This is a genomic window from Serratia sp. ID 25-353 (assembly GCF_054792795.1).
Window position 1 is genome coordinate 4538641 of the sequence record NZ_CM139236.1, and the last position, 57671, is coordinate 4596311.

At 60.6% G+C, this 57671-nt stretch carries 38 protein-coding genes and 1 tRNA gene (1 of these 39 running past the window's edge); 23 read left to right on the forward strand and 16 right to left on the reverse strand.

Features of this window, described 5'->3' with window-relative positions:
• The 6 genes from rng to csrD form a co-directional block, all read right to left on the reverse strand.
• A protein-coding gene (rng, locus tag ACYF6X_RS21845; RefSeq protein ID WP_063988560.1) for a ribonuclease G crosses the window boundary here: on the reverse strand, positions 1-1008 show its 5' portion. 462 nt of this gene lie to the left of the window's left edge; the window shows 1008 of its 1470 coding nt (coding positions 1-1008); the start codon lies at positions 1006-1008; its stop codon lies off the left edge, out of view.
• 38 nt (positions 1009-1046) lie between these two features.
• Positions 1047-1631, reverse strand: coding sequence for a Maf family protein (locus ACYF6X_RS21850; RefSeq protein WP_048321988.1), 585 nt, complete (start codon positions 1629-1631; stop codon positions 1047-1049).
• Positions 1632-1641: 10 nt separating this feature from the next.
• Positions 1642-2130 carry a rod shape-determining protein MreD gene (mreD, locus tag ACYF6X_RS21855; protein WP_004936918.1) on the reverse strand — a complete coding sequence of 163 codons (489 nt, stop codon included), beginning with the start codon at positions 2128-2130 and terminating at the stop codon, positions 1642-1644.
• Complete coding sequence (gene mreC, locus ACYF6X_RS21860; RefSeq protein ID WP_130017709.1) at positions 2127-3152, reverse strand: rod shape-determining protein MreC; 1026 nt, start codon at positions 3150-3152, stop codon at positions 2127-2129. Before mreC ends, mreD begins: the two co-directional genes overlap by 4 nt.
• Before the next feature lie 94 nt (positions 3153-3246).
• Positions 3247-4290, reverse strand: a complete 1044-nt coding sequence (gene mreB / locus ACYF6X_RS21865) for a rod shape-determining protein MreB (RefSeq protein ID WP_003855260.1) — start codon at positions 4288-4290, stop codon at positions 3247-3249.
• A 413-nt stretch (positions 4291-4703) separates the two neighbouring features.
• Positions 4704-6638 carry an RNase E specificity factor CsrD gene (gene csrD, locus ACYF6X_RS21870; protein ID WP_063988557.1) on the reverse strand — a complete coding sequence of 645 codons (1935 nt, stop codon included), beginning with the start codon at positions 6636-6638 and terminating at the stop codon, positions 4704-4706.
• Between the two features lie 204 nt (positions 6639-6842).
• Between csrD and acuI the strand changes: the two genes are divergently transcribed.
• From acuI to fis, 16 genes are all read left to right on the forward strand, one after another.
• Positions 6843-7820, forward strand: coding sequence for an acrylyl-CoA reductase (NADPH) (acuI, locus tag ACYF6X_RS21875; protein WP_130017708.1), 978 nt, complete (start codon positions 6843-6845; stop codon positions 7818-7820).
• A 155-nt stretch (positions 7821-7975) separates the two neighbouring features.
• Positions 7976-8977, forward strand: a complete 1002-nt coding sequence (msrP, locus tag ACYF6X_RS21880) for a protein-methionine-sulfoxide reductase catalytic subunit MsrP (protein WP_063988555.1) — start codon at positions 7976-7978, stop codon at positions 8975-8977.
• The gene (gene msrQ, locus ACYF6X_RS21885; RefSeq protein ID WP_016930241.1) at positions 8978-9577 is read left to right on the forward strand and encodes a protein-methionine-sulfoxide reductase heme-binding subunit MsrQ; all 600 of its coding nucleotides are present in this window, start codon (positions 8978-8980) and stop codon (positions 9575-9577) included. It abuts the gene before it with no gap.
• Between the two features lie 287 nt (positions 9578-9864).
• Complete coding sequence (gene aroQ / locus ACYF6X_RS21890; RefSeq protein WP_004936891.1) at positions 9865-10317, forward strand: type II 3-dehydroquinate dehydratase; 453 nt, start codon at positions 9865-9867, stop codon at positions 10315-10317.
• Between the two features lie 32 nt (positions 10318-10349).
• Positions 10350-10817 carry an acetyl-CoA carboxylase biotin carboxyl carrier protein gene (gene accB, locus ACYF6X_RS21895; RefSeq protein WP_038879746.1) on the forward strand — a complete coding sequence of 156 codons (468 nt, stop codon included), beginning with the start codon at positions 10350-10352 and terminating at the stop codon, positions 10815-10817.
• Between the two features lie 12 nt (positions 10818-10829).
• On the forward strand, positions 10830-12179 hold the full coding sequence (gene accC / locus ACYF6X_RS21900) for an acetyl-CoA carboxylase biotin carboxylase subunit (RefSeq protein ID WP_004936886.1): 1350 nt from the start codon (positions 10830-10832) through the stop codon (positions 12177-12179).
• A 418-nt stretch (positions 12180-12597) separates the two neighbouring features.
• On the forward strand, positions 12598-13665 hold the full coding sequence (locus ACYF6X_RS21905; protein WP_130017707.1) for a cupin domain-containing protein: 1068 nt from the start codon (positions 12598-12600) through the stop codon (positions 13663-13665).
• A gap of 25 nt (positions 13666-13690) precedes the next feature.
• Positions 13691-14644 carry a lactate/malate family dehydrogenase gene (locus tag ACYF6X_RS21910; protein ID WP_130017706.1) on the forward strand — a complete coding sequence of 318 codons (954 nt, stop codon included), beginning with the start codon at positions 13691-13693 and terminating at the stop codon, positions 14642-14644.
• 158 nt (positions 14645-14802) lie between these two features.
• Positions 14803-16875: a coiled-coil domain-containing protein gene (locus ACYF6X_RS21915; protein ID WP_460924635.1), complete on the forward strand. Its 2073-nt coding sequence runs from the start codon at positions 14803-14805 to the stop codon at positions 16873-16875.
• 47 nt (positions 16876-16922) lie between these two features.
• Positions 16923-18128, forward strand: a complete 1206-nt coding sequence (locus ACYF6X_RS21920; protein ID WP_107227103.1) for an MDR family MFS transporter — start codon at positions 16923-16925, stop codon at positions 18126-18128.
• 195 nt (positions 18129-18323) lie between these two features.
• Positions 18324-18400 (forward strand) — tRNA-OTHER (locus ACYF6X_RS21925).
• Positions 18401-18619: 219 nt separating this feature from the next.
• Complete coding sequence (locus ACYF6X_RS21930) at positions 18620-18862, forward strand: YhdT family protein (protein ID WP_004936865.1); 243 nt, start codon at positions 18620-18622, stop codon at positions 18860-18862.
• The gene (panF, locus tag ACYF6X_RS21935; RefSeq protein WP_130017704.1) at positions 18852-20297 is read left to right on the forward strand and encodes a sodium/pantothenate symporter; all 1446 of its coding nucleotides are present in this window, start codon (positions 18852-18854) and stop codon (positions 20295-20297) included. The genes ACYF6X_RS21930 and panF overlap by 11 nt, the downstream gene beginning before the upstream one ends.
• A gap of 11 nt (positions 20298-20308) precedes the next feature.
• On the forward strand, positions 20309-21190 hold the full coding sequence (gene prmA / locus ACYF6X_RS21940; protein WP_063988549.1) for a 50S ribosomal protein L11 methyltransferase: 882 nt from the start codon (positions 20309-20311) through the stop codon (positions 21188-21190).
• A gap of 393 nt (positions 21191-21583) precedes the next feature.
• On the forward strand, positions 21584-22588 hold the full coding sequence (gene dusB, locus ACYF6X_RS21945; protein ID WP_063988548.1) for a tRNA dihydrouridine synthase DusB: 1005 nt from the start codon (positions 21584-21586) through the stop codon (positions 22586-22588).
• On the forward strand, positions 22570-22866 hold the full coding sequence (gene fis, locus ACYF6X_RS21950; protein WP_000462905.1) for a DNA-binding transcriptional regulator Fis: 297 nt from the start codon (positions 22570-22572) through the stop codon (positions 22864-22866). The genes dusB and fis overlap by 19 nt, the downstream gene beginning before the upstream one ends.
• 450 nt (positions 22867-23316) lie before the next feature.
• Here fis and ACYF6X_RS21955 read toward each other — a convergent pair whose 3' ends face one another.
• Positions 23317-23658, reverse strand: coding sequence for a hypothetical protein (locus ACYF6X_RS21955; RefSeq protein WP_016930249.1), 342 nt, complete (start codon positions 23656-23658; stop codon positions 23317-23319).
• Between the two features lie 247 nt (positions 23659-23905).
• Between ACYF6X_RS21955 and lpxO the strand changes: the two genes are divergently transcribed.
• The 3 genes from lpxO to ACYF6X_RS21970 all read left to right on the forward strand — a co-directional run bounded on the left by lpxO (position 23906) and on the right by ACYF6X_RS21970 (position 26846).
• Positions 23906-24811: a lipid A hydroxylase LpxO gene (gene lpxO / locus ACYF6X_RS21960; RefSeq protein WP_107227105.1), complete on the forward strand. Its 906-nt coding sequence runs from the start codon at positions 23906-23908 to the stop codon at positions 24809-24811.
• Positions 24812-25112: 301 nt separating this feature from the next.
• On the forward strand, positions 25113-26033 hold the full coding sequence (gene lpxP, locus ACYF6X_RS21965) for a kdo(2)-lipid IV(A) palmitoleoyltransferase (RefSeq protein ID WP_063988546.1): 921 nt from the start codon (positions 25113-25115) through the stop codon (positions 26031-26033).
• A gap of 114 nt (positions 26034-26147) precedes the next feature.
• Positions 26148-26846, forward strand: coding sequence for a CTP synthase C-terminal region-related (seleno)protein (locus ACYF6X_RS21970; RefSeq protein ID WP_172837458.1), 699 nt, complete (start codon positions 26148-26150; stop codon positions 26844-26846).
• A gap of 43 nt (positions 26847-26889) precedes the next feature.
• Here ACYF6X_RS21970 and ACYF6X_RS21975 read toward each other — a convergent pair whose 3' ends face one another.
• From ACYF6X_RS21975 to ACYF6X_RS21985, 3 genes are all read right to left on the reverse strand, one after another.
• Positions 26890-44670: a non-ribosomal peptide synthetase gene (locus ACYF6X_RS21975; protein WP_130017703.1), complete on the reverse strand. Its 17781-nt coding sequence runs from the start codon at positions 44668-44670 to the stop codon at positions 26890-26892.
• 611 nt (positions 44671-45281) lie between these two features.
• On the reverse strand, positions 45282-45971 hold the full coding sequence (locus ACYF6X_RS21980) for an LrgB family protein (RefSeq protein WP_004936833.1): 690 nt from the start codon (positions 45969-45971) through the stop codon (positions 45282-45284).
• A complete protein-coding gene (locus ACYF6X_RS21985) occupies positions 45964-46386 on the reverse strand; it encodes a CidA/LrgA family protein (RefSeq protein ID WP_107227107.1) in 423 nt (140 codons plus the stop codon). The genes ACYF6X_RS21980 and ACYF6X_RS21985 overlap by 8 nt, the downstream gene beginning before the upstream one ends.
• 140 nt (positions 46387-46526) lie before the next feature.
• On the opposite strand from ACYF6X_RS21985, the gene ACYF6X_RS21990 reads away from it, so the two are divergent.
• Positions 46527-47414, forward strand: coding sequence for a LysR family transcriptional regulator (locus ACYF6X_RS21990; protein ID WP_047570374.1), 888 nt, complete (start codon positions 46527-46529; stop codon positions 47412-47414).
• Between the two features lie 76 nt (positions 47415-47490).
• On the opposite strand, the gene ACYF6X_RS21995 is transcribed toward ACYF6X_RS21990, so the two are convergent.
• The 5 genes from ACYF6X_RS21995 to ACYF6X_RS22015 form a co-directional block, all read right to left on the reverse strand.
• The gene (locus tag ACYF6X_RS21995; protein WP_033636184.1) at positions 47491-49140 is read right to left on the reverse strand and encodes a Na+/H+ antiporter; all 1650 of its coding nucleotides are present in this window, start codon (positions 49138-49140) and stop codon (positions 47491-47493) included.
• Between the two features lie 197 nt (positions 49141-49337).
• Positions 49338-50699, reverse strand: a complete 1362-nt coding sequence (locus ACYF6X_RS22000; protein WP_063988545.1) for an NCS2 family permease — start codon at positions 50697-50699, stop codon at positions 49338-49340.
• Positions 50700-51031: 332 nt separating this feature from the next.
• A complete protein-coding gene (locus tag ACYF6X_RS22005; RefSeq protein WP_038874298.1) occupies positions 51032-51439 on the reverse strand; it encodes a VOC family protein in 408 nt (135 codons plus the stop codon).
• A 47-nt stretch (positions 51440-51486) separates the two neighbouring features.
• On the reverse strand, positions 51487-52155 hold the full coding sequence (locus tag ACYF6X_RS22010) for a glutathione S-transferase family protein (RefSeq protein WP_049201475.1): 669 nt from the start codon (positions 52153-52155) through the stop codon (positions 51487-51489).
• Positions 52152-52595: a lipocalin-like domain-containing protein gene (locus ACYF6X_RS22015; protein ID WP_130017702.1), complete on the reverse strand. Its 444-nt coding sequence runs from the start codon at positions 52593-52595 to the stop codon at positions 52152-52154. Before ACYF6X_RS22015 ends, ACYF6X_RS22010 begins: the two co-directional genes overlap by 4 nt.
• 196 nt (positions 52596-52791) lie before the next feature.
• On the opposite strand from ACYF6X_RS22015, the gene bhsA reads away from it, so the two are divergent.
• Positions 52792-53052 carry a multiple stress resistance protein BhsA gene (bhsA, locus tag ACYF6X_RS22020; RefSeq protein ID WP_130017701.1) on the forward strand — a complete coding sequence of 87 codons (261 nt, stop codon included), beginning with the start codon at positions 52792-52794 and terminating at the stop codon, positions 53050-53052.
• A gap of 149 nt (positions 53053-53201) precedes the next feature.
• Positions 53202-53951 (forward strand): 3-oxoacyl-ACP reductase family protein, encoded by a 750-nt coding sequence (locus tag ACYF6X_RS22025; RefSeq protein WP_130017700.1) that lies wholly within the window; start codon positions 53202-53204, stop codon positions 53949-53951.
• Between the two features lie 62 nt (positions 53952-54013).
• On the opposite strand, the gene ssb1 is transcribed toward ACYF6X_RS22025, so the two are convergent.
• On the reverse strand, positions 54014-54547 hold the full coding sequence (gene ssb1, locus ACYF6X_RS22030) for a single-stranded DNA-binding protein SSB1 (protein WP_063988542.1): 534 nt from the start codon (positions 54545-54547) through the stop codon (positions 54014-54016).
• Positions 54548-54824: 277 nt separating this feature from the next.
• Here ssb1 and uvrA point away from each other — a divergent pair, with 277 nt between their 5' ends.
• Positions 54825-57653 carry an excinuclease ABC subunit UvrA gene (uvrA, locus tag ACYF6X_RS22035; RefSeq protein WP_063988541.1) on the forward strand — a complete coding sequence of 943 codons (2829 nt, stop codon included), beginning with the start codon at positions 54825-54827 and terminating at the stop codon, positions 57651-57653.
• Positions 57654-57671 lie beyond the last annotated feature (18 nt).

The following is a 57671-nucleotide window of genomic DNA, read 5'->3' on the forward strand; positions in this document are numbered from 1 at the left end:
CCGCAGCTGGCGCGCGATGGCCTGCGTCGCCTCGATGTTGGTATTGAAGATGGTTTCGTCGAGGTTGCGGTGGCCGACGAAGGCGCCGGTGTTGATGTCGACCGTGGTCATCGCCTCGGTTTGATCGATGATCAGATAGCCGCCGGACTTCAGCTCCACCTTGCGCTCCAGCGCGCGCTGGATCTCGTTTTCCACATCATACAGATCGAAAATCGGCTGGCTACCGGTATAGAGCTCGAGCTTGTTGGTAATGTCCGGGATGTACTCGCCGGTAAACTCCACCAGCAGATCGTGGGTCAGTCGCGAATCGACGCGGATGCGATCCAGCGCCGCGCCGGCGAAATCACGCAAGATGCGCTGCGCCAGCGCCAGCTCGCCGTACAGCTTGTATTTGGTCTGGTTGCGCTTCTTGCGCTCCATCACCTTCGTCCACAGGCGTTTGAGGAACGCGGCGTCCTGCGCCAGCTCTTCCTCGCCGATACCTTCCGCCGCGGTGCGGATGATAAAGCCGCCCAGCTCGTCGCAGTGCGGCGCAACGATGGATTTCAGGCGCTCGCGCTCGGCTTCGCTTTCAATGCGCTGCGAAACGCCGACGTGCGCCGCGCCCGGCATGAAGACCAGATAGCGCGAAGGCAGCGTGATGTCGGTGGTCAGGCGCGCGCCCTTGGTGCCAAGCGGATCTTTCACCACCTGCACCATCAGATCTTGCCCCTGTCGCACCAGCTCGGCGATGTCGCGCACGTGGAAGTTTTTCCGCTCGTCGCCGGCGACGCATTCGGTATGCGGCATGATGTCGGAGGCGTGCAGGAAGGCGGCCTTGTCCAGGCCGATGTCGACGAACGCCGCCTGCATGCCCGGCAGAACGCGGCTGACGCGTCCTTTATAGATATTGCCGACGATGCCGCGTTTGGATTCGCGTTCGATATGGATCTCTTGCAGAATGCCGCCATCGATATAGGCGACCCGCGTTTCAGACGGTGTGATATTAACCAGTAGCTCAGCTGTCATGCCTTCTCCTCAGAGCCGGTCGATAATGGCAGCGCCCATCAACCGGTTCTTACATCACGTAATGCGACAAAATTACTGAGCAGCTCATGTGTTTCGACCAGCGGCAGACCGACCACCGCGTGATAACTCCCGGTTATCGTTCTGACGAAACAACCACCCTTTCCTTGAATTCCATAGGCGCCCGCCTTATCCATCGGTTCGCCCGTAGCAATATAGTCGCGGATATCCTGTTGTGACAGGCTGCGGAACGTCACGTCGGTCACCACCAGTTGGCAACGCACGTCGTGGCGATCGGCGATCGCCACCGCCGTCATCACCTGATGCTGCTTGCCGGACAGGGCCGCCAGCATTTCGGCCGCATGGGCTTCGTCGCGCGGCTTCTCCAGCACCCGGCCGTTGAGCACCACGATGGTGTCGGCGCCCAGCACCGGCCGATCCTCCTGCGCCAGCGCCACGCCCGCTTTGGCTTTGTCCTGAGCCAGGCGGCGCACATAGGCTTCCGCGGCTTCGCCTTCCCGGCGCTGCTCTTCGGTATGCGTCAGCAGAATGTCGAACGACACGCCCAGCAGGGTCAGCAGTTCACGTCGACGTGGGGAGCCGGAGGCCAGATAAAGCGAAGTCATTGATATATCCTTACTGTACGGCGAACTGACGGCGGATTTTACGCATCAACAGGAATAACCACGGCCACAAAATGCCGTTTACCACACTACTCCAGAACACCTCTGGGCGGAAAGAGACGTTGATCACTAAAAACTCAGCCCAGAACACCACCACGTCCATCGACAGCGACAGCAGCACGACGATCAGCGCCTGTTGCCACAGCGCCATATTGCGGAACAGTTGGAATTTGAACGCCACCAGATAAGCGATGATGCCCAGCGCCAGCGCGCGCACGCCCAGCGTGGAGCCGAGGATCAGATCCATGATCAGCCCCAGCACGAAGCCGGTACCGACGTTGACCCGATGCGGCAAGGCCATCACCCAGTAGATCAGGATTAGCACCAGCCAGGAAGGCCGGAACATGTAGATCTGCTCCGGCCACGGCATGATTTGCAGCACCAACGCCACCAGGAACGACAGCCAGATTATCCAACGCCCGTGGCTGCGGTAGCTGTTCATTGCACCACTCCCGCCGCGGCAGGCTTAACCTGGGGCTGAGCAGACGCTGGAGCGACGGTTTGCGGCGCCACGCCGGTGGCCGGAGCCGGCAGCTGCGGCCCGACGGAGCCGGCAGGCGGCAGCACCTGCGGCATCATCTGCATCAGGCGTTCATTGGCCACGCGGTGCACTTCGTCCGGCGGCAGCGGCATGTCGCCGTTGCGATCGGCGCCCCACAGCAGCAACAGGTAGCGCAAGCGCTGCAGACCGGCGGTCGGCCGCGCCTGAATCACGGTGTAAGCGCGCTGGTTGTCGACCTTGACCGAGGAGACCACCGCCACTGGATACCCTTCCGGGAAGCGGCCGCCAAGGCCGGAGGTGACCAGCACGTCGCCAACGCGGATGTCGGTGTTGTTCGGCAGATGCTCCAGTTGCAGGTCGTCGGCGCAGCCGCTGCCCGCGGCGATCACCCGAATATCGTTGCGCAGCACTTGGATCGGCAGCGCATGCGAGGCGTCGCAGATCAGCAGCACGCGGCTGGTGACTTTCGCCACCGCCACCACCTGACCGACCACGCCCTTGTCGCTGATCACCGGCTGGCCTTCATAGACGCCGTTGTCCGACCCTTTGTCGATCACCACCTGATCGCTGTAAGGATCGGAACCGGTGGAGATCACCTGGGTGACCATCTTGTGTTCGTCCTGGCGCAGCGGAGAGCCCAGCAGCTCGCGCAAGCGGGCGTTTTCCTGCTTGAATTGGCCAAGAAGAAGAATATCGCTGTTTTTCAGCAGCAGTTCCTGCCGCAGAGCGCGGTTTTCCAGCTCCAGCTGTTGGCGGGTGGCCAGCGTTTCTGACACGCTGTCCAAAACTTTACGCGGCCCGTTGGCCAGAAAATAGAAAGGGCTGACTGCGGTGTCCATGTAGTTGCGTATCTTCACGAACGTGCCGAGCCGGCTGTCGGCAACGATCAGGCCAATGGCCGCAATCACCGCCAAAAAAAGTCGCAGTTGCAGGGAAGGCCCCCTGCTAAAAATCGGCTTCATAAATTATGCGAGTTCCTCGACAACAGAAAGAGGAACCGTACCCGATTCTCGCTGTGCGCATTCATCCGATACGATTCCTCCTTCCAGGGGCTGACTATTCTTCGCTGAACAAATCGCCGCCGTGCATGTCGATCATTTCCAACGCCTTGCCGCCGCCGCGCGCCACGCAGGTCAGCGGGTCTTCCGCCACCACGACCGGAATGCCGGTTTCTTCCATCAGCAGGCGATCGAGGTTGCGCAGCAGCGCGCCGCCGCCGGTCAATACCATGCCGCGTTCGGAAATGTCGGAGGCCAATTCTGGCGGGCACTGCTCCAGCGCAACCATCACCGCGCTGACGATGCCGGTCAGTGGCTCTTGCAGGGCTTCGAGGATTTCATTGGAGTTCAGGGTAAAGCCGCGCGGTACGCCTTCGGCCAGGTTACGGCCGCGGACTTCAATTTCGCGCACTTCGTCGCCCGGATAGGCAGAACCGATTTCGTGCTTGATGCGCTCGGCGGTGGCTTCGCCGATCAGCGAGCCGTAGTTGCGGCGCACGTAATTGATGATGGCTTCATCGAAGCGATCGCCGCCGATGCGCACGGAAGAGGAGTACACCACGCCGTTCAGCGAGATCACCGCCACTTCAGTGGTACCGCCACCGATATCCACCACCATGGAACCGGTCGCTTCGGAGACCGGCAGACCTGCGCCGATCGCCGCCGCCATCGGCTCTTCAATCAGGAACACTTCACGCGCGCCGGCCCCTTGGGCGGACTCGCGGATAGCGCGGCGTTCAACCTGGGTCGCGCCGACCGGCACACAGACCAGCACGCGCGGGCTTGGGCGCATGAAACTGTTGCTGTGAACCTGTTTGATAAAGTGCTGCAGCATTTTTTCGGTCACGAAGAAGTCGGCGATCACGCCGTCTTTCATCGGGCGAATAGCCGCGATGTTGCCGGGGGTGCGGCCCAGCATCTGTTTGGCGTCATGACCGACGGCCGCAACGCTCTTTGGGGAGCCGGCACGATCCTGACGAATGGCAACCACCGAAGGTTCATTCAGTACGATGCCTTGCCCTTTAACATAAATCAGGGTATTGGCGGTACCCAAGTCGATGGACAAGTCGTTGGAAAACATGCCACGAAATTTCTTAAACATAACGAAAGGATAATCCTGCAAGCTGGGGGCGGAAAATAAAATCCGCCTACTTTACCAACCACACGAAGCAGCGACAAGGCGCAAAAACGTTCTACTTCGGTGAAAAATAGTCTGTATTGTTTCTGCTCGAATGCACGGAAATTGGATGAGGCCTGAATTCCCTGAACAAAGGCTCAGTTTACCACCCTGTCAACGCACGAAACGGCGTAACACAGCTCATAAAATCTAACATATTCCCTGATTGCCGCCGATGGTAAGCACCTACCAACGTCAACCAGATAAAAGCTGACAAGAGCCTATCTCAAATAGGCGTCGTTGTCGCAGGCAGATTGGAGAAAACTCCAAAATGACGGGTGACATGGCCCAGATGGATCCGGCGCTCATTCTACGTCAATTTTTGTCCGGCAATCAGCTTAAACGCGATAACGACGTGAATATTTTTTACGCCCCGCGTCGATCGGTTCCGGCGGCGCGAAAAAGTCGCCCTGCCCGCCGTGGATCCCACGATCTTTCAGCGTCTGCCACTCGTTGCGCGTGCGTACGCCGGCGGCGAACACCTGCGCGCGCGTGCCCGCGCAGGCGCCGGTCAGGCTCTGCACGAACAGCTGATTTTCGTCCCGCTTATCGATACTCCGCACCAGCCCCGGGTGGAGCTTGACGATCTCCACCTGCAGCGACTTGATATAGGACGTACTGACCACGGTTAAACCCGCTTTGGACACCGCGAGGCGGCAGCCCAGCCCTGACAGCAACCTCAGCACCGGACGCAAACGGTCGATATGTTGACACACATCTGCCTCTGCAAGTTCAATCAGAATTCGCCTACGCTGACTTTTTTCGCACTGCAACAGCGTATCGCGCAGCCAGCGCTGGAAAGAGCGCTGCAAAATCGAGTCCACGCACAGCGGGAACGCCAGCGTTTCTTCGGGCCACTGCGCCAGCAAGGGGATGACGCGGCTCACCTGTTGGCGATCGTAACTCTCCGCCAAGCCGAGCTGCTGCACCAGCGGCATATATTCCGCCGGCAGCAATTCCTGGGTGCCATCATAGATCCGACTCATGATCTCGCGATGATGTACCTCGCCTCCCACGGTCACCGCCGGTTTCTGATACAGCCGCGGGCCGCCGCGCGCCAGCACCTGTTCCAGCAGCGTGCGCCATTTGACGCTGCCGCGCCCCTTTTCCGGCACCTGGCTGTCGTACACATACCAACCGTTTTCGCCCTGCAGCGTAGCGTGGCGCGTCGCCTGCTCCGCATAATCGATCACCTGCTCGGTAGTTTGACCGCTGCGGTACGCCACGATGCCGATGTGCAGGAAGGCCTCGCGATCGATCAGCGCCGTGGAAGGCAAGGCATCGATGGCATTGACCAGCTGTGACGCGATGCCATCGGCCTCCTTCAGGGTTCGATGCGGCAACAACACGGTAAAATCGCTGTGGAAATAGCGCGCCAGCAGCGCCGACGGGTAGCGCATCACGAAGGTAGACAGCAGGTTGACCAGCGAATACATCAGCTCCTGCACCGCCACGCTGCCGTGCGTCTCGCGCAGGGTCTCGAAATCGGGCAGCCGCACCATCATCACGATGCCGTGCGAGCCTTCGTCTTCCAGCTGAGTGGTCAATTGGTTATCGAAGAACAGGCGGTTATTCAGCCCGGTTTTGGCGTCCTGCGCGGCGAAGGCGCGGATCAGCGTATCGACCCGGCTGCGCTCTTCCCGCGCTTCCGCCAGATCGGCCAGCAGGCGGTCGAGCGCGCCGCTGACGTTGGCCGGCCACTCACGCACGTCGCCCTGCATGACGTTTTCACGCTCGCCGTTCAGAATGCGCCGCGCGCGGCGTTCCAGGCGATCTTCACCGTCGGCCTGCTCACGCAGCCAGCGCAGGCTGAACAGCAAAACCACCACCATCACGACGATCGACAGCGTGACGGCGGCGGTGGATTGCAACGTGCGCACGTCGCTGGCGAAGGGATCGCGGTAGGTGATGTGCAGCGTGCTGCCCGGATGCTGCAACAGGGGACGCGAGACCTGACGATAGCCGTTCAGCGCATCCCAGTGCTCTTTTTTGACCGTCGGTAATTTATAGTCGAGCAGTTGGCTGGTACCGGCCTCTATGCGGATCGACACGATGCCGAGCGTGCGCATGACGATCGGCAACCATTTCTCCTGTTCCTGCGGCGGCTCGCTCAGCATGGCTTGATCGAGAGTGGTGACCAGCGAATCCAAGCGGCGCTCCTGGCGATCCTGGGTAACGTAAAAGAAGCTGTATGAGCATCCCATCAGCATCAAAAACATCGCCAGCGCGACCAACAGAGTGATCAATGCAGAGAGTTTGGTGGTAAATCGCATCCCTGTGCCTTGTCCGCTATGGTTAAGTGAGTGTTCACCCTTTAGCTAAAAGGGGCCGTCCAACCCTAACAAGCCTTGCCGAGGAATTAAACCTGCAAGCGCCGTTTTTGTCCTTTATCAGGACTTGGGCCGCTTATTATGCATATAGTCAAATAAATGTGATTCAGCCATTGATAGAAAAGTGTAAACGAGAGGAAGAGTGACATGCGTGCACTGTTATTGGAACAACAAGACGACCAAACTCTGGCTCATATCAAAGATATCGGCAGCGATAGCTTGCCGGAAGGCGATGTTACCGTCGACATCAACTGGTCGAGCCTGAACTATAAAGATGCGCTGGCGATCACCGGCAAAGGCAAGATCGTGCGCAACTTCCCGATGGTGCCGGGCATCGACTTCGCCGGCACCGTGCGCCACAGCCGCGACGATCGCTTCAAAGAGGGGCAAAGCGTGGTGCTCACCGGCTGGGGCGTGGGCGAACACTACTGGGGCGGCCTGGCCGAGCAGGCGCGCGTCTCCGGCGAATGGCTGGTGCCGCTGCCGAACGGCCTGGATGAGCGCAAGGCGATGATCATCGGCACCGCCGGCTTTACCGCCATGCTGTGCGTGATGGCGCTGGAGGAAGGCGGCGTGCATCCGGACGACGGCGATATTCTGGTGACCGGCGCCAGCGGCGGCGTGGGCAGCACCGCCATCGCCCTGCTGGCGGCGCTGGGTTACCGGGTGACCGCCATCAGCGGCCGCGACAGCAATACCGAGTACCTGAAAGCGCTCGGCGCCAAAGAGGTGATGTCGCGCGATGGCTATATCGACACGCCGCGCCCGCTGGAGAAGCAGCTGTGGGCCGGCGCGGTGGACACCGTCGGCGACAAGCTGCTGGCGCGGGTGCTGGCGCAGATGAACTATAACGGCACCGTCGCCGCCTGCGGCCTGGCGGGCGGTTATCAGCTGCCGACCACCGTGATGCCGTTCATTCTGCGCAACGTGCGCCTGCAGGGCGTGGACTCGGTGCATACGCCGCTGCACCGCCGCCAAACCGCCTGGGAACGGCTGGCCGGCATTCTGCCGGACAGCTTCTATCAGCAGGCCACGCACGAAATCGCCCTCGAGCAAGCGCCGGCCACCGCCGCCGCGCTGCTGAACAACCAAATCACCGGCCGCACCCTGGTGAAAATCCGCTGATCTTTCCCCCCGGCGACGGGGGGATCGCTCGCTTCTGCGAAATTTCATATTTTCCCGCGTCCCCTCGCTTCCGGCCGGCTTTAGCGCCATGCTTATTTCATGGAGACCCGTTAGCCGCTCGCAGGCGGCGGGAATCAGTCGCGGAGAGCATAAGCATGAACAAACACCCGAAATTGACCGAAGCCGACGTCACGCCGGAGAGCGTGTTTCACCAGCGGCGCAAAGTGCTGCAGGCGCTCGGCATCACCGCCGCTACGCTGGCGCTGCCTACCAGTGCGCGGGCGGACCTGCTGTCGTGGTTCAAAGGCAACGATCGCCCCAAGGCGCCGCCGGGCAAAGCGCTGGCATTCAGCAAACCGGCCGCCTGGCAGGCGCAGCTGGCGATGACGCCGGAAGACAAGGTCACCGGCTACAACAACTTCTATGAATTCGGCCTCGACAAAGCCGATCCGGCCGCCAACGCCGGCGGGCTGAAAACCGAAGGCTGGAAAGTGCGCATCGACGGCGAAGTGGCAAAGCCGATAACGCTGGATATCGACGATCTGATGAAGCGTTTCCCGCTGGAACAGCGCATTTACCGCATGCGCTGCGTCGAAGCCTGGTCGATGGTGGTGCCGTGGATCGGTTTCGAACTGGGCAAGCTTATCAAGCTGGCCGAACCGAACAGCAACGCGCGCTACGTGGCCTTCCAGACGCTGTACGATCCGGAGCAGATGCCCGGCCAGAAAGATCGCTTTATCGGCGGCGGCCTGAAATATCCCTACGTCGAAGGGCTGCGGCTGGACGAGGCGATGCATCCGCTGGCACTGCTGACCGTCGGCGTGTACGGCAAAACCCTGCCGCCGCAAAACGGCGCGCCGCTGCGGCTGATCACGCCGTGGAAATACGGCTTCAAAGGCATCAAATCGATCGTGCATATCCGTTTGGTGCGCGATCAGCCGCCGACCACCTGGAACCAATCCGCGCCGAACGAGTACGGTTTTTACGCCAACGTGAACCCGCACGTCGATCATCCGCGCTGGTCGCAGGCCACCGAGCGCTTCATCGGCTCCGGCGGCATTCTCGACGTCAAACGCCAACCGACGCTGCTGTTCAATGGCTATGCCGATCAGGTGGCTTCGCTGTATCACGGCATGGATCTGCGGGAGAATTTCTAAGTGCGCCTGACGCCTGTTCATATCAAATGGCTGAAAGCCGCCCTGCATCTGGCGGCGTTTCTGCCCTTTCTCTGGCTGGTGCTGGCGGTGGATCAAGGCTGGTTCAGCGCCGATCCGTCCAAGGACATTCAGCATTTTACCGGCAGAATGACGCTGAAACTGCTGCTGGCCACGCTGGCTATCGCCCCGCTGGCGCGCTACGCCCGCCAGCCGCTGCTGATCCGCTGCCGCCGTCTGGTGGGGCTGTGGTGCTTTGCCTGGGGCACGCTGCACCTGATAAGCTACTCCACGCTGGAGCTGGGGCTGAGCAATCTCGGCCTGCTGGGCAGCGAGCTGGTGAACCGCCCTTATCTGACGCTCGGCATCCTCACCTGGCTGATCCTGCTGGCGTTGGCGGCCACCTCGACGCTGTGGGCGATGCGCAAACTGGGCGCCAAATGGCAAACATTGCACAACTTCGTCTATCTGGCGGCGATCCTCGCCCCCATCCACTACCTGTGGTCGGTCAAAACGTTTTCCCCCCAGCCGTTCATTTACGCGCTGCTGGCGGTGGCGCTGTTGGGCCTGCGCTACAAGAAATTCCGCGCCTGGTGGCGCTGAATCGCGCGGCGGCGCGTGTTATTGTCGCGGAAAAACACCCGCCGCCGGCCGGAACTTTTTCTGTGTTCCAGCGCTCATATTCCTGTCACGGATCCCCAAGTTCGTCGATTTGGGGTTGAATATCTTCGCTGATAAGACCAGTATTTAGCTGCGAATTGCTACGATATCGTTATAATGCCCGACCTTGTTTCTGTTCTCAGGGTGAATTTGCCCCTTAACAGGTGACAAATCGATAACATCGGGTTATTTTCTACGATGATGGTTTTATTGCCGGAGATACCAGCACAATGGCGGATAAGTTTCACATTTTGCTTCTGAACGGCCCCAATCTCAATCTGCTGGGGACGCGTGAGCCGGAGAAGTACGGCAGCACGACGCTGACAGAGATTGTTAACGGATTGGAAAACCAGGCATCCGCATTGGATATTACCCTGAGCCATCTGCAATCCAACGCCGAGCATCAGCTGATCGATCGCATTCATCAGGCGCGCGGCAACACCGATTTCATTCTGATAAACCCGGCGGCGTTCACGCATACCAGCGTGGCGCTGCGCGATGCGTTGCTGGCGGTGCAGATCCCGTTCATCGAGATCCACCTGTCCAACGTGCACGCCCGCGAACCTTTCCGCCATCACTCTTATCTCTCGGACGTAGCGGTAGGCGTGATTTGCGGCCTCGGCGCGGATGGCTACGCTTTCGCTTTACAGGCAGCGGTTAACCGTCTGTCGAAAACCCACTAATTGCTCCACAAAAAGAGTACGGAATCACACTCATGGATATTCGTAAAATCAAGAAACTGATCGAACTGGTTGAAGAATCAGGTATTTCTGAACTGGAAATCTCTGAAGGCGAAGAATCGGTTCGCATCAGCCGTGCCGCACCGGCGCAGGCTTACCCCGTCATGCAGCAGGCCTACGCGATGCCGGCGCAGCAGCAGCCGGCCCTGGCTGCCGCCGTTGCCACCGCACCTGCGGCAGAAACCCCTGCGGCACCGGCGGCCATGAGTGGCCACGTCGTTCGTTCTCCAATGGTAGGCACCTTCTACCGCACCCCAAGCCCGGACGCGAAAGCCTTCGTGGAGGTGGGCCAGAAAGTGAACGCCGGCGATACCCTGTGCATCGTTGAAGCCATGAAAATGATGAACCAGATCGAAGCCGACAAGTCCGGCGTCGTGAAAGCTATCCTGGTGGAAAACGGCCAGCCGGTCGAATATGACGAGCCGCTGGTCGTCATCGAATAACGAGGCGCCCCCATGCTTGATAAAATTGTTATCGCCAACCGCGGCGAGATCGCGCTTCGCATCCTGCGTGCCTGTAAAGAACTGGGCATCAAGACCGTTGCGGTTCACTCCGCGGCCGACCGCGATCTGAAACACGTGCTGCTGGCCGACGAGACCGTCTGCATCGGTCCTGCGCCATCGGTAAAAAGCTATCTGAACATCCCGGCCATCATCTCGGCGGCGGAAATCACCGGCGCCGTGGCGATCCACCCAGGCTACGGCTTCCTGTCCGAGAACGCCGACTTCGCCGAGCAGGTTGAACGCTCCGGCTTCATCTTCATCGGCCCGAAAGCCGAAACCATCCGCCTGATGGGCGACAAGGTTTCCGCGATCAACGCCATGAAGAAAGCCGGCGTGCCTTGCGTACCTGGCTCTGACGGCCCGCTGACCGACGACATGGATAAAAACCGTGCCTTCGCCAAGCGCATCGGTTACCCGGTGATCATCAAGGCGTCCGGCGGCGGCGGCGGTCGCGGCATGCGCGTCGTGCGCAGCGACAAAGACCTTGAGCAGTCCATCAACATGACGAAAGCGGAAGCCAAAGCGGCTTTCAACAACGACATGGTGTACATGGAAAAATACCTGGAGAATCCGCGCCACATCGAGATTCAGGTATTGGCCGACGGCCAGGGCAACGCCATCTATCTGGCCGAACGCGACTGCTCCATGCAGCGCCGCCACCAGAAAGTGGTAGAAGAAGCGCCGGCACCAGGCATCACCAGCGAAATGCGCCGTTACATCGGCGAGCGCTGCTCGAAAGCCTGCGTGGAAATCGGCTACCGCGGTGCGGGCACCTTCGAGTTCCTGTATGAAAACGGCGAGTTCTATTTCATCGAAATGAACACCCGTATTCAGGTAGAGCACCCGGTTACCGAAATGATCACCGGCGTGGATCTGATCAAAGAGCAGCTGCGCATCGCTGCCGGTCAGCCGCTGTCGATCAAACAGGAAGAAGTGAAGATCCACGGCCACGCGGTAGAATGCCGTATCAACGCCGAAGATCCGAACACCTTCCTGCCGAGCCCGGGCAAGATCACCCGCTTCCACGCGCCAGGCGGTTTCGGCGTGCGTTGGGAATCTCATATCTACGCCGGTTATACCGTACCGCCGTACTATGACTCCATGATCGGCAAACTGATCACCTTCGGCGAAAACCGTGACGTGGCGATTGCCCGCATGAAAAACGCCCTGGCTGAACTGATCATCGACGGCATCAAAACCAACGTTGAGCTGCAGCAGAAAATCATGAACGACGAAAACTTCCAGCACGGTGGCACCAACATCCACTATCTGGAGAAGAAGCTGGGTCTGCAGGAAACCTGAGCAGGTACGCAGCATCGTCTGACGAAAGGCCGGTTAATCACCGGCCTTTTTCTTTTCTCGCGCCCGCCTGATTTTTTCGTTCAACCGCGCAAAATAGAATCAAATCTTCACAGATAACTTTATCTTCACATTTATCTAGCCCCCCACTCGCCTCACCACATAAAACATAACCAATTGTTTTTAAACAAAAAATAATGAACTCTTAGCTTAAAAATAAATATTATCAAGGAAAAAACCCAATCCCTCGCATTTTCACATGCCATAAGCTTTAACAAAATTAACGTATTAATTACAAAGCTTGACCCCGATCACATCCGCTCGGTGATAGCCCGTGCTATTGTCGCCGTCGATCGAATGCAGCGCGCTCTTTTTCTCTTTTTATTTATCCTTTTTATTGACTTAGATGAGTAATGTCTTAATGAGCCATGTAACTGAATACGACCGTAAGCCCGTGTTTTCCCAGTACCACCGTGCTGACATGGAAACCATAAAAAGCATTAAGGAAAACGGGATTGAGAAGCTTTTGGGTGAAGTGAAGAATTTCCGCGCCAATGAGGAAATGAACCGCTTTATTCCCGAACAGGCACGCCTGGCAGTAAGCTGGGTGCGTCTGGCGAAAAACGAAAAGCTGGATGTGCATGTTCATCCAATATCTTCGCTGTATATCATTTGTGAAGGGGAAGCGATCCTGCTGGGAGACGGCGTTGACCGCCGGGCCGTTCCAGGCGATGTTATCTGCATTCCGCCAGGCGCGGATCACGGCTTCATCGGCGCGGGCGACAACGGCTACTGGGGGCTGTCAATCCAGTTTGAGGAGCGCGGGCTCTATGAAGATCCAAGCAAGCCACTGGTGACTTTCGATCAAGATCCCTACGCTTACTACCATCAGCTTAAAGCGCATAACGCCCGCTACATCGAGCGCTACCAGGACAACAAGATCTTTACCGCATTCGTCAAGGATAAAACCTTCTCCGAGGCGAAAAAATCCTTGTTCCTGGACTACCTGCAGATCCTGTCCGATCAGTTCCAAAAAATGGTGCTGCTGCGTAGCGCACTGTGTGAAGACGTTCGCTTCTCACGTTTCTTCAGTGAGCATCTGAAAGAAGAATTCGGCCATGACGAGGTGCTGCGCAACAGCCGCGACAACCTCCAAGTTCGCGAAGACGCGATCTTTGAAGCACTGTGCATCTGGTTCAACCACCAGATGATCACGCTGGATAATCTGGAACAGGCTATCCTGGTGCACTTTGTCATCGAAGGTTCGGCTTTCGTTTTCTATAACAACATCAAACACGTGTTCGATCCGAGCAAACAGAACCATTTCGAGGATCACTCCGAATTCGATGGCGATCATCAGGAAGTGGATAAAGCGTTCTTCAAGGGGATGACCGAAGAACAATTCCAGCGTGTCAAAGCCGTACTCGATAAAGGGTGGAGTATGGTTGAGAAGCAGTATGCAAGACTGGCCGAACTGATCGAAGCATAAGCCGGGCAGGCCATCAGGAGCGGTCATGAAAATTGTTTTATTGGGATTCGGCGGCATTGGGCAAGAGACGCTAAACGCGCTGTTAAGTACGACCGAGCGACGTGGCAGCGTCAATGAAGTCGTGATCATCTGCCGAAATACCGAAAAGTATTCAGCCGTTTGCGAAGATATTCTTGATGGCCTGCTGGCGGAAGCGCTCTTCTCACGCCATAACCGAACGTCTTTACCCAAGATTGTTGTGACGGATGACTACCGCCACATCGACGGGGCTGACGTGATCCTCTGTTGCTATGGCGTGCCTTCAACCTTTCCGATGCATGACCGCCAGGCGTTGCTGGACGATCACGTACGGCTCAGCGAGGCCATTTTTAGCCGAGCCAAACCCTTCATTGCTCCCGGTTGTCACATCATCAATGCGGTCAATCCGGTGGATAGCATCAGCTATTACATCGATAAAATCCTGCTCGACTCTCGCTGCCGGGTGATAGGTATCGGCGCCGCGCACAACACCGCCAGGCTGCTGAAAAGCATCTGCCGCATTTCCGGGATCGACATGCAGCGCATCGACGCGCGTAGCCTGACGGTCTGCGGCGAGCACGGCGCCGGATTGGTGCCCTTGCTCAGCCAGGTAACAACCGACGAGGGGCCGCTGAACCAGGTACTTTCGGCACAGGCGCTGGCGCAAATCGTCACCGATACCCGCAATCAAGGGTTGGACATATTTCACAAAATGCGGCGCCCTCCTAAATATGGCCCGGCCGCCTCCATTCTTATCTTGCTTGAGCGCATCATCCAACGGGACGAAACCCCCTGCTGCGGTTCGGTCTGGCTGCCGGAACTGGGCGTGTTCATGTCCTGGCCGCTGGCTCTGCGCGACGACGTCTTTACGCCGCTGTCGCTGATGCCCAATCAGGATGAACAACAACAAATCCACCAGGCGGCGCTCAAGTTAAAAAACATCATCCAAGGTTTTAGCTGATGACGACCGATCAAACCAGACAGATTTTCCGCGATCTCTACATGCCGTTACGCCCTGAGTATCGCTTTCTTTCGCCACTGTACGGGGTGATCTGGTGCCACAACGAACTCGCGGAAAAGTATTACCGTTTTCTTGGCGCCGATCACCCGATCGGCCAGGTGGCGCGCGCGTTGTTCTACCGCACTGACCTGGTCGAGTTTGACGTAAGCAAAGAGGTGAAGAACCCGTTCACCTGGTTTTCCCCCGCCACCCTTGCACGGCTGGTGGCTTTCATGAGCAGCCGGCGTTTCACCGACAATGATATCGCCTCGTTATATCAGCATGTACGAGATGAAACGGACTTTCACGATGCCATTGAGCAGCAACATCGGCTTTCTGTGCAAATACGCCGGCTGTGCGACAGCGTGCTGCAACAATTCGAGGACACAAAAGCGCAGATCGCCGCCGCGGAGAGCGAAGCGCTCGCCTTAGGCGCTCAGTTGAAAACGCAGGAAAAAGCGCTGAACCAGATCCTGCAACAGGCGGAAAACGCCGTTAAAGCGCAGCAGGCGCCGATCCAACAATGTCGAGCCGCGATCGCCGCGCTAAAAACCGGTAAAAAAGCGCTGGGCAAAAGCGCTGCGGAGAATAAAGAGGCGCAACTGTTGGCGCTCAATGCCGAAATCGCCGAGCTGGAAGCACGCGTGAATGCGGCGCAGCAAGAAGCCGTGCAGCAAGCCGGCCTGTTCCCCGCCTGGCAAAACGCGCTGGCCGCCGTCGAACATGCCCGCCAGCAAAAAGATGAAGCCACCTTGCGCGCCAGCATGCTGGCGGAAAATTTTACCGAAAGCACCGTCGAACGGCTGCAAACCGAGGGATTCAGCGCCGACTTCATCGCATTGCATCTGCCTTTCAACAAGTATCACCGCTATCTGCCGCGACGTGTGCAGGATTACGTCGGTATCCACTGCGCAGATCGCGACAGCTTGCTGGCCGAGTTGCACAACTTATGTCGTTTACTGATCGCGGCCAGCCGCACCGCCGGGCACGACAGGGAGGTGTTTCATTTGCTCAACGCGGCGCTGTGGCTGAAATGCAAGGGTAACTTCGGCAAATTGACCGCCTACATGCAGCAACTGCGGGAGCTGAGCGGGGAGCTGTTCGGCGAAACGGCGACGAGCGAGACGCACTTCCCCGATCGCTGCCATGACTATTACGATCGCGAAGTGTACGGCCGCTATTTTCCGCCGCTGTGCATCACCAAAACCTGCCGCCCCGCGCCGGATTCTGACGTCTCGTTCTCAGATTGCGGGGAGAGTTCGCTGCGCAACTTCATCAATGTCCTGGTGAAAAACCAAGCAAGCGCCCAGCTTGACGCCGGAATACTCAAACGCAGTGGCCTGGCTGTCGATCCGCGCGTCATCGCGTTCTATGAAAAAAACCCTCGTTTGGAAACGATCAGAAGCCAGGAAGTACATAACCAGTGGGCTGAGATTGCCTCATCACTCAATGCGCGCGACAGCCGAATCAAATACCTGACGCCAGGCAAAGACGCCTATTGCGAGTTGGCCGCCGGCGGTAACAACATGCAGCATATGCTGCAAGCGCTATTGGGCGAAGCTGATATCACCACCATTTGCCGCCGAATCGCCTCCTCTTCCGGCATCGATATTCGTTGCGATCTCAGCGAATTCCACCCGGAACGGCACGATCTGGAAGACTTCACCAACGTTGTTCGCCTTGAATTCGACGGCAAATATGTCTTTCACTGGTATTTCCTCAAACAGCATTTCCGCTGCGCTTCGGCAGATCTGTTCAACGAAGAGGAAAATTATGTACGCCAGGCACTCGCCATGCTGAATGACGAGATGAAACAGGGCCGTCTGAATCGCGACCAGTTCCGCGCACTGCTCAGTTTCCATCTGAAAGAGAAGCCCGTGGCGCAAGTCAAAATGATATTCGACAGCCTTGGCGCTATCCTCGTCGGAGATGAAATGACGTTCTTGATGTTGGGTAAATTGAACTCCGTCGATTCCATGTTCGAATACTGCATGAACGTTCTGGCAATTCCAACGCTGGCGCATAGCACGCCAGTCTCGGCGACTGTCGCCGCGATTATTCAAGGCATCAGCCCGCATCCGGTTATCTTCGATCAGCGGAAAAATCTCATCGCGAGGATTAGAGAAGCCGGAGTGACGCCGTTACTCTCTCTGGCTAACCGATGGGAAAAGGAAAGTTTGGAAAAGGTGTAATACACTCGGTTCAACAGACGACGAGCAACATTTAAGGAGAAACCGCCTTGAGGTCAACATTCATCCCTTATTTCCCAAAAGAAATATGGGTTATCTTTATCGGGACGTTTTTGACGCGCGCCTGCTTTTTCATGATTTGGCCATTCATTACCATTCTCATGAGAAATAACTATGCGATGACTCCGGTGGAAATCGGCGTCATGATGAGCGTATCACTTATCGTGTCTATTTCTTTCGGCTATCTCTTCGGTGGCGCATCAGACAAATATGGCCGTCGCACGTTGATTATTCTCGGTGCAATTGCCGCTATCATTTCATTTAGCGTACTTGCGTTGGCCAACTCACCGGCGTGGTATTTTGTCGGTATTTTACTCAATGGCATTTCGCGCTCATTGATCGAACCCGCCAGCAAAGCGGTGATCGGCGATATTCTCCATGACAGGCAAGAGCGAGAACGCGCGTTGAACATTCGCTACTTCCTGATGAACGTGGGCGCAGCCGTAGGCCCATTAGTGGGTGTCGCTCTCGGGCTGACGGCGCAGAAGGCCACCTTCTTCGTCACCGCATTGTCGTTCCTTTGCTATTTGCTGCTGGTGCTCGCGGTATTCAAAGCGGGGCACGGTAAAGAAACGCGCAACGCCACCTTCTCGTTCATTGGCTCTTTGCGGATTATCTGGAACGATCAGGCGTTCAAGGTTTTGGTTGTCGCCAACATTTTGGTGATGCTGGTCTACGGGCAGATCGACGTGACGCTGCCGCAATACCTCATGATCAGCCAGGTGCACAACCCCGAATACCTGCTCAGCGTGCTGATATTCATCAATGCAGCTACGGTGATAACGCTGCAGTATTTCACCGAGCGCTTTACCCGTCGCATGTCATTGGCACTGAAAACCAGCCTGGGCGTGTTCTTTCTCGCGCTTTCACAAATTGTCTTCCTGCTGGTTTCCAGTGAAAGCTGGGTGCTGTGGTTGGTCGCCATGTTCCTGCTCAGCCTCGGCGAAGTCATCCTGTTCCCTACGCTCAATATACAAATTGATCGTATGGCGCCGTCTAACCTAAAAGGGGCTTACTTCGGCGCCGCCACGTTTTACGAATTTGGCTTGGCGCTCGCCCCTTTTGTCGGCGGTTTGCTGTTAAAACAAGGTGGCGGTGGCGCCCTGTATGCCGTGATGTTCTTTTTGTGCATCGGCGTCATCGTTCTTTATACTATTTCAGAAAGAATATCTGAGAAAAGAACGATAACCGCGTGACATTGTTAATCCGCTAATTAACGCCGCCCTTGTTTAAGCGTATTAACGGGGCGGCTTTATCGTGATATTAATCACAGTAAATAAATAGCGAAGGATATGCAGGTTATTATTTAACCTAACGATTTATTTAATAGCAAAAAATAAAAAAATCTATTTACATGAATGATTAGGAGATGTTATAAATTTGTTTATTGCAGGCGTGTAGCTCAGTGGTAGAGCGCTGTGTCATACTTCACAGAGGTCACCTGGTTCGATTCCGGTTGCGCCAACCAATATAAAACCCATTCCTTTCCCATTCTCTTTAATTATTTTTTAATCGAAATAAACCGGCAACAGTTTATATATTTACCCCCCTCTTTTCTTTCCATCACCCCGTTGCGTTCACCGGAAAGGTGAATAATTTATTAGCCAAACGCCGCACATTCCGTACAATCCTGTTCCTTCATCTGTTCTTGTCACAAGCCATCATCGTAAACCTATGGGGGACACTGATGGACAAACGTTTTATTCAGGCGCACCGCGAAGCGCGCTGGGCGCTGGGGCTGACGCTGCTCTACCTGCTGGCCTGGGGACTGGCGGCCTACCTGCCGGACAGCGCTATCGGCGTCACCGGCCTGCCGCATTGGTTCGAAATGGCCTGCTTACTGGTACCACTGCTGTTCATCGGCCTGTGCTGGCTGATGGTACGCACGGTGTTCCGCGACATTTCGCTGGAGGACCGCGATGCAAACTGAAGTGATCCTGCCGCTGATCGCCTACCTGCTGCTGGTGTTCGGCCTGTCGGTGTACGCCTACAGCCGCCGCCAGAGCGGGAATTTCCTCAGCGAATACTTCCTCGGCAACCGCTCGATGGGCGGCTTTGTGCTGGCGATGACCCTGACCGCCACCTACATCAGCGCCAGTTCGTTTATCGGCGGCCCCGGCGCCGCCTACAAATACGGCCTGGGCTGGGTGCTGCTGGCGATGATCCAGCTGCCGGCGGTGTGGCTGTCGCTCGGCGTGCTGGGCAAGAAATTCGCCATCCTGGCGCGGCGCTACAACGCCATCACTCTCAATGACATGCTGTATGGCCGCTACCAAAGCCGCCTGCTGGTGTGGCTGGCCAGCCTCAGCCTGCTGGTGGCGTTCCTCGGCGCCATGACGGTGCAGTTCATCGGCGGCGCCCGCCTGCTGGAGACCGCCGCCGGCATTCCTTACGACACCGGCCTGCTGATCTTCGGCATCAGCATTGCGCTGTACACCGCCTTCGGCGGCTTCCGCGCCAGCGTGCTGAACGACGCCATGCAGGGGCTGGTGATGCTGCTCGGCACCGTGCTGCTGCTGGTGGCGGTGATCCACGCCGCCGGCGGGCTGGACAGCGCGGTGAACAAACTGCAGCAGATCGACCCGGCGCTGGTGTCGCCGCAGGGCGGCGATCAGATCCTCAGCCTGCCGTTTATGGCGTCGTTCTGGATCCTGGTGTGCTTCGGGGTGATTGGCCTGCCGCACACCGCCGTGCGCTGCATTTCTTACAAAGACAGCAAGGCGGTGCATCGCGGCATTCTGCTCGGCACCGTGGTGGTGGCGGTGCTGATGTTCGGCATGCACCTGGCCGGCGCGCTCGGCCGCGCGGTGTTGCCGGATCTCAAGATCCCCGATCAGGTGATCCCGACGCTGATGATCACCGTGTTGCCGCCGTACGCCGCCGGGATCTTTTTGGCGGCGCCGATGGCGGCGATCATGTCGACCATCAATGCCCAACTGCTGCAATCTTCCGCCACCATCATCAAGGATCTCTACCTGGGCGTACGCCCACAGCAGATCCACAACGAGCGGCTGATCAAGCGCTTCTCCAGCCTGACCACGCTGATCCTCGGTCTGCTGGTGCTGCTGGCGGCCTGGCGGCCGCCTGAGATGATCATCTGGCTCAACCTGCTGGCTTTCGGCGGGCTGGAGGCGGTCTTCCTGTGGCCACTGGTGCTGGGCCTGTATTGGGAACGCGCCAATGCTCAGGGAGCGCTTAGCTCAATGCTGTCGGGTGCGGTATGCTATACGCTATTGGCCAGCTTCAACCTGCAACCGGCGGGGCTGCACCCTATCGTGCCTTCGCTGTTGCTCAGCCTGTTGGCGTTTTATCTCGGTAACGTCGTCGGCGAAAAGCGCCGGGCGTCGTCATCATTACCCTCTTGAAGAGAATTGCTATGCCTTGGATCCAACTCAAACTGAACACCACCGGCAGCCAGGCGGAAGACCTGAGCGACGCGCTGGTGGAAAGCGGCGCCGTGTCGGTGACCTTCCAGGACACCCACGACAACCCGGTGTTCGAACCCTTGCCGGGTGAAACCCTGCTGTGGGGCGATACCGACGTGATCGGCCTGTACGACGCGGAAACCGATATGGCCGAGGTGGTGGCGATGCTGGAACAGCACCCGCTGCTGGGCGCCGGTTTCCGCCACAAGATAGAACAGCTGGAAGACAAGGACTGGGAGCGCGAATGGATGGACAACTTCCACCCGATGCGCTTCGGCGAGCGCTTGTGGATCTGCCCGAGCTGGCGCGACGTACCGGATCCCGACGCGGTCAACGTGATGCTCGATCCGGGCCTGGCGTTCGGCACCGGCACCCACCCGACCACCGCGCTGTGCCTGCAGTGGTTGGACGGCCTCGATCTGGCCGGCAAAACCGTTATCGACTTCGGTTGCGGTTCCGGCATCCTGGCAATCGCCGCCCTGAAGCTGGGTGCGGCGCGCGCTATCGGCATCGACATCGATCCCCAGGCCATTCAGGCCAGCCGCGACAACGCGCAGCGTAACGGCGTTTCAGAGCGTCTGGAACTGTATCTGCCGAAAGACCAGCCGGCGGACCTGCTGGCGGACGTGGTGGTCGCCAACATCCTTGCCGGCCCACTGCGCGAGCTGGCGCCGCTGATCGGTTGCCTGCCGAAGGCCGGCGGTCATCTGGGGCTGTCCGGCGTGCTGGCCAGCCAGGCGAGCAGCGTTGCGCAAGCCTACGAAGAGCAGTTCACGCTCGATCCGGTCGCCGAGCGCGAAGAATGGTGCCGCATCACCGGCCGCCGCAAGTAAGCGCCACGGTCTATTGCCCCCTCATCCACCGGCCCAGCGCCGGTGGATTTTTTTTGTCCGGCGATCGGCCCGCGGGCGAGACAAAATTTTATGCAATTTTTCGCCGCTCAACGACGGATCGCCCTGACAATGCGCCTTCCAGGCAGGCTATTTCGGCAAAAAACGCAGGTGAATGCAGATAATATTCTGCGCAAAGGCGAATATTTTTCCGCACACAAAATAAGCACTTTTCGTCAACTTATTGTAAAATATATATAATATTTTTATGAAACACTGCGTAGCGCATTTTTCGTCCTAATATCGGGCCAATTGGTTAAAGTTTGGCCTTTCATCTCGGCGCAAAAATGCGTAATATACGCGCCCTTGCGGACACAGTATGGTCACTCTTTGTCTATGCGCATTGGACACCACCAGCTTACTAATTGCCTGATTGCGGCCCCGATGGCCGGTATTACAGATCGCCCGTTCAGAACCCTCTGTCATGCAATGGGTGCTGGGATGGCTGTATCCGAAATGCTCTCCTCCAACCCGGAGGTGTGGCGGACGGATAAGTCGCGTCTGCGTATGGTGCATAGCGATGAACCAGGGATCCGATCCGTGCAGATTGCCGGATGCGATCCTGATGATATGGCCGCCGCCGCGCGTATCAACGTGGCCAGCGGCGCGCAGATCATCGACATCAATATGGGATGCCCGGCCAAAAAAGTGAACCGGAAGCTTGCCGGGTCCGCTTTGTTGCAGTACCCGGATCTGGTTAAACGGATCCTCCACGCGGTGGTTGACGCAGTGGATGTGCCGGTAACGCTGAAGATTCGCACCGGCTGGGCGCCAGAACATCGTAACTGTGTAGAGATTGCCCAACTGGCCGAAAACTGTGGTATTCAGGCTCTGACGATTCACGGCCGAACCCGCGCCTGTCTGTTTAACGGCAACGCGGAATACGACAGCATTCGGGCAGTTAAGCAGAGTGTTTCCATTCCGATTATCGCGAATGGGGATATTACTGACCCGCATAAAGCCAGAGCAGTGCTTGACTACACCGGGGCCGATGCCCTGATGATAGGCCGCGCTGCTCAGGGGAGACCCTGGATCTTCCGGGAAATCCAGCATTATCTGGACACTGGGGAGTTGCTGCCGCCGCTGCCGCTTGGCGAGGTGAAGCGCTTGTTGATTGGGCACATTCGGGAATTGCACGGCTTCTATGGCCAAGGCAAGGGATTCCGGATTGCTCGTAAGCACGTGTCCTGGTATCTCCAGGAACACGCTCCGAATGACCAGTTTCGGCGCACATTCAACGCCATAGAGGATGCCAGCGAACAGCTGGAGGCGTTGGAGGCATATTTCGAAAATCTTAGCGTAAAAAAAGAGCTGACAGAACTATGTTCGAACAACGCGTAAATTCTGACGTACTGACCGTTTCTACCGTTAACTCACAAGATCAGGTGACTCAAAAGCCTCTGCGTGACTCGGTTAAACAAGCACTGAAGAACTATTTTGCTCAACTGAACGGTCAAGACGTAAATGACCTGTATGAGCTGGTACTGGCTGAAGTTGAACAGCCACTGTTGGACATGGTGATGCAATACACCCGTGGCAACCAGACCCGCGCAGCCCTGATGATGGGCATCAACCGCGGCACGCTGCGCAAGAAGCTGAAAAAATACGGCATGAACTGATACTAGTCAGTTAACGTGTTGAAAAGGCGCTTTATCTCATTTGATAAGCGCCTTTTTCTTTTTCTGGCTTGTGCCTACATTGGCGGGGCTTTACGCGGAATGCGCTTATCAATATACCCGGCAATGAAATAGCAAATACCCGCCACGCCCGCGATCATCACGTAGCGCTTCCACCCGTCCAACGCTACACCCAGGCTATCCAGCCCGCTCAACACCACAAACACCAACAGACCCAAGATAACCGATGCTCTGCCTGTCCAGGTGGGTGAGGGTGTCAATAAACGCCTTATCCAATAGGGCCTCATAGGGCTTCCTTCTTACTTGCGACGGAGTCGCCAATCGATGAAGGATACTCTCATGTTTTAATCAGGGCGACAAAGCGCGGTATCGGCTCTGGATTGCAGGCAATAAAAAAGGCCGCTACGCGGCCTTGGGGTAAAAGCGGAGACCTTACTCGGTCGCTTTGTTCTTGAGGCTTTCCGCCCCTTGCTTGGTCTTGTCCCAAGCCTTCTCCGTACCCTGTTTGGTGGAGTGCCAGGCCTTTTGCGAGCCTTCGCTCACTTTGCTGCCGACGCTGTCGCTTTTGCCTTCGGCGGCGTGTTTGGCTTTCAGCTTCAGCTCCTCACCCTTGTCCTGAGACTGGTGCAACTTTTCTTTGGCGGTATCCGCCCCTTTGTGCGCTTCGGCAACGACCTCGTTGCTGGCGTGGGCGGCGGTGTCGGTCGCGGTTTCAGCGGCGAACACCGGGGAAGCGAGCAGCAGTGCAGACAAGGCAATGATTGATTTCTTCATAAGTCCCTCTTTTCTCAAATACGTGCCATTCGTTATGAAACAAGATGGCATGAAACGCCCCTTGAACGATTTAAGAATAGGACTAAAACCAAAAAAATCGATATAAAATTTTATTACCAATATTTTTATTGATTTTTTATGCCACCAAGCAGCATGAGCGGGAAAGCGCACGAAAAAGTTAAATTTTTCCTGTCACAAAACTATAATTTGTACGAATTTTTAACAAGCACCAACAGGGATGGATTCTATGGTTGCCGCGATCATTATCGGCATTTTTATCATCAGCTTCCTCTACGCCCACTCCCGCGGCAAAGAGAAACAAAAGCTTACCCGCCAACTGTTCGATCACTCCACCTTTATGGGGCCGATCAACATGTTTATGACCGGCTTCTCCCGCTTGCCCGCCAAACAGCCCTACTTCGACGAAAAAGGCTTCCCGGAGCTGCAGACGCTGACCGACAACTGGCAGGTGATCCGCGAGGAAGCGGTACGCCTGCAGGATCACATCAAAAAGGCGCAGTCGCACAACGACGCAGGGTTCAACACTTTCTTTAAGCGCGGCTGGAAACGTTTCTATCTGAAATGGTACAGCGACAGCCACCCTTCGGCGCAGACGCTGTGCCCAAAAACCGTCGCGCTGCTCAACCGCATCCCGTCGGTCAAGGCGGCGATGTTCGCCGAGCTGCCGCCCGGCAGCCATTTGGGTAAACACCGCGATCCTTACGCCGGTTCGGTGCGCTATCACCTGGGGCTGATGACGCCCAACGACGACCGCTGCTTCATCGAGGTGGACGGCGAGCAGCACAGCTGGCGCGACGGCGAGGCGGTGATCTTTGACGAAACCTACGTGCACTGGGCACAAAACGCCACCGATCAGACGCGCATCATTCTGTTTTGCGACGTCGAACGGCCGATGAAATGGCGCTGGGCGCAGGCGGTCAACCACTGGGTCGGCGCCACGCTGATGTCGGCGGCCAGCTCGCCGAACGACGATCAGGATCGCACCGGCGGCATCAACCGCATCTTCAAGTACGTCAACGCGGTGCGCGATGCCGGCCAACGCCTGAAGGCGCGCAACCGCCGCGGTTACTACCTGCTGAAGTGGCTGGCGATCGCCGCCATTTTCGCCGCGATTATCATTCCCAGCCTATAAAACGAGCCAATCATCAACTCAGGGGCAACGCGAATGAGAATATTCGCATGCCCCTCTTCCGCCACACCCCGTACCCTGTGTTAACATACACGTTCCTAGAGCCGCCTCCGCTGGCCAACAGCTATCCCTCCGAAGCCTGATAGCAGCGCAAACCGCCCTTCGAATGTAAATGTTTAGTCAATTATGGAATTCCGACTAAACCCTGGCCGTACTTGGGTGTCTGAGTAGTCGTATCGCTATCGAGTGGAACCTTTATGCGTTACAGCTTGCTGCCCCCCTTTAACGTATAAAAAGAGTTTCTATGAAATCAGCCAAAGCATTTCAACTGGCCTTGCTGCACCCGCGCTACTGGCTCACCTGGTTCGGTCTCGCCCTGCTGTTCCTGCTGGTCCAGCTCCCCTACCCGTTGCTCAATCGGCTGGGAGTGTGGATGGGGCGCACTTCGATGCGATTTCTCAAACGCCGCGTCACCATCACCCGTCGCAACCTCGAGCTGTGCTTCCCCGAGATGGACGAAGCGCAGCGTGAGCGCAAGGTGGTGGGCAACTTCGAATCGCTCGGCATGGGCCTGTTGGAAACTGGCATGGCCTGGTTCTGGTCGGATAAACGCGTCAAGCGCTGGTTCAACGTCTCCGGCATCAACCACCTCAAAATGGCGCAGCGCGACGATCGCGGCGTGCTGGTGATCGGCGTGCACTTTATGTCGCTGGAGCTGGGCGGCCGGGCAATGGGTCTGTGCCAGCCGATGATGGCGATGTACCGTCCGCACAACAACAAGGCGATGGAGTGGGCGCAGACCAAGGGTCGCATGCGCTCCAACAAGGCGATGATCGATCGCAAGGATCTGCGCGGTATGGTGCACGCGCTCAAGCGCGGCGAGGCGGTATGGTTCGCGCCCGATCAGGACTACGGCCCGCGCGGCAGCGTATTCGCCCCGCTGTTCGCCGTCGATCAGGCCGCTACCACCAGCGGCACCTTCATGCTGGCACGCATGGCCAACCCGGCGCTGGTGCCGGTGGTGCTGATCCGCCGCGAACGTGGCCGCGGCTACGACCTGCTGATCCAGCCTGCCCTGGAAGACTATCCGCTCAGCGACGAACAGGCGGCGGCGGCTTACATGAACAAAGTGATCGAGAAAGAGATCATGCGGGCGCCGGAGCAATACATGTGGCTGCACCGCCGCTTCAAAACCCGACCGGCCGGTGCGCCCTCGCTGTACTGACCCTCTTTTTTTCAGCCCGGCCACGCCGGGCTTTTTTGTGCGCCACGTTTAAAAAGCGGCGGCTCGACACTCTACTTTCCTGTAATCTCCTTTTTTACCCGCACAGGAAAGGAAATGATGAAAGCTCAAGTTCGCATTGCTCTGGTCGGTGATTACAACCCGCAAGCCGTGGCCCATCAGGCCATCCCCGTGGCGCTCCAGCTCGCCGCCGCCCATCTCGACATCGACGTGCAGCCCCAGTGGCTACCGACCGACACCCTGACCGCCCCCGAAACGCTGCAAAATTTCGACGCCATCTGGGTGGTGCCGGGCAGCCCGTATCGTTACGACGACGGCGCCTTTATGGCGATCCGTCATGCGCGGGAAAACGACGTGCCGTTCCTCGGCTCCTGCGGCGGTTTTCAATACGCCATCGTCGAATACGCCCGCAACGTGATGGGCTGGCACGACGCCGGTCATGCGGAAACCGACAGCGGCGGCCGGTTGGTGATCGCCCCGCTGAGCTGCTCGCTGGTGGAAAAAACCGGCGACATCGTTTTTCAGCCCGAGACCCGCGTCGCGCAGGCCTACGGCAGCCTGAACACCCATGAAGGCTACCACTGCAACTTCGGCGTGAATCCGGAGTTCGTCGCCGATCTTGAGCGCTTCCCGCTGATGATCAGCGGCCACGACACCGAAGGCGACGTGCGCGCCATCGAACTGCCGGGCCGGCGTTTTTATGTCGCCACGCTGTTCCAGTCGGAACGCGCCGCGCTGCGCGGCGAGCTTTCACCGCTGGTGGTGGAACTCGTCAAAACCGCCGCCAACGGGTAAAAAAAAAGCCCTCTTGCGAGGGCTTCATTGACAAGCAACGCGGTCAGCGTCGAACGAGCGTATTCAGCACGGCGCTGATGCGCTCTCCTAACCCGCGCCGGTTCGCCGCTTCCGACATCATGGTGACATGATCGCCATCGACCAGGTTGACCGTTACCGCCGACGCCGGCAGATGCCCCTCCCAGCCAAGTGCCGAGCCGTCGCGGCGGTTGTAACCTGCCGGCTTGATGCGTTGCCAGTAGGCTTCCAGATCGTCATTCAGCAAGCCGGGCATCTCCTCCACCGCTTTAAACAAGTGCAGATTAAGGCCGAGCGGCCGGATGACGCTGGCGCCGACCAGGGTCGCATAGTGATAACGCTTGCGCCATAAAGCAGCCTCCTTCAGCGGATCATCGAGGAAAGTGCTGATGCCCTGGCCGTGCAGCACGGCCAGCGCCTCCTCCACCGACAGCAACTGCAGGCGGGCGAACAGCGCCGCCTCCAGCGTCGGATGTTCCACCTCCAGCCAGCTGAGGAATAGCTGTGTCGCATCGCGCATCGCCTGCTGTGGCCGCATGGTGTCGAGCAGGCCCACCAGCGCCACCTCTTCCCCCTCCGCCTGCAGCCGTTCCGCCACCATGTAGGTCAAGATCCCGCCCGAAGAGTAACCGAACAGATGGTACGGCCCGCTGGCTTGCGCCTGCCGGATGACCCCGACAACGATCTCCGCCATCGCCTCCATCGTTGCCGGCGGCGCGTCGGCCATCTCTGGCCACGGCACGGCATAAATCGGGAAGTCCGCATCGATCTCTTTGGCAATCTCATAAACATACGAGTGATCGCCATAGCCGGTCGGCATGAAGAACACCGGCGGGCGCTGGCCGCTGCGGCGCGCCGGCAATGCCCTGAGCGGCTGTGCGCCCGTGCGCTGCTCGACATGCGCCGCCAGATCCGCCAGCACCGGATGGTCAAAGATCGCCTGCACCTGCAGTGCGATCCCCCACTGCTGCGCCAGGCTGGCCTGGCGCACCGCCAGCAGCGAGTGGCCGCCCAGTTCGAAGAAGTTGTCGTGTCTGCCGATCTGCGGCAGCCCCAGCAACTCCGCCCACGCCTGCGCCAACAGCGTCTCGGTATCGCCGCGCGGCGCTTCGTAGGCTTCGCCTGCGGCGGCGGCCATCTCCGGCGCCGGCAAAGCCCGCCGATCAATCTTGCCGTTTGGCGTCAGCGGCATCGCCGCCAGCCAGACAAAGGCCGCAGGCAGCATATAGTCCGGCAACTGAGCCGCCAGATGCTGGCGCAGCTCACCGGCCAACCCGTCGCTCGCCACGTTCTCACGCAGGCTGATCCAGGCGATCAACCGCGTATCCGCACCGATGCAGCGGGCATCGACCACCGCTTCGTTCACCGCCGGGTGCGCCGCCAGGCGCGCCTCTATCTCCCCCATCTCAATGCGGAAGCCGCGGATCTTCACTTGACGATCGTTGCGTCGCTGATACTCGAGGTTGCCGTCCGCCCGATAACGCACCAGATCGCCGGTGCGATACATGCGCCCGCCCGGGTTGAACGGATCGTTCAGGAAACGCTCTGCGGTCAGTTCAGGCCGGTTGAGGTATCCCAGCGCCACGCCGACGCCGCCGATATACAGCTCGCCGATAGCGCCCAGCGGCGCCGGCCGACCGCGCGCATCCAACACATAGGCGCGGGTGTTGCCGATCGGCTTACCGATTGGCAAACGCGTTGCGCCTTGCACCTCGGCTATCGCCGCCGTCGTCGCGAAGGTCGTCGCTTCCGTCGGCCCATAGGCGTGGATCAGCTGTACCGGCCCCGCTTCCTGCAGCAGGCGTTCGAAGGCGCTCGGCTCCTCCTTTTCCCCGCCGCAGATCAGGTAGCGCAGCTGGGCCAACGTCGCACCCATGCTGTACACATACTGATTGAACAACGCGGTTGTCAGGAACAGCGTCGTCACGCGATGCTGCGTCAATGCGGCGCTCAAACGCGCCGCATCCATCACGGTTTCCGCCGGGATCACCACCAGTTCGCCGCCGTTCAACAGCGCCGCCCACACCTCCATCGTCGCGGCGTCGAAGGCCGGATTAGCGGCGTAAGCCACCCGTTCCGTCGCATCGAACGCCGCATAACGGTTGTTGAGCACCAACCGAGTGATGCCCTGGTGCGGCGTCATCACGCCTTTAGGCAGCCCTGTGGAGCCGGACGTGTACATGATGTACGCCACCTCGCCGCTCGACAGCGACAGCGCCGGGTCGTTCTCGTCACCGCCGGAGACCACCGGCCGCAGCAGCGGCAAGGTATCCCCGTCCGCCGCTTCACCGACGATCAGACGCGCGCCGCTGTCCTCCAGGATCCACTGCTGACGCGCCGCCGGCAACTGCGGATCGATCGGCACATACACCGCGCCGGCTTTGAAGATCGCCAGCTGCGTCGCCACCAGATCGATGCTGCGCGCCAGACGCGTCGCCACGCGCTCGCCCGGTTGAATGCCGTGCGCGATCAGAGCATGTGCCAGCCGGTTAGCCTGGGCGTTCAACGCCGCATAGCCGATCCGACGATCGCCTTGCACGATCGCTACAGCCTGCGGCGCACGCTGCGCCTGGCGTTCAAACAGCTGATGCACGCAAAGCGCTGCGGGATAAGGCTCCGCCGTCTGATTCCATTCCTCCAGCAGCAGCCGGCGCTCTGACGGCGGCAGGATCTCCAGTTCGCTCGCCGGCAGGGTCGGCCGGCTTTCCAACGCCTGCGCCAATGAGGCCAGCGCCTGTTGCATATAGCCGCAGATCCTCGCCGCCGGCACCGGCTCGCTGACCTGCGCCGTCAACCCCAAAGAGTCGCCGCCGTCTTCCACCGACAGGACAAACGGATAGTTGGTGCGCTCCTGCGCGCTCAACAGCGTCATGCCTTCCGGCAACACCAGCTCGCTGCCGTTGTTGTGGCGATAGTTGAGCAAGGCGCTGAACAGCGGCATCCCCGCCGCCACGCCGCTGCAGCGCTGCGCCAGCGCCAGCGGCGCGTGCTCATGATGCAGCAACCCGCTCAGCCGCGCGTGGGCCTGGCGCGCCGCCGTCACCACATCGTCATCGCCGATGTCGAGGCGCAGCGGCAACGTATTGATAAACAGCCCCATCGCGCGTTCGGCGCCTTCCCCCGCCTGCATGCGTCCCAACAGCACGGTACCGAACACCACGCGATCTTGGCCGCTGGTGCGGGCCAGCACCTGCGCCCAGGCCAGATGGCACAGGCTGGCCAGGCTCACGCCCAGCCGCTTGGCCTGATGCCGCAGACGTTCGTTCAGCGCTTTGTCGATTGGCTGGTGCGCCGTGGTGACGCCCTTGCCGTCGCCGCGCACGTTGCCGAGCCCGAACGGCAGCACCGGCTCTTCGATGTCCGCCAGCATGGTGCGGAAGAAGGTTTCATGTTCTTGCGCGCTGACGCTCAAACGCGCCTGCGCCACCGCATTGCGGAACGGCGGTGGGGCGCCCAGCTCGGCACCTTTGCCGGCGAGGATCGTGGCGATCTCTTCCTCAATCAATGCCGCCGTGGAATGATCCCCCACCAGATGATGCCATTGTTGCAGCATCCACCAACTGCCATCGCTATCTTGCGCAACCACGACATTCAGCAGCGGCGCGCGGCTGAGATCCAGACGCGCATGCTGCGGATCGAAGCGCGCCAGCAGTTGCTCGCCAATCGCCCCCTGCGCCGGATCGAGCGTCAGCTCAGTCCACGGCAGCGCGGCGGCGCGCCAAACGACCTGTACCGGCTCGCGGATCGCCTCACTGATGAACGCCGTGCGCAAAATATCGTGGCGATCGATCACCTGTTGCATCGCGGCCCGCCAACGATCCAGTCGCTCGCGGTGCTCAAAGCGCAGCAGCGTAGATAACAGGTACGGATCGCCCCGCTCCGCCAACAGGTGGTGGAACAGGATCCCCTCCTGCAACGGCGACAGCGCATAGATATCCTGCACGTTGGCCACGCCGCCCGGCACGCGCGCCACGATGCTGTCGATTTCAACCTGGTTCAGCGAGGCCAGCGGCAGCAGCTCAGGCGTGATGCGCGCGCTATCCGGCCGCAGCAGGTTCTCGGGGATCTCGATTTCGCAGCGCGCCTCCAGCGCCTCCGCCAGCGAGGCCAGCGTCGGGGCGGTAAACAGCGTCTGCACGTTCGCCGTCAGGCCGCAGCGGCGCAGCTCCGCAATCAGTTTCACCGCCAGCAGCGAGTGCCCACCCAACTCGAAGAAATTGTCATGTCGGCCGACATTCGGCAGACCGAGCAATTCGCCCCAGATCGCCGCCAACAGGGTTTCCGTGTCGCCCTGAGGCGCTTCATGGCCCACGCGTGCAAAGTCGCCGGCCTGCGGCGTCGGCAACGCGTGGCGATCCACTTTGCCATTCGGGGTCAACGGCAAGTCGGCCAGCATCAGACAGGCCGCCGGCACCATGTAGTCCGGCAGCTGCGCCGCCAGATGCCGCCGCAGCTCGTCGGCCAGATCGCGGCCCTCGGCCTCAGCTTGCGGGACGATCCAGGCGATCAACGCAGGATGCGCGCCGCGCACGTCAACCACCGCTTCGCGCACCGCCGGGTGCGTTTCCAACAGGACTTCAATCTCGCTGCACTCGATGCGGAAGCCGCGGATCTTCACCTGCTGATCGTTGCGTCCGCAGTAATCGAGATTGCCGTCCGGCAGATAGCGCGCTAAATCGCCGGTGCGATACAGGCGGCCTCCCTCGTTAAACGGATCCGCCAGGAAACGCTCGGCCGTGAGGTCTTCGCGATTCAGGTAACCCAGCGCCACGCCCACGCCACCGATATACAGCTCGCCGATCGCGCCCAGCGGCACCGGCTGGCGGTGTTCATCCAGCAGATACACCCGGGTATTGCCGATCGGCCGGCCAATCGGCAAACGGTGCCGCCCCGCCGCCACGGTAATATGCGCCAAGGTGGCGGCGGTAGTGGCTTCCGTCGGGCCGTAGCCGTTGATCAGCTGCACCCGGCCGCCCTCCTTCAGCACCCGGGTATAGGCATGAGGATCCGCCGCTTCGCCGCCGCTGATCAGGTATTTCAGCCCCGCCAACGTCGCGGGAATGCTGTGCGCATGCTGATTGAACAGCGAGGTCGGCAACACCAGCACCGTAATCGCCTGACGCGTCAGCAGATCGGCGAACGCCGAGGCGTCCAGCAAGACCGCAGGCGGCACCACCACCAGCGCGGCGCCGTTCAGCAAGGCTCCCCACACTTCCAGCGTCGCCGGATCGAATGCCGGGTTGATGGCGAAAGCGATACGATCTGAGTCGCTGAACTCCGCATAACCGTTATTGATCACCAGTCGGTTGATCCCCTGATGCGGCACCATCACGCCTTTCGGCTTACCGGTTGAGCCGGAGGTATACATGATGTAGGCCAGATCCAGACTGTTGCTCGCCAATATCGGCGCGCCGGACGGCAGGTCCGCGTCATCATTTTGCGGAAGACGAGCGACGCCGACGCCGATCTGCGCGTCGTCCTCGCCGCCGTTCAGCAGCAGCACCGCGCCGCTGTCGGCGATGATCCAGTTCTGCCGGCCGGCCGGCAGCTGCGGGTCAACCGGCACATAGGCAGCACCGGCCTTAAGGATCGCCAATTGGGCGATCGCCAGGGCGGCGCTGCGCTCAAACCGGACCGCCACGCGCTGGCCGGGCTCCACGCCCGCCTTAATCAGGCGCCAGGCCAGCCGATTGGCGCGCTCCGCCAACTGCGCGTAGCGAATAAGCTGCTCGCCATCGATCAACGCCGTCGCCTGCGGCGTGCGCCGTGCCTGCTCGTCGAACAGCTGATGCACGCACGCCTGCGCCGGATACGCCCGCTCGGTGCGGTTCCAGTCATGCAGCAGCAGTTGGCGTTCGGCCGCAGGCAGCAGATCGACGCGCGCCGCCGGCTGGGTAAGATCCGCCGCCATCGCTCGCAGCGCCTGCTGCAGATACACGCCGTAGCGCACCGCCGTGTCGCGATCGAACAAGGCGCTGGCGTAGTTCAACGAGCCGACAATGCCGCTGCCGCTTTCCGCCAACTCGAGCGTCATGTCGAATTTCGCGACGTCATAGCTCAGCCCGGCATCCGCCGTTTGCAGGCCCGGCAAGGCGATATCGCGCACCGAGCCATCCTGCCAGGCCAGCATCACCTGGAACAGCGGCGTCGCGTCCAGCTGGCGCGGCGGATTGACCACCTCCACCACCTGTTCAAACGGCAGATCGCCGTTTTCCCGCGCCGCCAATACCGTCTCGCGCACTCGCTCGAGCAAGATTTGCAGCGTCGGCTCACCGCGCAGATCGACATGCATCGCCAGCGTGCTGACGAAGAAGCCGACCAGCGGTTCGATTTCCAGCCTGCCGCGGTTGGCCTCCGGGGTGCCGATCACCACCTGCTGTTGGCCGGCCATGCGGGACAACACCAGGCTCCAGGCGGCCAGCACCGTCATGAACAGCGTGCCGCCGTATTGACGGCTTAACCGCCGCAGCGCGTCGGTAAGCGCCGCGTCGATGGCCAGAGGCACCTCGCCACCGGCGAACGACTGCATCGCCGGACGCGGCCGATCGGTCGGCAGCGTCAGCAGAGCCGGCGCATCGCCCAGCGTCTGGCGCCAGAACGCCGCCTGCTCGGCCAACCGTTCCTGCGTCAACCACTGGCGCTGCCAAACGGCATAATCGACATAGTGCACCGCCAGCGGCGGCAGCGGCGACGGTTCGCCGCGTTGGAAGGCGCCATACAGCGCGCTCAGCTCCCGCATCAGGATCCCGGTAGACCAGCCGTCGGAAACGATATGGTGGCAGGTCAGCAGGAACAGATGCCGCCGCTCGCTCACTTGCAGCAAGCAGGCCCGCACCAGCGGCCCCCCTTCCAGATCGAACGGCGCTTTCATCACTGTTTCGGCCAGCGCGTGCAAACGTTGCTCCGCCTGATGCTCGCCGCGCAAGTCGTGATACGCCAGCGGCATGGCCGCCTCCGGCAAGATCCGCACCTGGGGTTGCCCATCCTGGCAGACAAACACGCTGCGCAAGGCTTCGTGGCGGGCATACAGCGCGTCGAGGCTGCGCTGGAACGCCGGCGCATCCAGTTCGCCGTCAAGGCGCAACGCCAGCGGGATATGGTAAGTCTCGCCGATCCCGCCCATTTGGCTCAGGAACCACAACCGCTGCTGGGCAAACGACAACGGCAATGCGCCGTGACGCGGAGTCGGCACGATGGCCGTCGGCTGCGCCGCCCCCTCCCGTTCCAGCCACTGCGCCAGCGCCTGCAACACCGGCGCGGCGAACAGCGCCGACAGCGGCAACCGCCAGCCGGCCTGCTGCACCCGGTTGGCCAACTGTACCGCCAGCAGCGAATGCCCGCCCAGGGCGAAGAAGTCATCATGACGGCCGACGCGTTCAACATTCAGTAACTGACGCCAGACGGACGCCAGCAGGCGTTCTCGCTCATCGGCCGGCGCTTCATAAACAGCGCGCGCGGCGGCGCCCAGCTCCGGCGCCGGCAGCGCGCGTTTGTCCAGCTTGCCGTTGGTGGTCAGCGGCAACGCGTCCAGCCACACGAAGGCCGTCGGCACCATATAGTCCGGCAGACACCCGGCCAGATGCTGACGCAGCCGCAGCGCCAGCGTTTCCCGAGCCTCCCCTTCGCCCGGCACCGCCCAGGCCACCAAACGTTTGTCGCCGCCGTTGTCCTGCCAGGCGTCAACCGCCACGCTGCGGACCGCAGGATGGCTCAGCAGCGCCGCCTCCACCTCACCGCACTCAATGCGGAAACCGCGAATTTTCACCTGCTGGTCGTTGCGCCCCAGGTACTCCAGCTCACCGTTCGGCAGATAGCGCGCCAGATCGCCGGCGCGATACATCCGTTCTCCCGCCACGAAAGGATCGTCGAGGAAACGTTGCGCATTCAGCTCCGGCCGATTCAGGTAGCCGCGCGCCACGCCCAGCCCGCCGACATACAGCTCCCCCACCGCGCCCTGCGCCACCGGCTGACCGTGTTCGTCAAGCAGATACAGGCGCAGATCCGGAATACGGCGGCCGATCGGGCTGCCGCTGCCGGTGATGTCCGCCGGAGACATTTCCCGGTAAGTGACGTGCACCGTCGTTTCCGTTATGCCGTACATATTGATTAACCGCGGCGCGTCCGGCCGATTACGGGCATACCACGGCGCCAGATCGGCCGGATTCAGCATTTCGCCGCCGAAGACGATGTAGCGCAGCCGATGCGGCGTGTCGTCCTGAGCCTGAATGAACGCCTTAAAGGCGCTAGGCGTCTGATTCAGCACCGTCACGCCCTGGTGACAAACCAGCTGATAGAACGCGGGGGCGGAGCGCGCCGTTTCCTGCGGCACGATCACCAACCGGCCGCCGTGGCGCCACGCGCCCCAGATTTCCCATACCGAGAAATCGAAGGCGAACGAGTGGAACAGACACCACACATCCCCGGCGTCAAAGCCGAACCCGGCATCGGTCGCGGTAAACAGGCGCTCAACCTGACGGTGTTCCACCATCACGCCTTTCGGCTTGCCGGTCGATCCGGAGGTATAGATCACATAGGCCAGATTGGCCGCCGTCAGCCCTTCAACCTGCGGATTGGCGGCCTCGGTGCCCCAGTCTTCCTCCAGCGCCATCGTCGGCACATCGGCCCCGCTCAGCGCCGAGCGCCCTGCAGCGTCGGCCAGCAGCAACACCGGCCGGGCATCGTGTAAAATGTACTCCAGACGTTCGCCGGTATACGCCGGATCGAGCGGCACATAGGCGCCGCCCGCTTTCAGGATCGCCAGCAACCCGACCAGCATCGGCGTGCCGCGCTCCGCACACAGCGCCACCAGACGATCGGGCCCGACGCCGCGCGCGATCAACACCTGCGCCAACGCGTTGGCTCGTTCATTGAGCGCCCGATAGCTGAGGCGTTCTTCTCCGCACACCGCGGCGATCGCCGCCGGCGTGCGCAGCGCCAGCCGCTCCAGGTGATGGTGCGGGCAGAGATCCGCCTGCGGTTCATCCGGCGTGCAGTTCCAGCCATGCAACAACCGTTGCCGTTCGTTCTGCGGCAACAGCGCAAGCTGCGAAACCGGCAGCGGCGCCGCCAACGCGATGCCCTGCAGCACCTGGCGCAGATAGATCCCGTAGCGCTCAGCGGTTTCACGATCGAACAGCGCCGTGGCGTAATACAGCGAGCCGGCGATCTCTTCGCCGATCTCGGTCAGATCCAGCGTCATGTCATATTTCGCCGCGGCATAGCCGGCATCGATCGCTTCCGCCTGCAGCCCCGGCAAGCCGATATCGTGCACCGAACCGTCCTGCCAGCTCAGCATCACCTGGAACAACGGGGTATGGCCGCGATGACGCGGCGGGTTCACCTGTTCAACCACCTGCTCGAAAGGCAGATCGCCATGGTCGCGCGCCGCCAGCAGCGTATCGCGCACGCGCAGCGCCAACGTCGACAAATCCGGATCGTCGGATAGATCGATGCGCAGCGCCAGGGTGCTGACGAAGAAGCCGATCATCGGTTCCGTTTCCAGCCGGCGACGGTTGGCCTCCGGCGTGCCGATCACCAGATCGCGCTGCCCCGACAAACGGGACAGCACGACGCTCCACGCCGTCAGCAGCGTGATGAACAGCGTGCATCCCTGACGCAGGCTGAATTGCCTCAGCGCCGCGGTCAGCTCGGCATCGAGCGAGACGGCCACCCGATCCCCGGCAAATGACTGCACCGCCGGACGCGGACGGTCGGTCGGCAACGTCAACAGTGCCGGTGCATCGCCCAACGTCTGGCGCCAATAATCGGCCTGCTTCGACAACCGCGCAGGCTGCAGCCATTGCCGCTGCCAGTGGGCGTAATCCGCGTACTGCAACGCCAGCGGCGGCAGCGGTGACGGCTCGCCGCGACACAATGCGCCGTACAGCGCGCCCAGCTCCCGCAGCAGGATGCCGTTCGACCAGCCATCGGAAATGATGTGGTGGCAGGTCAGCGCGAACAGCTGTTCCTCGTCGCTCAGCCGGATGAGGCTGGCGCGCACCAGCGGGCCGCCGGTCAGATCAAAGGGCGCTGCGACCTCTTCCCGTATCAGCGTGGCGGCGCGCGCCTGCGCATCCGCGACGCCGCGCAGATCGTGGATCGTCAGCGGCAAACCGGCGATCGGCAAAATGAGCGCCTGCGGCTGGCCGTCGCGGCTGATGAAGACGGTGCGCAACGCGTCGTGGCGCGCATAAAGCGCGTCGAGGCTGCTCTGCCAGGCGGCCAGATTCAGCGGCCCACGCAGCCGCAGCGCCAACGGCATGTGGTAAATTTCGCTCATGCCGTCCAGCTGGGTCAGGAACCACAGGCGCTGCTGAGCGAACGACAGCGGTAAGGCGGCATCGCGCGGCGCGGGCAGAATCGGCGGCAGGCTTTCCGCCTGCGTAATCTGGCGCGCCAACGCCTGCAGAACCGGGTTGGCGAACAGCGCCTGCAGTGATAACGGCAACCCGCTTTGCTGCAGGCGGTTGGCCAAACGCACCGCCAACAGCGAATGGCCGCCCAGAGCGAAGAAGCTGTCGTTGCGGCCAACCTGTTCCACGCCCAGCAGCTCTTCCCACAGCGCCGCCAGACGCTGCTCGACGTCCCCCTGCGGCGCCTCGTAGGCTTCTCGACGATAGGCCTCGCCCGACGGGTCGGGCAATGCGCGGCGATCGAGCTTACCGTTTGGCGACAGGGGCAGCGCCTCCAGCAGCACGCAAGCGGCCGGCACCATGTAATCCGGCAGCTTGTCGGCCAAATGCCGGCGCAGCGTCTCCGCCAACGACGCCTCATCGGCACCTGGCTGCGGCACCACCCAGGCGATCAGGCGTTTCTCACCGCCGTCGCCGCCGCGCGCATCCACCACGGCTTCGCGCACCTGCGGATGCGCGGCCAGCGCCGCCTCTATCTCGCCGCATTCGATACGGAAACCGCGGATCTTCACCTGCTGATCGTTACGTCCCAGATACTCGATATTGCCGTCCGGCAGATAGCGAGCCACATCGCCGGTGCGGTACATGCGGCCGCCGTGACCGGCATCGAACGGATCGGCCAGGAAACGCTCCGCCGTCAGTTCAGGCCGGTTGAAATAGCCACGCGCCACCTGAATGCCGCCGATATACAGCTCGCCGACCGCCCCCAGCGGTACCGGCTGCCCTTGTTCATCAAGCAGATAGATCCGCGTGTTGGCCACCGGCCGCCCAATGGGCACCGACACCAGCCCAGATTGGCGGGTGCAGTGCCAGGCGGTCACGTCCACCGCCGCTTCGGTCGGGCCATAGAGGTTATGCAACTCGACATGCGGCATCTGGCGGTAGAATTCGGCCACCAGTGAGGCGGGCAGCGCCTCGCCGCTGCACATGACGCGCACCACCTGCCCGCAGCGGCGGCTCGCGCCTTCATACAGCAGGAAGCTTTGCAGCATAGACGGCACAAAGTGCAGCGTTGTCACGCCATACTGTTCGATGACGCGGCTCAGGTACTCCGGATCCTTGTGGCCTTCAGGGCGCGCCATTGCCAGACGCGCGCCATACATCAACGGCCAGAAGAATTCCCACACCGAGACGTCGAAGCCGAACGGCGTTTTCTGCAGCACCGTATCCGCCGGCGTCAATCCATAAGCCTGCTGCATCCAGAGCAGGCGGTTAACGATGCCACGATGTTCATTCATCGCGCCTTTCGGTTTGCCGGTCGAGCCGGAGGTATAAATCACGTAGGCCAAATGGTTGGGCTGCGCGCGCGGCGCCGGGTTATCGGCGTTCAGCTCGTCCGCCAACGGTTCATCCAGCGCCAGCAGCGGCACCGCGTGTTCGCCCAGCGCCGCGCGGCCGGCGGCGTCCGCCAGCAGCAGCACCGGATCGGCGTCCTGCAGGATATAGTGCAGACGCTCGCCCGGATAAGCCGGATCCAACGGCACATAGGCGCCGCCGGCCTTGAGGATGCCGAACAATGCCGTCACCATCGCCAGGCTGCGCTCGGCGCACACCGCCACGCGGCAATCCGGACCGACACCGCGTGCTATCAGCGCGTGCGCCAGGCGATTGGCCTGCGCATTCAGCTGGGCGTAGCTCAGTTCGGCGCCGCCGCAAACCAGCGCCACGGCGTCCGGCGTGCGGCGCACCTGCGCTTCAAACAGCGCATGCAGGCAGACATCCTGCGGATAAGGCTGCGCCGTTGCGTTCCAGCCATTGATCAACAAGGCGTACTCGTCGTCCGGCAGAATCGACAGTTCGCGCACCGGCATTTCCGGCGTGTGTTCCAGCGCATTCACCAGAGCGGTCAATGCCTGTTGCATATAGCGGCACACCCGTGCGGCGTCGATGGGATCGATGACCTGCGCCGTCAACGCCAGCGAATCCATGCCGTCGTCTACCGACAGCACGAACGGGTAGTTGGTGCGTTCGTCCGCGCCGATCAGGCTGACCCCTTCCGGCAGCGCCAATGCTTCCCCGTCGTTGTGGCGGTAGTTCAGCAGCGCACTGAACAGCGGCGCACCGTTTTTCACGCCGCTGCAGCGCTGCGCCAACGCCAGCGAGGCGTGCTCATGTGCCAGCAAGCCGCTCAGGCGCGCATGCGCCTGCCGCACCGACGCCTCAACGCTGCGCCCGTCCATATCCAGCCGCAGCGGCAGCGTATTGATGAATAGCCCCAGCGCCCGGTCGGCGCCTTCGCCCGATTCCATGCGGCCCAGCAGCACCGTGCCGAACACCACGGCATCACGCCCGCTGGTGCGCGCCAGCACCTGCGCCCAGGCCAGATGGCACAGGCTGGCCAGGCTGACGCCCAGCCGCTTCGCCTGTCGACGCAGGCCGGCATTCAGCGCAGGCGCCAACGCCAGGCGGCCGGTATTGGCGCACTGTCCGTCGCCGTGTACGTTGCCGAGCCCGAACGGCAGTACCGGTTCGTCGATATCCGCCAGCATGCCGCGGAAGAAACTCTCATGTTCCTGTTCGCTGAGCCCCAAACGCGCTTGCGCCACCGCATTGCGGAACGGCTGCGCGCTGCCCAGCGTATCCCCGCGCCCGGCCAGAATGGCGTTGACTTCTTCCCCCATCATCGCCAGCGTCGAGTGGTCGCCAATCAGGTGGTGCCACTGCTGCAAGACGTACCAGCTGCCGTCGCTCTCTTCGGCGATGACGTAATACAGCAGCGGCGCCCGCGTCAGATCCTGACGGATCCGCCGGGGATCGAAGCGCGCTTCCAGCTGACGGCCGACCGGCCCCGCGGCCGGATCCAGCGCCAGCTCGATCACCGCTAAGCGCGCCCGGCGCCAGACGACCTGTACCGGTTCGGACAGCCCCGCACCGACAAAGGCCGTGCGCAAAATGTCATGACGCTCCACCACCTGCTGCATCGCCGCCAGCCAGCGATCGAAACGCGCCCGGCTGTCGAAGCGCAGCAGTGCCGACAGCAGGTAAGGGTCGCCCTCTTCCGCCAGCATGTGGTGGAACAAGATCCCTTCCTGCAACGGGGAAAGGGCATAGATATCCTGTACGTTGTCGATGCCCCCCTCCACACCGTCGACGATCTGATCGATCTCAGTCTGCGTCAGATCGGCCAGCGGCAGCATCTGCGGCGTGATTGCGCGGCAGCCCGACACAATCCGATTTTCCGGCACCTGGATCCGCTGCTGCGACACCAGCGTTTGCGCCAGAGCCGACAGCGTTGGCGTGGAGAACAGCGCCTGAACGCTCGCCGACAGCCCCGCCTGGCGCAGCTGCGCCATCAGCTTCACCGCCAACAGCGAATGGCCGCCCAACTCAAAGAAGTTGTCGTGACGCCCCACGCGTTCAACGCTCAACAACCCCTGCCAAATCTGAGCCAGCAGCCTTTCGGTTTCCCCCTGCGGCTCGACATAGGCTTCGCGCATGGCGGCATCCGGCGCCGGCGCCGGCAGCGCGCGCCGATCCAGTTTGCCGTTCGGCGACAGCGGCAGCGCCTCCAGCCACACAAAGGCCGTCGGCACCATATAATCCGGCAGCGTTGCGGCAAGCGCCCGGCGCAGCGTCTGCGCCAGCGCCTCACGCTCCGCTTCCGGCTGCGGCACGACCCAGGCCACCAGACGTTTGTCGCCTTCGCCATCCGTGAGCGCATCTACCACCGCGTCGCACACGGCGGCATGCATAGCCAGCTGCGACTCGATTTCACCGCATTCAATGCGGAAGCCGCGAATTTTTACCTGCAGATCGTTGCGGCCCAGATACTCCAGGCTGCCGTCCGGCATATAGCGCGCCAGATCGCCGGTGCGGTACATGCGGCCACCCGGCGCGAAAGGATCGGCAAGAAAACGCTCCGCCGTCAGCGCCGGTAGATTCAGGTAGCCGCGCGCCACCTGCGCGCCGCCGATATACAACTCACCCACGGCACCCAGCGGCACCGGCTGGCCATAGTCATCCAGCAAGTACGCCCGGCCGTTGGCGATAGGCCGGCCGATAGACGGCATCGCCGTACCGACCGCCGGCTCGCCCGAAGTCGCTACCACGGTCGTCTCCGTCGGCCCATAGTTATTCACAATGGTTACGCCAGGCGGCGCCTGGAGCGGCCAGCGGCGGATGCTGTCGCCACCGATCAGCAGCATCCGCAGATCGGCAGGCATGTCGCCCATCAGTGCGATCTCAGCCAGCGGCGTCACCATAAACCCGACCTGCACACCGCTGCCGCGCCACCATTGCAGCAGCGCTTCGCCATTGCCCGCCGCCTCTGCCGGCGGCAGCAACAGCGTCGCCCCCTGCGTCAACGTCGGCCAGATTTCCCAAACGCTGGCGTCAAAACCCAGACCCGCCATGCTGGTCGTTCGCTCACCGGCCTGCAAACCGGTCGCTTCGCAGTGCCACATGATCAGGTTGATCAGGTGCGCCTGTTCCACCATTACCCCTTTCGGTTTGCCGGTCGAGCCCGAGGTGTAAACCACATACGCCAGACTGCCTGGCTGCGCGCGCGGCGGCAGATCGTGCTCCTGCTCTGGCAGCGCGTCTTCCAGGGCCAACAGCGGCGCGGCCACCGCCCCCAGCGCCGCGCGGCCGGCGCTATCCGCCAACAGCAACGCCGGCGCGCAGTCCTGCACGATATAGTGCAGGCGTTCAGCGGGATAAGCCGGATCCAGCGGCACATAGGCGCCGCCAGCTTTCAGGATCGCCAACAGTGCAACGATCATCTCCGGGCTGCGCGCGGCGCAGACCGCGACGCGGCTTTCCGGCCCCACGCCGCGTGCCGTCAGGTGGTGCGCCAGCCGGTTGGCGCGCGCGTTCAATTCCGCATAGCTCAGCGACGTCTCCCCCTGAGACAGCGCCGGCGCCGTCGGCGTACGCCGCGCCTGCGCTTCAAACAGGGCCGACACGCTTGACGCCTGCGGGAAAGCACGGTGGGTGCGGTTGCGCACGTTGAGCAATAGCTCTCGCTCCGCCTGGCTCAGTAAACGATCGCCGCGCACCGGCGCATTCGGCGCCGCAGCGGCCTGCCGGAGCAGCAATAGCAGATGTTGCGCGGCGCGCAGCATCTGCTCGTCCCCCACCGCGGCGCTGTCGTACACCCAACGGAAAGCGCCGTTGCTTTCACAGATCTGCAGCACTGCCCGGGCGCCGGAGCGTTTCACCGCCGCTGCGCCCTCCTGGCCTTCGTCGAATCCCGGCGAGGTGTCGCGGCGCAATAGCGCCACGACGGTTGACCAGGCGCGCGAACGCGTGTCCAGGCCGAGCAATGCCGGATGGTAGGCCCGACGCGCGTACGCCTGCTGCCATTCGCGTCGCATCTGCACCTGCGCCTCGGTGAAACCCAGCGTCGGATTCAGCGAGATCTGCAGCGGCAGTGTCCAAACCTGGCCCGACTCGCCGATAACGTCGTCCGTCGCGTTCAGCCAGCCAAGTTGGAAATCACTTTCGCCGCCCATCAATCCCAGATACAACGCCAATCCGGTCAACACCGATTCGACCTCGATCTTGCCCGCGTGTTGCCAGGCCGTAGCTTGCCATGCCGGCCGGGTTTCGCGCTGCCAGGCCACCGGGAACGCCGCCGGAGCAAACTGGGCCAATCGCGGTTGCCAGAAAGCAGCATGGTGCCCACCGGCCGCCTGTATCTCCTCCAGCCGTTTCACCTGCAAGGGATCAAGCAACGGCAACGGCTCGCCCACCGTCAAACCGTGCCGCCGCGCCAGCGCTTCCCCCGCCGCCAGCTCCCCTTCGGCGGTGAACCAGCCTCCGATCCGCACCGCCCCTTCCGCCGTGGCGATATTCCAACCCGCATCGTCGACGCCAAGCAGCGTACCGGGGGCCGCATCGCCGGCGTCAGGCAGCATTTCCAGGCGCCCAACGCCCAGCGCCCGGTCGGCCAACAGGATTTTCAGCGGGCAATCGCCCGCAGGATGGCCGAGTGACGTCGCGAGGCGCACCAGTTCAGCGGTAGGACGATCCCAACGGATAAAGCCGGCGGCCGGCGGCAGTCGGCGGAGATCATAGAAACTGCCGCTGACGTCCGCTTCAGGCTGCGCATGAATCTGTTGCATCACCTGAGCGATACTGCCTTCAGGCTGTTCAGAGAGGGTCCGCAGAATAAACTGGAAACGCCGCTGTAAACTCTCAAGCTGGCTTAATGAATGGGCATGTGGCGCATCGGCAAACATGACGTCCAATTCTTGCGCCTGCTGATCTTCGTAAAACAGAATTTGCATATCGCTGACGGCGATGTTGCCGCCGTAATACCATCGCGTCTTACATCCCCAAAACGGATCGCCATGATCGAAGGAAACGATATTGATAGCGGGACCAAACCAGGATGAGCTCATGGTACTGCGATCGCGACGAATATCCTCACCGCGATATAATTGCCGACGAACCACTTTGGCTATTTCCGCTGCGACCTGTTGTGCAAAATCCGCCAGACGACTTTCAGGGTTAATGGCTAAAATCAGTGGCACCACATTCGCGGTCATACCAATACTGTTTCGCTCTCGGGTACCGGTAACCGGCAGGCTGAAATTCAATAAGGTCTGACCAGTAATACTATGGAAACATAATGCGACGGCCGCCGCCAATATATGAGCGCGATGTACACCGGCTTTTTCCGCACCCCGATCAATCGCCGCTATCTCATTTATTGTTAATGTGTGATTGCTGATTTGCATGGACGAATAAGGGACGAGTTTCTCCTGACGCGTCAAGCTATGAGGCGCGGCGAGCGTGTAGCCTTGCCAGAACTGTTTGTCGGTAGCGAAGCGGGAAGAGTCGCGGTACTGCAGGTCGTGTTCATAGAGCCGGCTAAAACTGCAATTGCTGAATTCAGGAATGCTTTTTTTCTCAGCCAACGCGTTGTAATACAGTGCGATGCGACGCATGAACTCTTCAGCGCTGCGGCCATCCACCAGCATGTGGTGAAAACGCCGGTAGAGAATATAGCTGCCGGGCGCCAACGTCAGTAAGGCAAAGCCGAACAGGTCCTGATCCAGCGCGGAGATAACGCGATCGGCATCTTGCCGCATCCAGCGCTGCGCCGCCAGCTCAGGGTATTCCTGGCTGCTGAAGTCATGCGCGGAAAGCGGATCATGACTGCGCGCCGCACGGTATTGATAAAGCTCACCGTCTTGTTCGGTGAAATGGGCCTGCATCGCCGGCGTTTCTTCAATGATCGCGTCTATCGCCTGGCGCAGCAGGGCTATCTGCAACGGCCCTTCTATCGTGCCGTATCCCCACATATTGAACGGCAAGCCTTCAGACATGCTGGCGCTCAGCCAAAGCTCGCGCTGAGCGGTGGTAATTTCATGCAGTTCGACTTTCTCCAACGCAACATGAGCACCCGTACGGAATTCCCCACTCTTCACATCAGTTTGTTTGTTCATAATATTCTCTAGCACGTTTTCATTACATTAATGAAAGGGACCGTCCGGATTTAGGCAAAGCCTGGCCGTCCGACAGTTCAAGTCAGAATAAAAAACCGTAGAAAAGCTGGGTCTCCCCCCAACTAAGAAAGAATGAAATGGTTAATCCAGAGGTTCCCCCTGTGCCTCAATTTGTTGAGCTGTGAAGTATAGGAGAGGATATTTTTTTTGGCGAAATGTGCGAAAGGGAATAAATGACCATTTTATTTCCCCGATATTACTCAGGGATGACGAGCGTATTCCGCTTGCATTAATCCGATATAATTAGAGAGGAATTCATATTCTTTTTTATTATTCACCACAGTTAATGTGCAACAATACTTACGATAAGAGCCTCTCCATATCAATAAGTTATACTTTATTGTTTTTATGGTAATAATTTATAGATTAATTAATTCATTGTCATTTAAAATGAGCGGCAATTTTGCCCGCAGCACATCTATCGTTTTTTGTTATAACGATGGGAAAAATTATGCTGAAAAATTTCTTCGTTTTTTCGGGTGCCCATCAACGGCACCGTTCCCAATGACAGACAACGTAAAATGGGGCGGCAGAACCCGCCCCGAGAGGTCTTACCACATCAGCCGGCCAATCAGCGGCGCGGCCACCACCGTGATAATGCCGGCCAGCATCATCACCAGGCTCGACACCACGCCCTCCTGCGGCCCCAGTTCATAAGCGCGGGCGGTGCCGGCGCCGTGTGATGAGGCGCCAAATCCGGCCCCCTTCGCCAGGCGGCTACGCACCGCCAGACGCAGAAACAAAATGTCGCCCACCGCCATGCCGAACACCCCGGTGATCACCACGAACAGCGCCACCAGATCCGGCTGCCCGCCCATCTGCTTGGCGGCCTCCAGCGCGAACGGCGTAGTAATCGAACGCACCGCGAGACTGCGCTGCACCTCTTCCGGCAGCGTCAGCAGGCGCGCCAGCCACACCGAACTGTACACCGCCACCAGCACCGCCGTCGTAACGCCGGCGGTCAGCGACAGCCAGTGTCGGCGGATGATATGCAGGTTCTCATATACCGGCACCGCGAAGGCGATGGTCGCCGGCCCCAGCAGCCATAGCAGCCAGTGGGTTTCACCGATGTAGTCCTGATAGGAGATGTGGGTGACCACCAGCAGCAGCACCAGGATCATCGGCGTCAGCACCAGCGGCATCAGCAACAACGTGCGGCGGCGGCGATAGAGTTTCTTGTTGGCGAAGTACAGCGCCAGCGTCGCCAGAAAGCAGGCCAGGCTGAGGATAAAATCATTCATGGCGCGGCTTCCTCCGCTGCAGCCAAATCTCCAGCCGATATACCCTGTCCACCACCAGCCCGGTAGCGCCCAGCGTCAGCATGGTGCTGACCGCGATCACCAGAAAGATCTTCCAGCCCTCGACCATCAGCAGCTGGGCGTAGTTGACCACCGCCACCACCGCCGGCACGAAGAACAGCAGCATTTCCGCCAGCAGCCAGCGGGAGCCGGCCTTGACCCAGCTCAGCGGCAGAATGCGCAGCAGGATCAGCGCCAGCAGCATCAGCATGCCGACGATATTGGCGGGAAGCGGCAGGTGGAATTGTTGCACCAGACGATCGGCGATCAGGAACAGCGCCGCATACAACGCCACCTGAATCGGCACCTGCAAACGGGTCAGCAGGGAGGGGGCAACGCGGCGTAACGCCAGAGACATGAAAGATGACCTCAAACAATAAATTGACGGCCTACAGTATACGCAGCCGGGAAACCACGCCTGAAATGAATTAAAATTATCGACATCATGCCGTCCGGGAATAGTTTCCCGCCGGTAGCGCCCTCAAGGAGAACCCTAACGTGGATGTCCGCACCCTGCGCTACTTCGTTGAAGTGGTGCGCCAGCAAAGCTTCACCCGCGCCGCGGAAAAACTGTTCGTCACCCAGCCCACCATCAGCAAGATGCTGCGGCATCTGGAAGAGGAGCTGGAATGCACGCTGCTGATCCGCGAAGGCCGCAAGCTGCGCCTGACCGACAGCGGCCAGGCGGTGTATCAGCGCGGCCTGACGATCCTCGACGAATTCCGCCAGCTGGAGGCGGAACTGGAAGACATCAGCTCAGTGAAAAAGGGCGTGCTGCGGCTGGGCATTCCGCCGATGGTGGGCAGGCAGATCGCCGATCTGATCCGCCGCTTTCGCCAGACCTACCCCGGCATCGAATTGAAAATTTCCGAGCTGGGCGGGCTGTCGGTCGAACAGGCGGTGATGTCCGGCGAACTGGATCTGGCGATGACGGTGCTGCCCTTCGATTCGGAACAGCCGCTGACCTTTCTGCCGCTGCTGGGCCATCCGATGTGCGTGGTGGCGCCGCGCACGCCGCAGTGGCTCAACCGCACCCGCATCAATATCGCCGAATTGGCCGACAGCCCGATCCTGATTTATAACGAAGACTTTGCCCTGTACAAGATGCTGATGAAGGCGTTTCGCCAGGCCGGTTTTGAACCGCAAATCGCGGTGCGCAGCGGCCAATGGGACTTCCTCGCCTCGATGGTGCAGGCCGGCGTGGGCATCGCCATGCTGCCGGAGCCGGTTTGCCGCTGGCTGGACAAGGAAAACCTGGTCTGGCTGCCGCTGGAGCCGCGCATGGAGTGGAAAGTCGGGCTGATCTGGCGCCAGGGCAGCTACCTGTCGCACAGCGCGCAGGCCTGGATCGCCTGCTGCCGCGACTACTGGCCGCCGCTCAAGTAGCCAAAAAACAAGGGCCGCACAGGCGGCCCTTCAGGACAGAGATAAAGCGGATAAACGTTTATCCCCCCTCTGAGATCTACCCTTCGCGCTCGATCAGCAACGCTTCGAGCAAGTCGAGATCGTGCAGCAGTTTTTGCAGCGTCTCGTTGCTGATTTTCTGCGTGGCGCGCAGATGGTACAGTTCGCCGCGCTCGGCGCGCAGCGCCGTCAGGCGGAAACGCCGCTCGAGGTTTTCCATCGCCAGCGCATTCTCGATATCGTCTTTCGACGCGATGCGCCGCCGCAACATGCCCGTCACCCGCGAACTGACCTCTTTCAACACCTGCGGATCGAGGTTCTCTTCGGTATCGGCAACCAGGCGCTCTTCCATTTTATTCACGCTCTCGATCGCCACCTCGGCCGCCATGGCGATCGCCATGCGTTCTTCCTGCTTGCTGGCGCTCTTGTCGGCCACCTGCACACCGCGCAGCAGCAGCGGCAACGCCAGCACGCCGACGATCAACGACAGCAGGATCACCCCGGCGGCGATAAACACCAGCTGATAGCGCGCCGGGAAGGCGGTGCCGTCGCTCAGCAACAGCGGTATCGACAGCACACCGGCCAGGGTAATCGCCCCGCGCACCCCGGCAAACGACGCCACCCACAGCTCACGCGTGCTGTAGTCGCCGAACTGCAGCGGGCGCTTTTTCATAAAGCGGTTGCTGGCCTTCTTCATCACCCACAACCAGGTGAAACGCAGCACCAGCAGCGCGGCGTAGATGGTGGCCACGTCGGCGAACAGGTACCAGGTCTGGATGGTCGGATCCAGCTCCGCCTGCAGGATAGAGGTTTCAAGAATGCCCGGCAGCTGCAGGCCCAACATGATGAACACCATGCCGTTGAACACGAACTCCAGCATCGCCCATACGCTGTTGGCGCGCAGGCGCATCGCCAGCGGCGCGTTGCGGATCACGCCGGATTGGCTGATGGTCATCCCCGCCGCTACCGCCGCCAGGATGCCGGAGACGCCGATGTGTTCGGCGATCAGGTAAGAAGCGAACGGCAGCAGCAGCAGGAATACGATCTGGGTCGCCGGATCGTCGCCGCTCCAGCGGCTCATCACCCGCAGCGATTTACTGTAGGTCCAGGTGACTGCCACGCCGGCCAGCAGGCCGCCGATCGCCACTTTGAGGAATTCGAGGGTCGCGCCGCCCACGGTGAACACCATGGTGCCCATCGCCACCGCGATGGCGAACTTGAGCGACACCAGACCGGACGCGTCATTCATCAGCGCCTCGCCCTCGAGCACGCCCATGATTGGCTTGGGAATGCGCCCTTTGCCGACGATGCCGGACAGCGCCACGGCATCCGTCGGCGACAGCACTGCCGCCAGCGCGAAGGCCGCCACCAGCGGAATGCCCGGCACCATGGCGTAGATCAGATAGCCGACGCCGACCACGGTGATCAGCACCAGCACCAGCGCCAGGCCGAGAATTTCACGCCCGTGGTGCAGGAATTCGCGCGTCGGCGTTTTCCAGCCGTCGGCGAACAGCAGCGGCGGGATGAACAGCACCAGGAACAATTCGGGATCAAAGTCGACGTGCAGCCCGAAATGCGGCCAGGCCAACAGGGCCCCGATGGCGATTTGCATCAGCGGCAGCGGCACCTGGAACGGCAACATGCGTGTCACCACCCCGGACAGGGAGACCACCAGGATCAAAATGAGGATTGTAAAAAAGATTTCCATGCTTTCCTTAGACTCTACGATTCAGACGACATCGGCTCAGGGCCTGCGTTGGTCCCGATAGTAGATCACTTTTTTTACAGCCGTTAAAGCTTGTTGTGCCTTTCAAAACGCGGTGCAGAACAGAAGAAGACTTATCTTAAGAAGGGAAATGCCGTGACAGATTCCCCCGCCCATCGGGCGAGGGAAATCCGCGGGGCTTAAATTGCCCAGCCGCCGGCGTAGAACGCCACCAGCGCCACGGCGATCAGCACGGTGCCGATGTTCAGCTTGCGCCATTCGCCGGAGAAGATGCGGCCGATGACCAGCGAGCTGAAGCCCAGCATGATGCCAGTAACGATATTGCAGGTCAGTACGATGAACACCGCGCACAGCAGGCCAGCCATCGCGTCGACGAAATCGTTGAAGTCCAGCTTGGTGACGTTGCTCAGCATCAGCAGGCCGACGTACATCAGCGCCGGTGCGGTGGCATAGACCGGCACCAGATAGGCCAGCGGCGACAGGAACAGGATCAGCAGGAACAGAATGCCGACCACGGTGGCTGTCAGGCCGGTCTTGCCGCCCGCGGCGGTGCCGGCGGCGGATTCGATGTAGACCGCGGCGGGCGCGGCGCCCACCAGGCCGGAGAAGATGCTGCTCAGGGAATCCGAGGTCAGCGCCTTGCCGCCGTTGATGATCTGCCCGTCTTTATCCAGCAGGTTGGCCTGCCCGGCCACCGCGCGGATGGTGCCGGTGGCGTCGAACACCGCGGTCATCACCAGCGCCAGCACGCTCGGCAACACCACCGGCTGCAACGCACCCATGATATCCAGGCTGAAGATCAACGATTTGCCGTCAGCATCCGCCAGGCTCGGCATGGCGAACAGCCCCTGGTATTTCACCGCCGGGTCGAAGATCAGGCCGATGATGGAAATGGCGATGATCACCAGCAGAATGCCGCCGGGCACGCGCAGTTTTTCCAGGCCGAAGATCACCGCCAGGCCGACCAGCGTCATCACCACCGGGAAGGAGGTGAACGCGCCAAGCGCCACCGGCAGGCCATCCAGCGGGTTCTTCACCACCAGGCCGACGCCGTTGGCGGCGATCAGCAGCAGGAACAGCCCGATGCCGATGCCGGTACCGTGCGCCACCCCCATCGGCAGGTTGCGCAGGATCCAGGCGCGGATGCCGGTGACCGAGATAATGGTAAACAGCACGCCCATCACGAACACCGCGCCCAGCGCCACCGGAATGCTGATGTGCTGGCCCAGCACCAGGCTGAAGGCGGTGAAAGCGGTCAATGAAATCGCACAGCCGATGGCCATCGGCAGGTTAGCCCACAGCCCCATCAGCAGCGAGCCCAGACCGGCCACCAGGCAAGTGGAGACAAACACCGCCGCCGGCGGGAAGCCCGCTTTGCCCAGCATGCTCGGCACCACGATCACCGAGTACACCATCGCCAGGAAGGTGGTCAGCCCCGCTACCACTTCCTGGCGCACGGTGCTGCCGCGCGCGGAAATTTTAAAATAGCCATCAAGCCCGCCGGTTGGTTTTGCGGCGTGGTTCGCTTGAGAGTTCGACATAGGTTACTTCCCCTGTGTTTCATGAATCGGCCCGTCACAGCAGGCCGGTAATCTCGCCCGCGCCCGATCGCCACGTAATCGTTTACGTCACGTTCCGCATCCTTGCCCTTCCGTCGCATCGCCAACGGCAATGCGCACCAAGGCAAACGTTTAACTCGCAGCGCGCGGTACGGGTAATTTATGGTGGTTTATTCAAGGCAAACGATTATCCTGCCTTCCATAGCGTCTAATCAACTAAAGATCGCGGCAATTTATGCAGAAAGTGGCGGGAATGGCGCCTGCACGATAAAACCGGGGCGACGGGCGCCCCGGCGAATGCCGTCACGGCGAGATTATTGCGTCTGCACCGCGGCGGGATCCATATACATCAATTCCCAGATATGGCCATCCAGGTCCTGAAATCCGTGGCCGTACATCACGCCGTAGTCCCGTGGCGGGTGATAAGTGTTGCCGCCGCCGGCGACCGCCTTGCGCACCAGTTCGTCCACCGCCGCCCGGCTGGGCTGCGACAGGCACACCAGCACTTCGGTGGCCTGTTTGGCGTCGCCGATCGGGTTCGGGGTAAACATCCTGAATTTGTCGTGAGTCAGCAACATCACGTAAATCGTGTCGCTGACCACCATGCACGCGGCGGTGTCATCGGTAAATTGCGGGTTGAAAGTGAAACCCAGGTGGGTGAAAAACGCCATCGAGGCGGGCAGATCGCTTACGGGCAGGTTAACGAAGATTTGCGTAGCCATGGGCTACCTCCGATGAAGAATGACCCCATCGAGTATAGCCCATCCGGTTAGCTCAGCAGGTCGTAAGGGCCGCCCTGCTCCAACGCCCGCTGGTAGGCGGGCCGGGCGTGAATGCGTTGCAGAAAGCCGCGCAGTTTCGGACAATCATCCAACGCGCCGCGCGCCGCCATCGCCTCCAGCGGGAAGCTCATCTGAATGTCCGCCGCGCTGAAGTCGTTGCCGACGAACCAGCTGCCCTTGTTCAGGTGCTGTTCGAGGAATTCGCAGTGCGGCGCGATCTGCTTGTCGAGATATTCGCGCTGCACGCCCTTGCCGATCGCGCCGGCCACCGGCCGCAGCAGCCAGGGGATCGGCGGCTGCCCGAGACGGCTGAACACCAGTTTCATCACCAACAGCGGCATCAGCGATCCTTCGGCGTAGTGCAGCCAGTAGCGGTATTGCTGGCGCGCGTGGAAGTCAGTCGGCATGAACATCCCTTGCGCGTCATAGGCTTCCTGCAGGTATTCGATGATGGCGCCGGATTCCGCCAGCGTCAGATCGCCGTCGACGATCACCGGTGATTTGCCCAGCGGGTGGATCTTTTTCAACGCCGCCGGCGCCAGCATAGTCTGCGGATCGCGTTCGTAGCGTTGCACCTGATAGGGCACGCCCAGCTCTTCCAGAAACCACAGAATGCGCTGCGACCGTGAGTGATTGAGATGATGAACAATGATCATAAAGAAGCTCCTGTCCGCTGCCACACCAGTTCGCCCACCTGCACGCCATTGCCGAGCTGCAAGGGCACCGTGCGCAACGTCAGCCGATCGCCGCTGAAAGCGTAAAAACGCACCTGACGGCTGCCTACCCAGTTGGGGAACGAACAGCTTTCGACCTGATGTACCACCCGCTGCTCGCTTTCCTCCACCTGATAGCGGCCGAAGTAGCAAATCATATTGATGAAGGCCGCGCGGATCTCCCGCTCGGACCCCTGCGCCAAATCGTCGGCGGCGAAACGCGGCCGCACGGCGCTGTAAAGCTGCGCCGCCATCGTGCCATTGGCCTCATAGTGGATGCGCCCCAAAACCTGCTCGCCCAGCGGGTAATTCAGCTCGCCGTTCTGGTTTTTGAACACCGACGACACCAGCGCCCAGCTGCCGATAAACGCGTTTACCGTCATTACGCTTCTCCGGTTAAAGATCGTCTGTAAAGGGTAGTGGCGATTTTTACCGCGCGCCAGCGGGTGAAAAAACAATCAATTTATTTGACAGAGATACTCAAAACTCTCCGATTTTTTATTCCAGCCTGCCGCACTACTATTTAACACATCGAGAGACAACGGGCTCTCATCCAATCAATACGCTGAGGAATACATCATGAAAAACGTCAAAATTTTTGCTACCGCTGCGCTGCTGGCTACCGCTTCTTTCGCTACCTTCGCCGCTGACCTGCCTTCCAGCCAACCCGCTGCAGACGCCCAGAAAATCGGCGTAGTCTCCGTTAGCGGCGCCACCAACCTGAGCACGCTGGAAAGCGAACTGGCCAGCAAAGCCGCCGCATCGGGCGCCAGCTCATACCGCATCGTCGCTGCCGGCGGCCAGAACAAACTGTACGGCACCGCAGAAATCTTCAACTGATCGTCGAACAGCCAACCGACGGAAGAAAGAAGCCCCGCAAGGGGCTTTTCTCGTTGTGGGCAGGCAAAGCTCTTTGTGAACAGTGACCGCCAGACATTTCACCGATACTGGGAATAACGCCTTATCCTCACCCACTTTGGAGAAATAACATGACCACAGCACACCCTCTGCAAGGCAAAATCGCGTTCGTCCAGGGCGGCTCACGCGGCATCGGCGCCGCCATCGTTAAACGGTTGGCGAGCGAAGGGGCCGCGGTCGCCTTTACCTACGCCACCTCGGCCGATCGCGCCGAAGCGGTGGCAAGCGCCGTTACCGCCGCCGCCGGCAAAGCCCTCGCCATCAAGGCCGACAGCGCCGATGCGGCGGCGCTGCAGCAGGCGGTGCGCCAGGCGGTCAGCCACTTCGGCAACCTGGACATTCTGGTGAACAACGCCGGGGTGTTTACGCTGGGCAGCACCGAGGAGCTGGCGCTGGACGATTTGGATCGCATGCTGGCGGTCAACGTGCGCAGCGTGTTCGTCGCCAGCCAGGAAGCGGCGCGCCACATGAACGACGGCGGCCGCATCATCCACATCGGCAGCACCAACGCCGAGCGCGTGCCGTTCGGCGGCGCGGCGGTGTATGCGATGAGCAAATCGGCGCTGGTCGGCCTGACCAAAGGCATGGCGCGCGATCTCGGCCCGCGTGGCATCACCGTCAATAACGTGCAGCCCGGCCCGGTAGACACCGAAATGAACCCGGACGCCGGCGAGTTCGCCGATCGGCTCAAGCAGCTGATGGCGATCGGCCGCTACGGCAAAGATGAAGAGATCGCCGGCTTCGTCGCCTACCTCGCCGGCCCGCAGGCGGGTTATATCACCGGCGCCAGCCTGAGCATCGACGGCGGCTTCTCGGCGTAACCGTCCCTGAAATGCAAAAAGCCCCTTTCGGGGCTTTTTTATTGGCTGCAAACAGCCGGATATCAGAACGGGATATCGTCGTCGAAATCCATTGGCGGTTCGTTGCTGCTGGCCGCCGGAGCGCTGTTCTGCGCCGGGCGAGACTGCTGCTGGCCGCCGCTGAACTGGTTGCCGCCCTGTGGCTGCTGAGGCTGGCCCCAACCGCCCTGGCCGCCGGCAGATTGACCGGCCGGTGCGCCGCCGCCCTGACGGCCGCCCAGCATCTGCATGGTGCCACCGACGTTAACCACCACTTCGGTGGTGTATTTTTCCACGCCGGACTGATCGGTCCATTTACGGGTCTGCAGGGAGCCTTCGATGTAGACTTGAGAGCCCTTGCGCAGGTATTCGCCCGCCACTTCGGCCAGTTTGCCGAACAGCACGACGCGGTGCCACTCGGTCTTCTCTTTCTGTTCGCCGGTCGCCTTGTCACGCCAGCTTTCGGAGGTCGCCAGGGTAATGTTGGCCACTGCGCCGCCGTTCGGCATGTAACGGACTTCTGGATCCTGACCCAGATTCCCGACCAGAATTACTTTGTTTACGCCTCTGCTGGCCATGAGCACTTCTCCCGATGATTGATTTCTACACAGTATAAACGCGTCAGTTTACCACGCTGAGTGCGAAACCACACCCGTGTTAATAAGTGCGAATTGCATTCCAGAATTGTCTTTTCGATCGACCTTGTTGCATTCGCATACTGGATATTCATTCAGGTTTTTTTGTGTCATAATTATGCGTTTCGACCAGGCTGTGCCGGTTTTTTGCGAGATCCATCACAAAATCCCCCGCAAAAATCGCGACAGGCGCGGTGTATCATCAAGACGGGAAGTGTAAATGGACAATATCGAAGTTCGTGGTGCTCGAACCCATAATCTGAAAAACATCAACCTGATCATCCCGCGTGACAAACTGATTGTCGTCACCGGCCTGTCCGGTTCCGGCAAGTCATCGCTGGCTTTCGATACGCTGTATGCCGAAGGGCAACGCCGCTACGTCGAATCGCTCTCCGCCTATGCGCGCCAGTTCCTGTCGCTGATGGAAAAACCGGACGTCGATCATATCGAAGGCCTGTCGCCGGCGATCTCCATCGAGCAAAAATCCACCTCGCATAACCCGCGATCCACGGTCGGCACCATCACCGAGATCCACGACTACCTGCGCCTGCTGTTCGCCCGCGTCGGTGAGCCGCGCTGCCCGGATCACCATGTGCCGCTGGCGGCGCAAACCGTCAGCCAGATGGTCGATAACGTGCTGAGCCAGCCGGAGGGCAAACGCCTGATGCTGCTGGCGCCGGTGGTGAAAGACCGCAAGGGCGAGCACACCAAAACGCTGGAAAACCTGGCCGCCCAAGGCTATATCCGCGCGCGCATCGACGGTGAAGTGTGCGATCTGTCCGACCCGCCGAAGCTGGAGCTGCAGAAGAAACACACCATCGAAGTGGTGGTCGATCGCTTCAAGGTGCGCGACGACATGGCGCAGCGCCTGGCCGAATCGTTTGAAACCGCGCTGGAGCTGTCCGGCGGCACTGCGGTGGTGGCGGATATGGACGACGAGAAAGCGGACGAGCTGCTGTTCTCCGCCAACTTCGCCTGCCCGATCTGCGGCTACAGCATGCGCGAGCTGGAGCCGCGCCTGTTTTCCTTCAACAACCCGGCCGGCGCCTGCCCGACCTGTGACGGCCTGGGCGTGCAGCAGTTCTTCGATCCGGATCGCGTGGTGCAAAACCCCGAGCTGTCGCTGGCCGGCGGCGCGATCCGCGGTTGGGATCGCCGCAATTTCTACTATTTCCAGATGCTGCGTTCGCTGGCGGAGCACTATGAGTTCGACGTCGAAGCGCCGTTCAACACCCTGAGCGCCGACGTGCAGAAAGCGGTGCTGAGCGGTTCCGGCAAAGAGTCGATCGAATTCAAATACATCAACGATCGCGGTGACACCACCGTGCGCCGCCATCCGTTCGAAGGCGTGCTGCACAACATGGAGCGCCGCTATAAAGAGACCGAATCCAGCGCGGTACGCGAAGAATTGGCGAAGTTCATCAGCAACCGCCCTTGCGCCTCGTGCCACGGCACCCGTCTGCGCGAAGAAGCGCGCAACGTGTTCGTCGAAGACACTACGCTGCCGGAGATCTCCGATCTGAGCATCGGCCATGCGATGACCTTCTTCCAGAACATGAAGCTCAGCGGCCAGCGCGCCAAGATCGCCGAGAAAGTGCTGAAAGAGATCGGCGATCGCCTGAAGTTCCTGGTGAACGTCGGGCTGAACTACCTGTCATTGTCCCGCTCCGCGGAGACGCTCTCCGGCGGCGAAGCGCAGCGTATCCGTTTGGCCAGCCAGATCGGCGCCGGCCTGGTGGGTGTGATGTACGTACTGGACGAGCCGTCGATCGGCCTGCACCAGCGCGACAACGAGCGCCTGCTGGAAACGCTGATCCACCTGCGCAACCTCGGCAACACGGTGATCGTAGTGGAGCATGACGAAGACGCCATCCGCGCCGCCGACCACGTGATCGACATCGGCCCCGGCGCCGGCGTGCACGGCGGCCAGGTGGTGGCGGAAGGCACCGTCGACGACATCATGGCACAGCCGGACTCGCTGACCGGCCAGTTCCTCAGCGGCAAACGCGAGATCGCCATTCCGGCGCAGCGCGTGCAGGCCGATCCGACCAAAGTGCTGAAGCTGAGCGGCGCGCGCGGCAACAACCTGAAGGACGTGACGCTGACGCTGCCGGTCGGCCTGTTTACCTGCATCACCGGCGTGTCCGGCTCCGGCAAATCGACGCTGATCAACGATACGCTGTTCCCGATCGCCCAGCGCCAGCTCAACGGCGCCACCATCGCCGAGCCAGCGCCGTTCCGCGAAGTGACCGGCCTGGAACATTTCGACAAGGTGATCGACATCGACCAGAGCCCGATCGGCCGTACGCCACGCTCTAACCCGGCCACCTACACCGGCATCTTCACCCCGGTGCGCGAGCTGTTCGCCGGCGTGCCAGAGTCGCGCAGCCGCGGTTATACGCCGGGCCGATTCAGCTTCAACGTCAAGGGCGGGCGCTGTGAAGCCTGCCAGGGCGACGGGGTGATCAAGGTCGAGATGCACTTCCTGCCGGACATCTACGTGCCGTGCGACCAGTGCAAGGGCAAGCGCTATAACCGCGAAACGCTGGAAGTGAAGTACAAGGGCAAGAGCATCCACGAAGTGCTGGAGATGACCATCGAAGAAGCGCGTGAGTTCTTCGACGCGGTGCCGGCGCTGGCGCGCAAGCTACAGACCCTGATGGATGTCGGCCTGTCGTACATCCGCCTCGGCCAGTCGGCCACCACGCTCTCCGGCGGTGAGGCGCAGCGCGTCAAGCTGGCGCGCGAGCTGTCGAAACGCGGCACCGGCCAGACGCTGTATATCCTCGACGAACCGACTACCGGCCTGCACTTCGCCGATATCCAACAGCTGTTGGCGGTACTGCATCAGCTGCGCGATCAGGGCAACACCATCGTGGTCATCGAGCATAACCTGGACGTGATCAAGACCGCCGACTGGATCGTCGATCTGGGGCCGGAAGGCGGCAGCGGCGGCGGCGAGATCCTGGTCGCCGGCACGCCGGAAACCGTGGCCGAGTGTGAAAAGTCGCACACCGCGCGCTTCCTGAAACCGCTGTTGAACAAGTAGTATCGCCGGCGTGCGGGC

Bases quoted from the DNA above. Each gene is read 5' to 3' on its own strand.
- ACYF6X_RS21980 (WP_004936833.1), bottom strand. From the start codon at position 45,971: ATGAATGATTTTATCCTCAGCCTGGCCTGCTTTCTGGCGACGCTGGCG.
- lpxP (WP_063988546.1), top strand. From the start codon at position 25,113: ATGAAATCAGCCAAAGCATTTCAACTGGCCTTGCTGCACCCGCGCTAC.
- acuI (WP_130017708.1), top strand. From the start codon at position 6,843: ATGCGTGCACTGTTATTGGAACAACAAGACGACCAAACTCTGGCTCAT.
- prmA (WP_063988549.1), top strand. From the start codon at position 20,309: ATGCCTTGGATCCAACTCAAACTGAACACCACCGGCAGCCAGGCGGAA.
- ACYF6X_RS22015 (WP_130017702.1), bottom strand. From the start codon at position 52,595: ATGACGGTAAACGCGTTTATCGGCAGCTGGGCGCTGGTGTCGTCGGTG.
- uvrA (WP_063988541.1), top strand. From the start codon at position 54,825: ATGGACAATATCGAAGTTCGTGGTGCTCGAACCCATAATCTGAAAAAC.
- ACYF6X_RS21910 (WP_130017706.1), top strand. From the start codon at position 13,691: ATGAAAATTGTTTTATTGGGATTCGGCGGCATTGGGCAAGAGACGCTA.
- dusB (WP_063988548.1), top strand. From the start codon at position 21,584: ATGCGCATTGGACACCACCAGCTTACTAATTGCCTGATTGCGGCCCCG.
- ACYF6X_RS21850 (WP_048321988.1), bottom strand. From the start codon at position 1,631: ATGACTTCGCTTTATCTGGCCTCCGGCTCCCCACGTCGACGTGAACTG.
- ACYF6X_RS21975 (WP_130017703.1), bottom strand. From the start codon at position 44,670: ATGAACAAACAAACTGATGTGAAGAGTGGGGAATTCCGTACGGGTGCT.
- ssb1 (WP_063988542.1), bottom strand. From the start codon at position 54,547: ATGGCCAGCAGAGGCGTAAACAAAGTAATTCTGGTCGGGAATCTGGGT.
- lpxO (WP_107227105.1), top strand. From the start codon at position 23,906: ATGGTTGCCGCGATCATTATCGGCATTTTTATCATCAGCTTCCTCTAC.
- ACYF6X_RS22000 (WP_063988545.1), bottom strand. From the start codon at position 50,699: ATGTCGAACTCTCAAGCGAACCACGCCGCAAAACCAACCGGCGGGCTT.
- csrD (WP_063988557.1), bottom strand. From the start codon at position 6,638: ATGCGATTTACCACCAAACTCTCTGCATTGATCACTCTGTTGGTCGCG.
- ACYF6X_RS21905 (WP_130017707.1), top strand. From the start codon at position 12,598: ATGAGCCATGTAACTGAATACGACCGTAAGCCCGTGTTTTCCCAGTAC.
- ACYF6X_RS22025 (WP_130017700.1), top strand. From the start codon at position 53,202: ATGACCACAGCACACCCTCTGCAAGGCAAAATCGCGTTCGTCCAGGGC.
- ACYF6X_RS22010 (WP_049201475.1), bottom strand. From the start codon at position 52,155: ATGATCATTGTTCATCATCTCAATCACTCACGGTCGCAGCGCATTCTG.
- accC (WP_004936886.1), top strand. From the start codon at position 10,830: ATGCTTGATAAAATTGTTATCGCCAACCGCGGCGAGATCGCGCTTCGC.
- fis (WP_000462905.1), top strand. From the start codon at position 22,570: ATGTTCGAACAACGCGTAAATTCTGACGTACTGACCGTTTCTACCGTT.
- mreD (WP_004936918.1), bottom strand. From the start codon at position 2,130: ATGAACAGCTACCGCAGCCACGGGCGTTGGATAATCTGGCTGTCGTTC.
- aroQ (WP_004936891.1), top strand. From the start codon at position 9,865: ATGGCGGATAAGTTTCACATTTTGCTTCTGAACGGCCCCAATCTCAAT.
- ACYF6X_RS21930 (WP_004936865.1), top strand. From the start codon at position 18,620: ATGGACAAACGTTTTATTCAGGCGCACCGCGAAGCGCGCTGGGCGCTG.
- ACYF6X_RS22005 (WP_038874298.1), bottom strand. From the start codon at position 51,439: ATGGCTACGCAAATCTTCGTTAACCTGCCCGTAAGCGATCTGCCCGCC.
- ACYF6X_RS21995 (WP_033636184.1), bottom strand. From the start codon at position 49,140: ATGGAAATCTTTTTTACAATCCTCATTTTGATCCTGGTGGTCTCCCTG.
- mreC (WP_130017709.1), bottom strand. From the start codon at position 3,152: ATGAAGCCGATTTTTAGCAGGGGGCCTTCCCTGCAACTGCGACTTTTT.
- accB (WP_038879746.1), top strand. From the start codon at position 10,350: ATGGATATTCGTAAAATCAAGAAACTGATCGAACTGGTTGAAGAATCA.
- bhsA (WP_130017701.1), top strand. From the start codon at position 52,792: ATGAAAAACGTCAAAATTTTTGCTACCGCTGCGCTGCTGGCTACCGCT.
- msrP (WP_063988555.1), top strand. From the start codon at position 7,976: ATGAACAAACACCCGAAATTGACCGAAGCCGACGTCACGCCGGAGAGC.
- ACYF6X_RS21955 (WP_016930249.1), bottom strand. From the start codon at position 23,658: ATGAAGAAATCAATCATTGCCTTGTCTGCACTGCTGCTCGCTTCCCCG.
- panF (WP_130017704.1), top strand. From the start codon at position 18,852: ATGCAAACTGAAGTGATCCTGCCGCTGATCGCCTACCTGCTGCTGGTG.
- mreB (WP_003855260.1), bottom strand. From the start codon at position 4,290: ATGTTTAAGAAATTTCGTGGCATGTTTTCCAACGACTTGTCCATCGAC.
- ACYF6X_RS21985 (WP_107227107.1), bottom strand. From the start codon at position 46,386: ATGTCTCTGGCGTTACGCCGCGTTGCCCCCTCCCTGCTGACCCGTTTG.
- ACYF6X_RS21970 (WP_172837458.1), top strand. From the start codon at position 26,148: ATGATGAAAGCTCAAGTTCGCATTGCTCTGGTCGGTGATTACAACCCG.